This is a genomic window from Kosakonia oryzendophytica, assembly GCF_027886705.1.
Classification (GTDB): domain Bacteria; phylum Pseudomonadota; class Gammaproteobacteria; order Enterobacterales; family Enterobacteriaceae; genus Kosakonia; species Kosakonia oryzendophytica.
Genome location: NZ_CP115659.1, coordinates 3,329,643 through 3,387,012, shown reverse-complemented (window position 1 = coordinate 3,387,012; position 57,370 = coordinate 3,329,643). Strand labels below are relative to the sequence as shown.

Sequence of the window (57,370 nt, the reverse complement as noted above, 5' to 3'; positions counted from 1 at the left end):
GGCGGGGTTGATGGGCTCCACAAAATGGGGACATCAAAGAAAAGCAGTGGCACTAGTTATGACTGACATCCCGGAAAAAAGTTCTGCGTATCACCGAAATATTTCTCAGCTTCGGACTTATCCGAGACCCGGCCAGATAATGATGATCAGTGTCCCTGCTAACGTCAGTAACACGTTGGCGATAGCGTAAGTCCCCGCATAGCCCAGCGCCGGAATGTTGCTGCGCGCGGTGTCGCTGATAATCTCCATTGCCGGTGCGCAGGTGCGAGCACCCATCATGGCGCCGAACAGCAGGGCGCGGTTCATCTTCAGCACGTAAGCGCCAAACAGGAAGCAGATCAACACCGGCACAAGGCTGACAATCAAACCGGCAATCAGCATCTGACCGCCGACCGCGCCAAGCCCGTTGCCAATTCCGCTACCGGCGCTCAAACCGACCCCGGCCATAAACACCATCAGACCAAACTCCTTCACCATCATCAGTGCGCCCTGCGGGATATAACCGAAGGTAGGGTGGTTGGCGCGCAGGAAGCCGAGCATGATACCGGCGAACAGCAGACCTGCGGCGTTGCCCACGCCAAAGCTGAAGGAGCTGAACTGGAAGGTGATCATGCCGATCATCAGGCCAACAATAAAGAAGGCGCAGAAGGCGAGCAGGTCGGTTACCTGGCTGTGAATAGAGATAAACCCGATGCGATCCGCGATAGTTTTCACGCGTCGCGCATCGCCGCTGACCTGCAATACATCGCCCTTGTTGAGCACGATATTGTCATCGATCGGCATTTCAATCTGGCTGCGGATCACGCGGTTCAGGAAGCAACCGTGGTCAGTCAGTTTTAACTGTGCAAGACGGCGGCCCACCACATTGTGGTTTTTTACCACCACTTCTTCCGTGACGATGCGCATATCCAGCAGGTCGCGATCGAACACCTCTTTACCGTTACGGAAACTCGGGTCGAGGCGCGCATGCGCATCCGGATAGCCCACCAGCGAAATCTCGTCGCCCATTTGCAGAACGGCGTCGCCGTCCGGGCTGGCGAGAATGCCATTACGGCGAATCCGCTCGATATAGCAACCGGTCTGGCGATAGATCCCCAGTTCACGCAGGTTCTTGCCATCAGCCCAGGCCACCAGTTCCGGACCAACGCGGTAAGCGCGGATCACAGGCAGGTAGACTTTGCGGTGCGCGTCGGTGTCCAGCCCGCGCTCACGGGCGATTTGCTGGGCGCTGGTCTGCAAATCCTGATGTTGCAACTTTGGCAAATAACGCGCGCCGAAGATCAGACTGACCAGGCCAATCAGATAGGTAAGGGCATAACCCAGGCTGAGGTTATCCAGCGCGCTGGAAAGTTGCCCGCTCTCCATGCCGGAATGGCGTAGCGTATCGCCCGCACCCACCAGCACTGGCGTTGAGGTCATCGAACCGGCCAGCATCCCGGCAGTCAGACCGATATCCCAGCCGAATAATTTCCCCAGCCCTAAAGCGATCAACAGCGCGCTACCGACTAATACCAGCGCCAGCATCAGGTAATTCTTGCCATCGCGAAAAAAAATGGAAAAAAAGTTGGGACCGGCTTCAACACCCACGCAAAAAATAAACAGCATAAAGCCCAGGTTCAGGGCATCGGTGTTAATGCTGAAATGTTGCTGACCCAATAATAACGAAACCACTAAAACGCCAATGGAATTACCGAGTTGAACTGAACCCAAACGTAATTTACCGAGGCATAACCCGAGAGCCAGTACGACAAACAATAACAGTATGTAATTCCCGTTTAACAAATCTGCGACGTTTATATTCACGGAGGCTAACTTCTTGTTTACTTGTAAGCTGTTGAAAGAAATGGTTATTTAAGCTAGTGTTTTGTTCATGCACTGGCGTAAGAAAAAAGCAGTGTCACACCAGAACTTCCTCACAAAACAAAATCTGGCCGCTAGTTTAATCGTATTAGATAACAACGGCTAGTGAGAATCGTGTATTCGCTCGGGTACTTCGTGGGCAAGGATTGCCGCCATGCTTTATCAGTCCGGACGTTCTTTTGAACGAATGGGAAGTGCGATAGAGAAGACGTCAGGAGGATTGTTTGAAGAACAAACAACGTTGGAAAGGCATTATTTGCTGCTTTGTCCTTTTTATTGCGGTTTGCCTTTATTTGGTTATAAAGATGAAGGGCGCGTTGCATACCTCTGCGCATCCTGAATTGGGGTTATTGCTTTTTATGCTGCCTGGTGTAGTGAGTTGCCATGTTACGCATCGCCGCCATGTCATGTGGCCACTGCTGGGCGCAGTCCTGGCTGCACCGGTTTGTTATCTCCTGACTTACCTTCTGCTGACACCTGCACGCCCGTTTTGGCAGGTTGTTGCCTGGCTGTTCAGCGCGGTGTTCTGGTGCGGGATTGGCGGGTTATGTTGCGTCTTTATGCGCAGCCTGGTGCGGCATTACCGGCAGGGCAGAAAGTAAAACGCCCTCGCGATGGAGGGCGTTGTGTCTGTTTTCAGGCAAACAGGCCAAGGTTGGCTTTTGCGTAGGCTTCAAAATCTGTAAAACCACCAACGTGCTGTTGATCGAGGAAAATCTGTGGCACCGTTTCAACCGGTTTACCCACGGTTTTTTCCAGATCCGCTTTCGTAATCCCTTCCGCGTGGATGTCGACATAGCGATAGTTAAAGTCATCCCGCTCTTGAGTCAGTTTTTCTGCCAGTTCTTTTGCGCGTACGCAGTATGGGCAGCCGGGGCGACCAAAAATTACAGCAAACATACTCTCTCCCAAATTTTAAGGTTTCTGCGGGTTATCTTGACCATAACCGCGCCTTATGAAAAGCAGGTTCTGCCTGTTGCATTAATCTTTACAACCTTTCAGCGCAATCCGCGGTAATACACCCCCCGCTTAGCTGTCCTATACTGGAGGTCTTGTTTATCCGGGGAATTTATAATGACACCAACCATTGACTTGCTGTGCGCGCATCGTTCCATTCGCCACTTTAAAGATGAACCGATTACGGCGGCGCAGCGTGAGGCGATCATTGCCAGCGCACAGGCCACATCCAGCTCCAGTTTTTTGCAATGCAGCACCATTATTCGGATCACCGATCCCGCTCTGCGCGCGCAACTGGTGACCTTAACCGGCGGGCAACAGCATGTGGCGCAGGCGGCGGAGTTTTGGGTGTTCTGTGCGGATTTTAACCGTAACTTTCAGATCTGCCCGGAAGCGAACCCAGGTCTCGCGGAGCAACTGTTATTGGGCGTTGTGGACACGGCGCTGATGGCGCAAAACGCCTTTACAGCGGCGGAGTCCCTTGGGCTTGGTGGGGTGTATATCGGCGGCATTCGTAACAGCATCGAAGCGGTGGGAGAACTGTTACAGGTACCGAAACACGTTCTGCCGCTGTTTGGTTTATGCCTGGGCTGGCCTGCGGACGATCCGGGGCAGAAGCCGCGTCTGCCTGCGCAACTTGTGGTGCATGAAAACCATTACCAGCCGCTGGATAAAGCGGTGCTGGCGCAGTATGACGAAGAGATTGCCCACTACTATCTGACGCGCGGCAGCAACACGCGCAGGGACACGTGGAGCGACCATATCCGCCGCACGATTATTAAAGAAAGCCGTCCATTTATTCTCGACTATTTGCATAAACAGGGATGGGCGACACGCTAATACCCGTTCATCCTGCTCGTTGCTGCGTGTATCATACGCGGGCTTTTACCGGTCTTTGTTGCGAGGTGCAGGGTGAAAATTGCCATATTATCCCGGGATGGAACGCTTTATTCATGTAAACGTCTGCGTGAAGCGGCGATGCATCGCGGTCATCTGGTCGAGATCCTCGATCCGCTGTCCTGTTATATGAATATCAGCCCTGCGGCGTCGTCGATTCACTATAAAGGTCGCCAGTTGCCGCATTTCGACGCGGTGATCCCGCGTATTGGTTCGGCCATTACCTTCTACGGTACTGCTGCGCTGCGCCAGTTTGAAATACTGGGCAGCTATCCGCTGAATGAATCCGTCGCCATTACCCGCGCCAGGGACAAGCTGCGCTCGTTGCAGTTACTTGCCCGCCAGGGAATCGATCTGCCGCTTACCGGCATCGCCCATTCGCCCGACGATACCAGTGATTTGATCAATATGGTCGGCGGTGCGCCACTGGTGGTGAAACTGGTGGAGGGCACGCAGGGTATTGGTGTAGTGCTGGCGGAAACCCGCCAGGCAGCGGAAAGCGTGATCGATGCTTTTCGTGGGCTTAATGCGCACATCCTTGTGCAGGAGTACATTCAGGAAGCGAAAGGTTGCGATGTCCGCTGCCTGGTGGTGGGCAATGAGGTGGTGGCCGCGATTGAACGCCGGGCGAAAGAGGGCGATTTCCGCTCAAACCTGCATCGTGGCGGGGTTGCGACGGTAGCAAATATCACGCCGCGTGAGCGTGAGATTGCACTGGCAGCGGCGCAAACTCTTGGGCTGGATGTGGCGGGCGTCGATATTTTGCGCGCCAACCGTGGCCCGCTGGTAATGGAAGTGAATGCGTCGCCAGGCCTTGAAGGTATCGAAAAAGCGACGGGTATTGATATCGCCGGGCGTATGATCCAGTGGATTGAACGGCAGGCAACCCCCGGTTTTTGCCTGAAAACGGGCGGCTGAGGCGATTTTTCTGCGCTATCAATGGTACGTTCAGCACTTTTTGCGTAAGCTATGGGCAATTTTTTACAGTAAGAGAGCACTGCACATATGGATTCACTCGTCGTCCCTGGTCTGGACACGCTTCGTCACTGGCTCGACGAGCTGGGCATCACCTTTTTTGAGTGTGATAACTGCCAGGCACTGCATCTGCCGCATATGCAAAATTTTGACGGCGTATTCGATGCGAAAGTCGATCTGGTTAATGACATCCTGCTGTTCACCGCCATGGCTGAGGTTAAGCCTTCTGCTTTGCTGGCGCTCTCTGCGGATCTCTCCGCCATCAATGCCAGTTCCCTCACGGTGAAAGCCTTCCTGGATATTCAGGACGATAACCTGCCCAAGCTGGTGGTGTGCCAGTCATTGAGCGTCGGACCGGGTGTCACCTTTGAACAGTTTGCCTGGTTTGTGCGCCAGAGCGAAGAGCAGATTTCGATGGTGATCATGGAAGCTAACGCACATCAGCTGCTGTTCTCACCAGGCGAAGAAGATGTGACTGTTGTTGAAGAGTCGCACAATTTTCTTCACTGACTCGCCGTGACATTAGCGCAGTCGCTGCCAGAGCGGCTGCATAATAAATGTTTTTATTCTGCAATTAACCTTTTCATAAAGAATTTTTCACCGCTATTCCTCCCGTTCCGGCTTATCACATAGACAGATCCTGCATAAAAAATTGATAAAAGGCGTTTTTTAATCTGACCTATAGCCTCAAACCCTGGCTACAGTTATTCTTGCGGTGCTTAAAACAGCATGCGGTGTCTGCCGGAAGAGTATTCTCCTCCGAGGCTGTGCAGAGTGACAAAATATGCATGATTCTTGCATATCTTAAATGCGTACACTTAGTTCGTATGTTAACGGACTTTCCAGAAGGAATGAGATATGACCGCCTTGAGCAAAAAATGGGTATCGGGTCTTGTTGCGGGTGCGTTGATGGCTGTCTCTGCCAGCACGCTCGCAGCCGAGCAAAAGACGCTGCATGTTTATAACTGGTCTGATTATATTGCGCCGGACACCGTCGCGAATTTTGAAAAAGAAACCGGCATTAAAGTCGTTTACGACGTGTTTGACTCCAACGAAGTGCTGGAAGGCAAACTGATGGCGGGCAGCACTGGCTTCGACCTGGTCGTGCCTTCTGCCAGTTTCCTCGAACGTCAGCTTGCAGCGGGTGTGTTCCAGCCGCTGGATAAGAGCAAACTGCCGAACTGGAAAAATCTCGATCCGGATATCCTGAAAATGGTCGCTAAACACGATCCGGATAATAAATACGCTATTCCATACCTGTGGGCCACCACCGGTATCGGCTACAACGTGGATAAAGTCAAAGCTGCACTGGGCAAAGATGTGCCGCTGGATAGCTGGGATCTGGTGCTGAAACCGGAGAACCTGGAAAAACTGAAAAGCTGCGGTGTCTCTTTCCTCGATGCCCCGGAAGAGATCTTCGCCACCGTACTGAACTACCTTGGCAAAGATCCGAACAGCAGCAAAGCTGACGATTACACCGGCCCGGCAACCGAGCTGTTGTTGAAACTGCGCCCGAATATTCGTTACTTCCACTCTTCTCAGTACATCAACGATCTGGCGAACGGCGACATCTGTGTGGCTATCGGCTGGGCAGGGGATGTGTGGCAGGCGGCTAATCGTGCAAAAGAAGCGAAGAACGGCGTGAATGTGACTTACACTATTCCGAAAGAGGGCGCGCTGGCGTTCTTTGACGTCTTCGCCATGCCGGCGGATGCGAAAAATAAAGATGAGGCTTACCAGTTCCTCAACTACCTGATGCGCCCGGATGTGATCGCCCATGTCAGCGATCATGTCTTCTACGCGAACGGTAACAAAGCGTCCGTGCCATTGATCAGCCCGGAAGTGCGTAACAACCCGGCTATCTTCCCGCCGCCGGATGTGTTCGCCAAACTGTTTACGCTGAAAGTCCAGGATCCGAAAATCGACCGCGTAAGAACCCGCGCCTGGACGAAAGTGAAAAGTGGCAAATAATTCAGTCACCTGACGAGTGAAATGCTGCACCGGGGCGGTGCATCTGCCCCACAAATGGACAGAGGCGTTTGGCCTCTGTCCAGTCATTTGTACGACAACCTGTTGAAACGGGTTGATGTTTTTGCCGGAGAGCACTTGAGTGAATGACGCTATCCCCCGCCCACAGGCGAAGAGCCGCAAGGATCTGACGCCGCTGCTGGAAATCCGCAATCTGACCAAATCCTTCGATGGCCAGCACGCCGTTGATGATGTCAGCCTGACCATTTATAAAGGCGAGATTTTTGCCTTGCTCGGCGCGTCCGGCTGCGGCAAGTCGACGCTGCTGCGTATGCTCGCTGGTTTTGAACAGCCCACTCAGGGGCAAATTATGCTCGATGGCGTCGATCTGGCGCACGTGCCGCCGTATCTGCGCCCCATTAATATGATGTTTCAGTCCTATGCGTTATTCCCGCATATGACGGTGGAGCAGAACATCGCTTTTGGCCTGAAACAGGACAAGCTGCCGAAGGCTGAAATCGCCAGCCGGGTGGCTGAGATGCTGAGCCTGGTGCACATGAGCGAGTTTGCCAAACGTAAGCCGCATCAGCTTTCCGGCGGCCAGCGTCAGCGTGTGGCGCTGGCCCGTAGTCTGGCGAAGCGCCCCAAATTGCTGCTGCTGGATGAACCGATGGGCGCGCTGGATAAAAAGCTGCGCGACCGTATGCAACTGGAAGTGGTGGATATCCTTGAGCGCGTCGGCGTGACCTGCGTGATGGTGACCCATGACCAGGAAGAGGCGATGACCATGGCCGGGCGTATCGCCATCATGAATCGCGGCAAGTTCGTGCAGATTGGCGAGCCGGAAGAGATTTACGAGCACCCGACCACCCGTTATAGCGCCGAGTTTATCGGTTCGGTGAACGTCTTCGAAGGGTTGCTGAAAGATCGCCAGGAAGATGGGCTGGTGATTGACTCGCCGGGGCTAATGCATCCGCTGAAAGTCGATCCGGACGCCTCGGTGGTGGATAACGTGCCGGTGTATGTGGCGCTACGTCCGGAAAAAATCATGCTCTGCGAAGATCCGCCAGCCGATGGTTACAACTTTGCGGTGGGCGAAGTGGTGCACATTGCCTATCTCGGCGATCTGTCGATTTATCACGTGCGTTTGCAAAGCGGGCAGATGATCAGCGCCCAGTTGCAGAACGCGCATCGCTACCGTAAAGGCGCGCCAACCTGGGGAGATGAAGTTCGTCTCTGCTGGGACGCCGATAGTTGTGTGGTTCTGACGGTTTAAGGAGCGATGATGAGTACACTGGAGCCGCCGACCCGCGTCGAAAAACCGGGCGGTTTTACACTGTGGCTGGCGCGCATGCAGATGCGCCACGGGCGCAAACTGGTCATTGCGCTGCCTTATATCTGGTTGATTCTGCTGTTTCTGCTGCCGTTTTTGATTGTCTTCAAAATCAGTCTTGCTGAGATGGCAAGGCAGATCCCGCCCTACACCGATCTGATTGAATGGGCGGACGGGCAGTTAACCCTTACGCTGAATCTGGGTAACTTCCTGCAATTGACAGATGATCCGCTTTACGTTGAAGCATATCTTCAGTCGCTTCAGGTTGCCGCGATCTCAACGATTTGCTGTCTGCTACTCGGCTATCCGTTGGCCTGGGCGGTGGCGCACAGTAAACCCTCCACGCGTAACATATTGCTGCTGCTGGTGATCCTGCCGTCGTGGACCTCGTTCCTGATCCGTGTTTATGCATGGATGGGGATCCTGAAAAGTAATGGCGTGCTGAATAACTTCCTGATGTGGCTCGGGGTTATCGATCAGCCACTGACTATTCTGCATACCAACCTCGCGGTCTATATCGGGATTGTCTATGCCTACCTGCCGTTTATGGTGCTGCCGATTTATACCGCGCTGACGCGTATCGACTACTCACTGGTGGAAGCTTCGCTGGATTTGGGCGCGCGTCCGCTGAAAACCTTCTTCAGCGTGATCGTGCCGCTCACCAAAGGCGGGATTATCGCCGGGTCGATGCTGGTGTTTATTCCGGCGGTAGGTGAGTTCGTGATCCCGGAACTGCTCGGCGGGCCAGACAGCATCATGATTGGCCGCGTATTGTGGCAGGAGTTCTTTAATAACCGTGACTGGCCGGTAGCCTCGGCGGTGGCGGTGATCATGCTGCTGCTGTTGATTGTGCCGATCATGTGGTTCCACAAACATCAGCAGAAACAGGCGGGGGACAACGCATGAACAACTTACCGGTAGTGCGATCTCCCTGGCGCATTCTGATCCTCGTGCTTGGGTTTACGTTTCTCTATGCGCCGATGCTGATGCTGGTCATCTATTCATTTAACAGCTCGAAGCTGGTGACGGTATGGGCGGGCTGGTCAACCCGCTGGTATGGTGAGCTGTTCCATGATGATGCCATGATGAGCGCGGTGGGGCTAAGCCTGACCATTGCGGCCTGTGCGGCGACGATGGCCGCTATCCTTGGTACCATTGCCGCTGTGGTGATGGTGCGTTTTGGGCGCTTCCGGGGTTCAAACGGCTTTGCGTTTATGATCACCGCGCCGTTGGTGATGCCGGATGTGATCACTGGTTTGTCGTTGCTGCTACTGTTTGTTGCGCTGGGCCATGCCATTGGCTGGCCTGCGGACCGCGGTATGCTGACCATCTGGCTGGCGCATGTCACCTTCTGTACTGCCTATGTGGCGGTGGTGATCTCCTCGCGTCTGCGTGAACTGGATCGCTCCATTGAAGAAGCGGCTATGGATTTAGGCGCCACGCCACTGAAAGTCTTCTTCGTCATCACGCTGCCGATGATCATGCCAGCGATTGTCTCCGGTTGGCTGCTGGCGTTTACCCTGTCGCTGGATGATCTGGTGATTGCCAGCTTTGTTTCCGGGCCGGGGGCAACCACGCTGCCAATGCTGGTGTTCTCCAGCGTGCGTATGGGCGTAAATCCTGAAATCAACGCGCTGGCGACGCTGATCCTCGGTGTGGTAGGCATTGTTGGTTTTATCGCCTGGTATTTAATGGCCCGGGCGGAAAAACAGCGTATCCGTGACATCCAGCGTGCAAGACAAAGCTGAACTCATTAGAATCGGGAAATTGTGTTGCTGATGCCGCGCCTGTCGCGGCATTTTTTCACAGGGAAAACAGCGAATTGGGATTTTTCAAGAAGAGCACTCATCATGCGAAATTGAATGTGCCTGCGTTGGTGCAGGTGGCGGCGATCGCCATTATTCTCATTCGCTGCGTTGATGTGCTAATGGTGATAAATGTGCTTGGGGTGCGTGGGATGCTGGATTTTGTGCAGCGCAGCGCGCAGACCTGGAGCCTGACACTGATTTTTCTTGGCAGTCTGGTGCTGGTGTTTATCGAAATCCTCTGCGCCTTTTCCGTGGTGAAAGGGCGCAACTGGGCGCGCTGGCTCTATCTCGGCACGCAAATCATCGCGACCGGCTATTTATGGGCGGCCTCGCTGGGTTACGGTTATCCCGAACTTTTCAGCATTGCCGGGGAGTCGCGCCGGGAGATTTTCCGCTCGCTGATGATGCAAAAACTGCCTGATTTTCTGGTGTTGTTTCTGCTGTTTGTCCCCACGCCAAGCCGACGCTTTTTCCGCCTGCAATAACGGTGGTACAATCCCGGCCCCGCAAAAAGAAAGGCTTTACTATGCAGTGCGCTCTCTACGACGCCGGGCGTTGTCGATCCTGTCAGTGGATCGAACAACCGCTGGCAACGCAACTCACCGCCAAAATGGACGATCTCCGGCATTTACTGGAGGGGTTGCCCGTGGCGCGTTGGGACTCGCCAGTCAGCGGCCCGGAGCAGGGGTTTCGCAATAAAGCTAAAATGGTGGTAAGCGGGAGTGTAGAAAAACCGTTGCTCGGTATGTTGCACCGTGACGGCACGCCGGAAGATCTGACCGCTTGCCCGCTCTATCCTGCCTCGTTTTTATCGGTTTTCGCTGCGCTGAAACCCTTTATCGCCCGTGCAGGGTTAACGCCGTACAATGTGGCGCGCAAACGCGGCGAGTTGAAGTATTTGCTGATCACCGAAAGCCAGCTGGATGGCGGTATGATGCTGCGTTTTGTCTTGCGCTCGGAAGCGAAGCTCGCGCAACTGCGTACAGCGCTGCCTGAATTGCTGGCGCAGTTACCGCAACTCAGGGTGGTCTCCGCCAATATTCAGCCGGTACACATGGCCATCATGGAAGGGGAGACGGAGTTTTTCCTCACTGAACAACAGGCACTGGCGGAAAATTTTAATGGTGTACCGTTGTGGATCCGCCCGCAGAGTTTCTTTCAGACCAACCCGACGGTCGCCAGTAGCCTTTATGCGACCGCACGGGATTGGGTACGGGCGTTGCCAGTGGCGCATATGTGGGATCTGTTCTGCGGCGTCGGCGGTTTTGGTCTGCACTGTGCAACGCCCGACATGCGCCTGACCGGGATCGAAATTGCACCAGAGGCGATAGCCTGCGCGACACAGTCCGCGCAAGTCTTAGGGCTGCAAAACCTGCATTTTCAGGCACTGGATTCCACGCAGTTTGCCACTGGGCAGGGTGATGTGCCGGATCTGGTGCTGGTTAACCCGCCGCGACGGGGGATTGGCGTAGCGCTGTGTGATTATCTTAGCCGGATGGCACCACCTTACATTATCTATTCCAGCTGTAATGCCAGCACCATGGCGAAAGATATCCGCCTGTTGCCTGGCTACCGCATTGAACGTGTGCAACTGTTTGATATGTTCCCGCACACCGCGCATTACGAAGTGCTGACGCTGCTGGTTAAACAATAAATGCACTTGTGCACTGTGTGACAGTGCACTACTATCGTTGGCATAAACGCGGCAAGGAGGCTGCAATGCAATGCCAAAGAAAATAAGTATTGCCTGTTTTCGGGATCCATGGCTTGAGGCATTTTTCCACCACACGGCGCAGCATCGTAAAATTCCGGTGGACATTCATACCGTGTTGTCCCGAAAACTGGACATCATTAATGCAGCGACATCTCATCGCGATTTGCGCTCGCCCCCCGGCAACCGTTATGAAGAGTTGTCGGGCAAATTGCATGGTTATTCCTCAATAAGAGTGAATAAGCAATATCGTTTGATTTTCAAATGGGTTAACGGAAAAGCGGAAGATCTGTATCTGGATCCGCACATTTATTAAGCCATTATGTTGAGGAGTTAACATGAAACCGGCCAGCCGAAAACCAACCACAGTGGGGGACATTCTGCTGTACGAATATCTGGAGCCGCTGGATCTCAGGATTAACGAGCTGGCTGAGATGCTGCATGTACATCGTAATTCTGTGAGTGCACTGGTTAACAACAATCGTCGCCTGACGACGGACATGGCGTTTCGTCTTGCCAGAGTCTTTGATACGTCTGTTGACTTCTGGATTAATCTCCAGGCTGCGGTGGATTTATGGGATGTAGAGAATGATACGCGGGTGCAGGAAGAGCTGAGCCGCATTGAACCCGCCGCTGAATTTATCGCCCGGCGTGAAGCAGGAACAAAAAAAGTCGCGTAAGCGACTTTTTTCTTTTCTGTGCCTGGTAAACGCAGCACCACCGGGCGTTGCAACGATTACTGCGGGAACCACTGATCGCTGATTTTCTGATAGGTGCCGTCGGCTTTAATCGCTTTCAGTGCGGCATTCAGTTTTTCCAGCAGCGCCTGGTTATCCGGGCGCACTGCGATACCGAGGCCAGTACCAAAGTATTGCGCATCGGTCACTTTCGGTGTGGCGACACCCAGTTGTGGGTTCGTTTTCAGCCACTCATTCACCACTGCTGTATCACCAAACACGCCATCCAGACGACCGTTTTTCAGGTCGATAATTGCATTCTGATAGCTGTCGTAAGCGACGGTTTTCACTTCCGGGTGTTTATCCTGCAGATATTTCTGGTGCGTGGTGCCATTTTCCATGCCGATACGTTTGCCTTTCAGATCGTCAAAGGATTTGAACGCATCTTTCTTCGCAATCACCACCGCAGAGTTGGCGTAGTACGGTTCGGTAAACGAGACCTGCTTGCTACGCTCAGGCGTAATATCCATACCGGAGATCACGGCGTCATATTTTTTAAACTTCAGCGCCGGGATCAGGCTATCGAAAGCGTGGTTGGTAAATGTGCAATCCGCCTGCATTTGTTTGCACAGGGCATTGGCCAGGTCGATGTCAAAACCGACGATCTTGTTATTCGCATCCAGAGATTCGAACGGCGGATAGGTGGCGGAAACGCCGAAGTTAATTTTGTCAGCAGCAGAGGCACCTGCGGCGAAAGTCGCGAGAAGGGCGGCCAGCATCAGTTTTTTCATTATGGAACTCCTGTCTGTCAATCTTATTGTTGTTGCCGTGTCTGAGGCATGGAGCTAACCATGCCACTAATTGAATTTGTATGCAATAAAAATGCTTAAATATTTTTATCGTGAAAATAAAAAAGGCGGGTAATAAACAGGTTACCCGCCTTGTGTTTATTATTTATGCAATCAGTTGCGACGTTCAAAAGCCAGCGCTTTACGTTCAATCAGGCGCATCATCAGGGTCAACAAGCCGTTAACCACCAGATAAATCAGCCCGGCCGCACCAAATACCATCACATCGTAAGTACGGCCATACAGCAACTGCCCATGGCCCATCACTTCCATCAGCGTGATGGTGTACGCCAGCGAGGTGCTCTTGAACACCAGTACCACTTCGTTTGAGTAAGACGAAAGCGCACGTTTAAACGCATACGGCAGCAAAATTGCCAGCGTGTCTTTCTTGCTCATCCCCAGCGCATGGCAGGACTGCCACTGACCATCCGGGATTGCGCGAATTGCCCCGTAAAAGAGTTGCGTAGTGTAGGCTGCGCTGTTCAACGACAGTGCCAGCAGCGCACAAAGCCACGGCTGCGACAGCAGATGCCAGATAAACGGGTATTCCTGCAACGTCGGGAACTGACCCGGCCCGTAGTAAATCAGGAAGATTTGCACCAGCAGCGGCGTACCGGTAAACAGCGTAATATACGCGCGCACGATTTGCGTCAGCACCGGCGTTTTCAGCGTCAGCACAATGGTAAACAGCAGCGACAAAATGAGTGCCACAATCAGCGAGGCAACAGTCAGCGTCAGGCTGGTATGCAGGCCTTTGAGCAGCTCGGGTAAAAAGTCCAGCATCAGTTTGGTCTCCGTTCAAAACGCGTTGCGCGCAGGTCAATGCGTTTGAGGATCCACTGGCTGAGCAGGGTGATCACCAGGTAAATCGCCGCCGCCACAATGTACCAGGTAAACGGCTCCTGAGTACGAGTGGCAATGCTTTTGGTTTGCAGCATCAGGTCATTCACGCTGATCAATGACACCAGCGCGGTATCTTTTAACAGTACCAGCCACTGATTGCCCAAACCCGGTAGCGCATGACGCCACATTTGCGGCATTACCAGGCGGAAGAAAATCGCCGCTTTCGACAAGCCCAGCGCCTGGCCGGATTCTCGTTGACCATCCGGAACGGCCTTCAACGCGCCACGCAGAGTTTGTGAGGCGTAAGCCGCATAGAGTAAAGAGAGCGCAATCACACCGCACAGGAACGGGCTGACATCGAAGTTTTCAATCTGGAACTGCACCGGGATCTGCACCACGCCCAGGTTGATGGAAAACCCATCAGAGAGCAGTAACAGCAGCTGTGACGATCCGAAATAGATAAACAGAACCACCAGGATTTCCGGCAGCCCACGCAAAATGGTGACCCATGCAGTGCCGATCCAGGCAATAGGGCGCCACTTAACGGACTCCCATACCGCAAAGATCATTGCCAGGACCAGGCCAATGATCAGTGCGCAAACGGCAAGGCCGACGGTCATCCCGGCGGCGCTTGCTAATGGAAACATTTCGTTCATTAAGTATTACTTCTGGAACCATTTGTTATAGATGGTCTGGTATGTCCCATCTTTCTTCACTTTTTCCAGCGCAGTGTTGAATTTCTGCTGCAGCTCAGTATTGCCCTGACGAACAGCGATACCCAGACCGGTGCCGAAGTACTCTTTATCGGTGACTTTATCGCCGACAGCCGCCAGTTTAGTATCGGCTTTCAGCCATTCGGTCACCACCGCAGTGTCGCCGAATACCGCGTCGATGCGGCCATTTTGCAGATCCAGACGCGCGTTCTGGTAGCTGTCGTACGGAACGGTGGTGATTTCCGGGTGTTTGTCGTTGATGAATTTCTGGTGCGTGGTGCCGTTTTGCACACCAACACGTTTGCCTTTCAGCTGGTCGATGCTGGTGAATTTACCTTGCTGACCGACAAACAACGCGGAGTTGTCATAGTAAGGCGTGGTGAACAGCACCTGTTTTTCGCGCTCTGGCGTGATGTCCATGCCCGCCATTACCGCATCGAAGCGGCGGAATTTCAGGCTGGGGATCAGGCTGTCAAATGCCTGATTAGTAAAGGTACAGGTGGCGTCGATCTCTTTACAGAGCGCATTGGCCAGATCCACATCAAAGCCGACGATTTTGTTGTTGGCATCGGTGGATTCAAACGGAGGGTAGCTCGCTTCAGTGGCGAAACGGATAGTCTGGGCTGCAGTAGCGCTAAGGCTGACACTTGCAAGTAGCGCGGCAATCAGTACTTTTTTCATTGTCATTATTCCCGAGTCTTCAGTGAGATAGGTAGTATTTAAACGCGTCGGTCTGCGGCGCGGCAAAGCAGCCCGCATCCCCTTGCTCAACAATGTGACCGTTTTCCATATACACCACGCGGCTGGCTGTTTTGCGCGCCACTTCGACTTCATGGGTCACAATCACCTGCGTAATGCCGGTTTCCGCCAGTTCATGAATGATGCTGACGATCTGTGCGGTGATCTCCGGATCCAGTGCGGCAGTCGGTTCATCAAACAGCAGCACCTGCGGCTCCATCATCAGCGCACGGGCAATAGCGACGCGCTGTTGCTGACCGCCGGACAAATGCAGCGGATAGCGATCGCTATAGGGTTTAAGACGTAAACGCTCAAGGAGTTTCTCTGCGCGGGCCAGCGCCTGATCTTTACTCAAACCGAGCACGCGGCATGGCGCTTCAATCAGGTTTTGCAGCACGCTCAGGTGCGGCCAAAGATTGTATTGCTGGAACACCATGCCCACGTTCTGGCGCAACTCGCGAATCGCTTTATCAGACGGGGTAGTGGCAAAATCGAAATGATTGCCGGCAATGCTTAACTGACCGGAACGCGGCATTTCCAGCAGGTTGAGTACGCGCAACAGCGAACTTTTACCCGCACCGCTTGGGCCGAGCAGCACAAGGGTTTCGCCCTGTGGGCAATCCAGTGTGATATCGAACAGCGCCTGGTGTGCGCCATAAAAGCAATTGATGCTGTTTAATTTAATACTCATCGAAGCAGTCTGATAGCAATTGAGGCCGCAAATAGTAACGTTGACAGAATAGTTATGCAATATTTGTGCGTTAAAACTTAAAAATAAACCAGGTTCTTACATAAAGTTAGCACAAAATACCGGAGCGGGAGGGAACCAGGCATAAATGTCGGCATTCACCGCGGAATGCCAGACAATTTACGGGGATTAATTATTCATTACCGAAACCGTTACGGGTGTGCCAACGACTGGCGCAGCGTACCGGATGGCGCATGCACTGCCGCACCAAGATAACGCACGTCGTCTACCGCCCAGCATTGCCCCTCACGGATCATCAGTACTTCATCCTGCCAGCTCTGGCTTCCCTGACTCAGTTTCACACGCAGGGGAATATTCCGTGCATCGGTATTGGGAATGGTGGAAGCGCTGGCGACATCCGCATCTGTCGGCGCCGCGGCACTGCTGGAGAAGGGATCGGCTTTCAGCAGCGTGGCGCGATGTGAATCGCGGCTGGCATCGGTCAACGCTTTTGCCAGGCTATCGCTCAAATAAGGACGCAGGGCCTCAAGGTTGCTGTTGGGGTGGGCAATACGATAGTCGTAAAATTGCTGCGCCACGCTGTCCGGTCCGCCTTCCACACACGGGCCGCTGCGTGCGCCGATATCCTTAAATGCAGGTGTGACGGTGGTGCAAGCGCTGAGCAGCAGCGCGCAGGGCATAACAAGAGTCAAAACTGAGTAGCGCATGATGATTTCCTTATTTCTCTTCAGATGTCACGACCTTTCAAGAATAGTGTATTGATCTGATAATGTGGGAGGTAACGCATTGAACGCTAAAAGGAGAAACCGATGCAATTTTCTACAACGCCGACATTGGAAGGGCAGCCGATTGTTGAGTATTGCGGTGTGGTGACCGGCGAAGCCATTCTCGGGGCGAATATTTTTCGCGATTTCTTCGCCGGGATCCGCGACATTGTTGGCGGGCGTGCCGGTTCGTACGAAAAAGAGCTGCGTAAAGCGCGGGAAATCGCTTTTCACGAACTGGGTGAGCAGGCAAAAGCGCTGGGGGCGAACGCGGTCGTTGGTATTGATATCGATTATGAAACCGTCGGTAAGGATGGCAGTATGCTGATGGTCAGCGTCAGCGGTACGGCGGTTAAGACACGCTAATGAACAGACGTTGGCTATTGCTACTGGCGCTGCTGCTTGTGGGTTGCGTCAGTGAAAAAGGCATTATTGATAAAGACGGTTATCAGTTAGATACCCGGCGTCAGGCACAGGCGGCGTACCCGCGGGTAAAAGTGCTGGTGATCCACTACACGGCGGATGATTTCGATGTGTCGTTGGCGACGTTAACCGATAAACAGGTGAGTTCGCACTATTTGATCCCTGCAAACCCGCCGATGCACGGCGGCAAACCGCGCATCTGGCAACTGGTGCCGGAAACGGATCTGGCCTGGCACGCGGGTGTCAGCTTCTGGCGCGGCGCAACGCGCATTAATGATACCTCGATCGGCATTGAGCTGGAAAACCGGGGCTGGCAAAACACAGCGCAGGGAAAACAATTTACACCTTTTGCGCCAGCGCAAATTAATGCGTTGATTCCGCTGGTAAAAGATATTATCAAACGGTACGACATTGCACCGCAAAATGTCGTGGCGCATGCGGATATCGCTCCACAGCGCAAAGATGACCCCGGCCCGCTGTTTCCGTGGCGGGCTCTTGCCGCTAAGGGGATTGGCGCCTGGCCGGATGCCAGCAGGGTGGCGTTTTATCTCAATGGCCGTTCACCGTATGAAGCTGTAGATACTGCGTCATTGCTTGATTTACTGGCGCGCTATGGGTATGACGTCAAACCACAGATGACGCCCGCACAACAAAAAAGAGTGATCATGGCGTTTCAGATGCATTTCCGCCCCGAATTGTGGAACGGGGTTGCCGATGCCGGTAGCCAGGCTATCGCCGAGGCGTTACTGGAAAAATATGGTCAGGCGGGTTAACCGTCGCAGAATTTTTATGACGAGGTCTTTGGACATGGTGTTTCGCATCATTGCAGGTGTGCTGCTGATGGTGGCTTCTGCTGCCCACGCCGCGTTAAAGCCCGTGTATGGCTGCTCATACTGGGATAAAAAAACAGACAATGTAGAGCAGTTAAAAAAATGCATGGAAGTGAAGGAGGGCAAGTTATTCTTCCTGCCTGAATTATTTACCAAAAGCCGGGACGTAGAGGGAACCTTGTGGGTGGGGGTGTATGAATATGCCCGTGATGCCGGCTTGCAGGACGGTGATTACTATGTGCATGCGCCGGACAGTTACTTGTCGGTTATCCATTTTGATAATGGTCCGGACTGGTATGTGGAAGGCCTGGTGCGCTCACGGCAAAACGGAAAAATAGGTTTCTGGGACTATGCATTCCGCAATCGCATCGCGCCGCAGTTCGATTACGCCGGGCAGTTCAAAGAAGGGAAAGCGCTGGTATGTAACGGCTGCAAAACGCAGCGTGATGGTGAACATGTCGCGCTGGTTGGGGGCGAGTGGTTTTATATCGATAAAACCGGGAAACGTGTTTCAGAGGTTAAATCTGCACCGTTCTGAGGATATCAGTGGTGCAGTTTCCCGTGATCTTTTAACCAGTACGCCGTGCGTTCGATGCCTTCATCCAGCGTCACAATCGGCGTATACCCCAGCTCCTGCTGCGCGCGGGAGATATCCAGTGTGAAATCAAAATTCAGTTTCGACACGCCATAGTGGGTAAACGCCGGCTCTTTTGCGCGTTTATCGCCAAAACGCTCCATACTGCGCGCCACCATGTCGAGCATGGCGTAGGGCACTGAGCGGATACGACAGTGAATATTCAGCTCATCGATCAGTTTCTGCACGATGCTGCGCAACGAGCGTGGCTCGCCATTGGTGATGTTGTAGGCGCGGCCCGATGGCAGCGTATCGCAACCTGGCTGGCTGGCCAGCCACATCGCATGTACGGCGTTTTCGTAATAGGTCATGTCCACCAGTGCATCGCCGCCGCGCGGCAGTAACACGCTGCGATAGTGGTGCATCATCTGCGCCAGACGCGGGATAAATACTTTATCGTGCGGCCCAAACAGGCTCTGCGGGCGCAGAATGGTAAAACGTGTGTTGGGGTTGGCCTGCGCCAGCAAATCGATAACCTGCTCTCCGGCGGCTTTACTGCGTGCGAATTCGTTCGCAAAGCGAGCCGGGCGGAATGTTTCATCGATATCCCGGTGATGATGGTAATCAAAATAGAGTGAAGGAGAGGAGATATGCACAAAGTTGCGCACGCCCCAGGCCACCGCCCACTCACCCAGACGTCGGGTTGCGCGTACGTTGGCTAAATCGAAGGCTTCCTGGGTGCCCCACGGCGAAGTGAAGCTGGAGCAGTGCCACAGCGTGTCAATATCCGCCAGCATTACTTTGGCTTGCGAGGAGACCAGCTCGGTCAAATTCGCATGCACAAATTCTGCGCCCATTTTACTGAGCAATTTGCCCATGGCTTCATTGCGGCCCGTCGCCCGGACAGCGATGCCTTTTTGCCGCAGATATTCGACCGCGTTTCGGCCTAAACCGCTGGTTGCGCCCGTGACCAGAACCTTCATATCAATCCACTGTTTTGAATAGCTTTCACCGCGCGCATTCTTCCGTGAATTACGCCGCTATGCAATGGGATTGATGAAAGAAAAACGGTCAAGGTCAGACTTTTTCTCTATTTTGTTCTGCCAGCCGGGCAATTTTTTGCGCCATGCCACGAAAAATGAACAGGTGCGCCGGGAACATTAACAACCAGTAACACAAGCCCGGCATGCCGTGCGGATGCCACCAGGCGCGCACATCCAGCAGACGGTGATCGCCATTATCGGTCAGCGTAAAACTGAGCCGCCCAAGGCCCGGCGCTTTCATACCAAACAGCAAGGTAAGCTGTTCTTCCGGCTCCACGATGATCACCTTCCAGCTATCCACTGCATCACCTGTTTGCAACATTGCCCGTTCAGGGCGACCTCGCGGCAGTTTATGACCGATCAGATGATCCAGCGCGGCGCGGGTTTGCCACAGCAGATTGCCAAAGAAGTAGCGCTCTTTACCGCCAATACGGTTGACCACTTCCCAGAGAGCGCCCAGGCTGGCGGAGGTTTTCACCGTAAAACCCGCCTGCTTTGGGTAATAACCATATTGCGGACGCCAGCGGGAAAATGCCTGCGGGTCGTAGCCCCAGTCGCTGGAGTTCACCAGTTTTTCTTCTTCCTGCAACGTGTGCCGTACGGCGTCGTCAAACGGGATGAGCGTTTGTGGGATCAGGCGACGTAATGCGCTATCGTCCGCCAACAAGTCGTGCTTTAAGCCCTGAATCAGCGCGCTGGCAATCGTCGGTGGTACAGAGGTGATCAGATGTAAGAACCAGACTGAAATGAACCTCGTCGGCAACGGCACCGGGATCAGCGGGCGGTGCACGCCGCTGACGGCCATAAAGTGAGCGAACTGCTGCTGGTAACTGAGTACCTCGGGCCCGGCGGCTTCAAACACGCGGTGCTCGTCAGCAGGATGCTCCAGCAACGCCAGCAGATAGTGCATTAAATTGTCCAGCGCGATCGGCGTGGTGCGTGAGCGAACCCAGCGCGGCGGCGTCAATACCGGCAGGTTAAAGACCATATCGCGCATCACTTCAAACGCCGCAGAACCCGCGCCAACGATAATCCCGGCGCGTAGTTCCGTCACCGGTACGCCCGCCGTGCGTAGCAGATCTCCGGTACATTGTCGCGCCAGCAGGTGGTCGGAATCGGTTGTTTCTCTGGCTTGCAGTGAGCTGAGGAAGATCACTTGCTTAACCGGCGTTTCCCGCAAGGCGTCACGCACATTGAGCGCAATTTGCCGCTCATGGGCCACGAAATCACCGCGCTCGCCCATGCTGTGCACCAGGTAGTAGAGCGTATCAACATTCTGCAAGAGGGCGGGGAGATCCTGCGGCCAGTACAAATCGACGGTGTGGAAACTCACCCCCGGCAGCCCCTGCTTTTGCAGTCGGGTTAACCGCCGCGCAGCGGCTTTCACCTGATGGCCTTGCTGGCTGAGTGCGGTGACCAGCCGTTGTCCAATATAGCCACTGGCCCCGAGCACCAGGATCCGCTGCGCCACATTCTGCTCCTTAGCGTTGTAAAAAAGCCTGCCAGTGGTGAACAACGTCCGTCAGTTGTTGACGATTAACATCAAGATGGGTGACCAGACGCACCACCGCAGAGGCGTTAATCAGGACATCGCGATCGCGCATGAACGCCCCCAGCGCGGTGGCTTGCGCCTCACCGACGCGGACAAACAGCATATTGGTATCGTGGCGCATCACATCGGCGCCAATATCGCGCAGTTGGGCTGCAAGCCAGGCGGCATTGTCATGATCCTCTTTCAGACGTGCGACATTGTTCTGCAACGCATACAGACCCGCCGCCGCCAGAATACCGGCCTGACGCATGCCGCCGCCGGTCATTTTGCGCCAGCGGTTGGCGCGGGCAATATAGGCCTGGTCGCCGACCAGCAGCGAGCCAACCGGCGCGCCGAGGCCTTTTGACAGGCAAATGGTGAACGAGTCGCAATATTGCGCGATCTCGTTGAGTTCGCAGCCATACTCCACCAGTGCATTAAAGATGCGCGCGCCGTCAACATGCAGTGCCAGCCTGCGCTCGCGGGTAAATTCCCACGCCTGTTTCAGGTAGTCGCGCGGCAGTACTTTCCCGTTGTGGGTGTTTTCCAGACTGAGTAATTTGCTGCGGGCGAAATGAATGTCATCCGCTTTGATTTTGGCGGCGACTTTGTCCAGCGGCAGTGTGCCGTCAGCCGCGGCGTCAATCGGCTGCGGCTGAATACTGCCCAGCACGGCTGCGCCGCCCGCTTCGTAGAGATAATTATGCGCGCCCTGACCGACGATATACTCTTCGCCGCGTTCGCAGTGGCTGAGCAGGGCGACCAGGTTGGCTTGCGTGCCGGTTGGCAGGAACAGCGCGGCTTCTTTGCCGCTGAGACTGGCGGCATAGCGTTGCAGTTCGTTCACCGTCGGGTCGTCCCCGTAAACGTCGTCCCCGACCGGGGCGGCCATCATCTGCTCCAGCATGGCGCGCCCCGGGCGGGTTACGGTATCACTGCGTAAATCAATCACGGCATTTCCTTGTCTTGCGATGGGTTATGCTCCTGTTTTACCTGAGCCAGTTGGTTTTCGCCAGCTCGATAACCTCATCACCGCGCCCGCTAATAATGGCGCGCATCATATACAGGCTAAAGCCTTTCGCCTGCTCCAGCTTAATTTGCGGCGGGATAGCCAGCTCCTCTTTCGCGACCGTGACATCCACCAATACCGGACCATCAATAGCGAATGCGCGTTGCAGCGCGTCGTTCACGTCTGCAGATTTTTCAACACGAATACCGGTGATTCCGCAAGCCTCGGCTATACGGGCAAAGTTGGTGTCATGCAGGTCAGTGCCATCGGTCAGGTAACCGCCCGCTTTCATCTCCATCGCCACAAAACCAAGGACACTGTTGTTAAAGACGATAATTTTCAGCGGCAGTTTCATTTGCACCACAGAGAGGAAATCTCCCATCAGCATGCTGAATCCACCATCGCCGCACAGCGCAACCACTTGCCGGTCCGGCAGCGTGGCTTTGGCACCCAGCGCTTGTGGCATCGCATTCGCCATTGAGCCGTGGTTGAATGAGCCAATCAGCCGCCGTTTGCCGTTCATTTTCAGATAGCGGGCTGCCCACACGGTGGGCGTGCCGACATCGCAGGTAAAAATGGCGTCCTCGGCGGCGAAATGGCTAATTTGCTGCGCCAGGTACTGCGGGTGAATGGCTTTATCGCTCGGTTTTGCCAGCTCATCCAGCCCCTTACGAGCGTCGCGGTAATCTTCCAGCGCTTTATCCAGGAAGCGGCGATCGGTTTTCGCCTCCAGCAGCGGTAGCAGCGCGGCCAGGGTGGCTTTGATATCACCCACCAGTGCCATATCCACTTTACTGTGTGCCCCGATACTGGCGGGATTGATGTCGATCTGGATGATTTTCGCATCGGTCGGGTAGAAGGCGCGGTAGGGGAATTGCGTACCGAGAAGCACCAGGGTATCGGCATTCATCATGGTGTGGAAGCCAGACGAAAAACCGATTAGGCCGGTCATGCCAACGTCGTAGGGGTTGTCATATTCCACATGTTCTTTGCCGCGCATGGCATGCACAATAGGCGCATTCAGCTTACCGGCGAAAGCCAGTAACTCTTTGTGAGCACCGGCGCAGCCGCTACCGCACATCAACGCAATGTTGCTGGAGTAGCGCAACAGTTGCGCCAGTTTTTGCAGTTCCTCAATCGTTGGCGTCACGATCGGCTGCGGTGCGCTATACCAGTGGCTGCTCGCCGTTTCCGGGGCGGGTTTCAGGGCCACATCCCCGGGCAGTACAATCACCGACACGCCTTTGTTCAGCACCGCTTTACGCAGTGCAATCGCCAGTACTTGCGGAATCTGTTCCGGGGTGGAAACCAGTTCGCAATAGTGGCTACACTCGCGAAACAGCTCCTGCGGATGGGTTTCCTGGAAATAACCGCTGCCGATTTCGCTGGAAGGAATATGGGCAGCAATCGCCAGCACGGGTACATGGTTGCGGTGGCAGTCGAACAGGCCGTTAATCAGATGCAGGTTGCCTGGCCCGCAAGATCCTGCGCACACCGCCAGCTTGCCCGTGAGTTGCGCTTCTGCTCCGGCGGCAAAGGCGGCAACTTCTTCATGGCGGGTTGGCATCCAGTCGATGGTGCCCATCCGGTTCAGGCTGTCACTCAGCCCGTTGAGGGAATCCCCGGTCACGCCCCAAATGCGTTTTACACCTGCCTGTTCAAGCGTTTTGGCGATGTAAGCGGCCACTGTTTGTTTCATCATTCCGCTCCTTTTTGTGATCTTGTCTACAAGCTTAGACAATGAACAGAAGAGAGAGTGGGATTCGTCTGCGCTTTTATAAAACAGGGGTTTATTTTTGTTACACTTCGGAATACTCTGACAAAGGTCGATGAAAACAGGAATCATTTCAAATGGTTAAATCATTGTTAAATTCAGTTAATAATATGTTTTCGCATGAGGACTTTGGCAAGTTATTACTGCGCTTGCTGGTAGGCGGCTTGATGTTATTCCACGGTCTGCACAAGTTAATCGGCGGTATTGATGGTATCGCCGGTATGCTGGTGTCGAAGGGACTGCCTGGATTTGTCGCTTATGGCGTGCTGATTGGTGAAGTGCTGTGTCCGATTTTGATTATTCTCGGCGTGCTCACCCGTCCATCAGCGTTGGTGCTGGCGTTCACTATGGTGGTGGCCTGGTTGTTGGTCGGCATCGGTAAAACCGGGACGCTGGATTCAACCGGCGCGTGGGCGATTGAGAGTATTGTTTACTTCTTTGTGGCAGCGCTGGTCATTGCCTTTGTTGGCGCGGGTCGTTATTCCGTGGCACCCGCCTGGAAATAAGATAAAAAAACGCCCTTCATGATGAAGGGCGTTTTGTTTTGCCAATGTATTACGCCAGCACTAAATCCCCTTGCGGGTGGCAGGAACAGGCCAGTACGTAACCGTCGGCAATCTCCTGTTCCGTCAGCGTCATGGTGCTACTGACGGTATACTCCCCGGAAATCACCTGCGTTTTACAGCAACCGCACACGCCAGCGCGACAGGCGGCCACCACCGGCATTTTGTTGCTTTCCAATGCCTCAAGAAGCGAACTGCCCACTGGCGCATAGAACGTTTTCATTGGCGAGAGCTTGCTGAATTTCAGCCCGCTGGTGGCGGCTTCCGCTACCGGCGTAAAGAATTTCTCTTTAAAGAAACGCGTCACACCCAGCGCTTTCACTTCACTCTCTACCCAGTCCATATACGGTGCCGGGCCACAGGTCATCACCGTACGCGCAGCCAAATCCGGTACAGCGTTAAGCAGTTCCCGGCTCAGACGGCCAGCGGCAAAACCGGCGGTTGCGTTATTTTCCGCCACCAGTGTGACCGGATAGTCGCGCCATTCATCGGCAAAAATCACATCTTCCGGCGAACGAACGTTAAAGATCACCTGCACATCGGCCTGCGGGCGATATTTCGCCAGCCAGCGACGCATGGACATGATCGGCGTCACGCCGCACCCTGCCGCCAGCAGCAATAGCTTATCGTTGGGTTCGTTATCGCAGGTAAATTCCCCCTGCGCTGCGGAAAGCCACAGATAATCGCCGCGTTTTACGTCCCGCGTTAGCCACTGCGAGCCTGCGCCATCGTCAATGCGACGCACGGTCAGCGTAATGTACTCGCTGACGCCCGGCGTGGACGAAAGGGTATAGGCACGCAGCGTTTCCGCGCTGTTGCGAATACTTACCAGCGCGTATTGTCCGGCACGGTACGGGTAGTAATCATGGCACATCAGCGACAACGTCCAGACATCCGGCGTTTCCTGCCGGATGTGATGAACCTGCATACGCCACGGGCACTGAGGGGTTGGCATGGTCATGATCTGCTCCTTACGCGCTCAGCAACTGCTGCATATCCTGTTCGACGGTCGTCACCTGGCGCAGACCGAATTTCTCATTCAGCACGGCCAGCAGATCCGGAGTCAGGAAGCCCGGCGCTGTTGGACCGGTGACAATGTTTGTCACGCCGAGGGAGAGCAGGGTCAGCAGGATCACAATCGCTTTCTGTTCAAACCATGACAGCACCAGCGACAGCGGTAAATCGTTAACGCCGCAGCCCAGTTTTTCTGCCAGGGTGACTGCAAGAATAATTGCGGAGTAGGCGTCGTTGCACTGACCAGCATCGATCAGACGCGGCAGCCCTTCGATGTTGCCAAAATCGAGTTTGTTAAAGCGGTATTTACCGCACGCCAGCGTGAGGATCAGGCAGTCGTCCGGCACCTGGGTGGCGAAGTCGGTGAAGTAGCTACGTTCGCCGCGTGCACCGTCACAACCGCCTACCAGGAAGACATGACGCAGTTTTTCACGGCTGACCAGATCGATCAGGGAATCCACGGCGCCGAGCAGCGTCTGACGACCAAAACCGACGGTGATCAGGTGTTCGATTTCGCTGAACGGGAAACCGGCCATTTGCTGCGCCTGGCGGAGCACCGGGGCAAAATCGTCGCCTTCCAGGTGGTTAACACCCGGCCAACCGACAATGCTGCGGGTCCAGATACGATCGTCATAAGCGCCAACGGTCGGGTCGATAATGCAGTTGGAGGTCATCACGATAGGGCCAGGGAAGCGGGCAAATTCCACCTGCTGATTCTGCCAGCCGCTGCCGTAGTTACCCACAAGATGCTTAAATTTGCGCAGTTCCGGGTAGCCATGGGCGGGCAGCATTTCACCGTGGGTATAGACGTTAACGCCGGTACCTTCGGTTTGTTGCAACAGATTGTAGAGATCTTTCAGGTCATGACCGGAAATCAACACGCATTTACCGGCTACCGCTTTAACATTCACCTGGGTTGGCGTCGGGTGACCATACATGCCGGTTTCACCCGCGTCGAGAATACGCATTACGCTGAAGTTCATCTGGCCGATTTCCATTGAACATTCCAGCAGCGCGTTCATATCAGCAGGCCAGGTACCGAGCCATGCCATAATTTTGTGGTAACGCGCATAGATATCGTTGTCGTACTGTCCCAGTACATGGGCGTGTTCCATATACGCCGCAGCACCTTTCAGGCCATACAGGCACAGCAGACGCAGACCGAGGATATTTTCGCCAATGGTGGCTTTATCTTTGTTCGGTGTGAAATCAGCGGCCTGGCGTTGCAGTTCGCCCAGATCGTCGCTCACCAGTTGCAGGGACGCCATCGGGTTGTCGACACTTGCCTGCGGATCAATAGAGAGGCAGAGGGTTTTCAGCGCTTCACGTTTGGCAATTGCTTCGCGGGCATAACCCACAATGCGCGTGGAGTCGAAGTTCACGTTGGTCAGCGTGGAGAAGAATGCGCGTGGCGCGAAGTTGTCGATCTCATGGTCAATCAGATCGTACTCACGCGCTTTGCTGGCCCAGGCGGAGAGCCCTTGTAACGCGGCAATCAGCAAATCCTGCAGGTCGGAGGTTTCTGCGGTTTTGCCGCACATCCCCTGCGCGTACGCACAGCCATTTCCCGCCGGAGTTCGGATGGTTTGTTCACATTGCACACAAAACATGGTCACACCTTTAATGAAGGTTAAAGTTATATTTAGAATACATGTTTAAGATTATGCTGGTGTGGGAAGGCTTAAAAGCGCTTTTGCATGCAAATTAAGGGGAGATTGATTTAGCGCAAGTTTGGCGGCAGCGATCTACCGCCAAAGGGGTATCAGGCAGAGAAAAATGCCATCAGTAGCGGAACCAGCAAGCTGAGCAGAAAACCGTGCACAATGGCGGCCGGAACCAGCTCCAGCCCGCCGGAACGTTGCAGTACGGGTAAGGTGAAGTCCATGGAGGTGGCCCCGCAAAGCCCCAGTGCGGTTGAGCGGCTGCGACGAACCAGCCCCGGAATCAGCACAATAGCGATCAACTCTCGCGCCAGATCGTTAAAGAACGTGGCGCTGCCAATCACCGGACCGAAGGATTCGGTGAGCAAAATGCCGGAGAGCGAATACCAGCCAAATCCGCAGGCCATGGCGAGGCCGGTTTTGAGCGGTAAACCGAGGATCAGAGCGTTTATCGCGCCGCCAACGAGTGAGCTTGCCACCACCACGACCGCGATGATCATACCGCGCCGGTTCAGGACGATCTGTTTGAGCGTCATGCCGCTATTACGCAACTGGATCCCCACCAGGAACAGCAGGAAAATCAACGTATATTCACTGGCTTCAGTGGCATGCTGTAAAAATGCCAACCCGCTAAGACCGAGGACAAAACCGATCACCACCACCCCGCACAGGCGCAGGGATTCCAGCGCCATCGCAATGCGTGATGGCAATTTTTCTTGTTGATGCTGATGTCGCCAGGGGAGCGTGCGTTCCAGCCACAATAATGCCGCTGCGTTACAGAGCAGGATCACCACCACGCTGACCGTCGTGTAGTGGAAGATTGACAATAAATTGGCGCTGAGATTATCCAGAAAGGCGAGACTGATGCCCATCAAAAACAGGATCAAATACACAATCCAGCTTAGCAACTTATTGATAAGTTTAAGTGCGGCCTTGTGTCGCAGCGGAATAAGATAACCCACAACCAGTGGCAGAAGAATAATTAACAATCCTGAAAGCATGAACAGCCCGAATCCTTGCAAAGTTAAAACATCCGGGCAACACACTACCGAACGCCGGAAGGGGAGTAAAGCCACGAAACCGGGTAAATTTCAGGAGAGTAGCAAAACAGCAGAATAGGCGAGCCGGGTCTGTTTCTGATACATATTTATCAATAAAATTTTGTACTTAGCACATGATCTGCGGCTTTTCATCCCGCTATACTTTGCTGAGAACTGGATGGGAAAAGGCAGGCAATGCCGGAGGATTCATGATTCTGGAGCGCGTGGATATTGTTGGATTTCGCGGTATCAACCGATTATCGCTGATGCTTGAACAGAATAACGTGCTGATTGGGGAGAATGCCTGGGGTAAGTCAAGTCTGCTGGATGCGCTCACGTTGCTGCTCTCGCCGGAAACCGATCTCTACCACTTTGTGCGAGATGACTTCTGGTTTCCGCCGGGGGATGTGCAGGGGCGCGAACACCATTTACATATCATTCTGACCTTTCGTGAATCAGCGCCGGGCCGCTATCGCGTACGGCGTTACAGGCCGCTGGCAGATTGTTGGGTCGCCAGTAACGATGGCTATCGCCGGCTGTTTTATCGTCATGAGGGGGAGTTGTCTGAAGATGGCAGCGTCATGACACTGCGCGGTTTTCTGGATGCCGAGGGGCAGCTTATTCCGTTGCCGGACATTGATGAAAGCGCCCGCCATCTGGTGCGCTTGTCGCCGGTGCTGCGTTTACGGGATGCACGCTTTATGCGACGTATTCGTAATGGTTCAATGCCTGACCGGCCGGAAATGGAAACCACCGCACGCCAGCTTGATTTCCTTTCTCGTGAGTTAATTTCGCGACCGCAAAACCTGACTGACGGGCAGATCCGTCACGGTTTATCCGCGATGGTGCAACTGCTGGAGCACTATTTTGCCGAGCAGGGGAGCGGGCCATCGCGTCAGCGCCTGATGCGACGCCGTTCCCATGATGAGCAGCGTAGTTGGCGCTACCTGGACATTATCAACCGGATGATCGACAAACCCGGTGGACGCATGTACCGGGTGATCCTGTTGGGCTTTTTCTCCACCCTGTTGCAGGCGAAAGGGACGGTGCATCTCGATCGCGATGCGCGGCCATTGTTATTGGTGGAAGATCCCGAAACGCGGCTGCATCCGATTATGTTATCGGTGGCCTGGCAATTGCTGAATCTGCTGCCATTACAACAGATTACCACCACAAATTCGGGCGAATTGCTGTCGATGACGCCGGTTGAACAGGTATGCCGGCTGGTGCGTGAGTCTGCCCGCGTTGCGGCCTGGCGCCTCGGGCCGGGGGGGTTAAGCACGGAAGATGCCCGGCGAATTTCATTTCATATTCGCGTCAATCGCCCCTCCTCGTTGTTTGCCCGCTGCTGGCTACTGGTGGAAGGGGAAACCGAAAATTGGGTGATTAACGAACTGGCGCGCCAGTGTGGTCATCATTTCGATGCTGAAGGGGTGAAAGTGATTGAGTTCGCCCAGTCAGGTTTAAAACCGCTGATTAAATTTGCCCGCCGGATGGGTATTGAATGGCATGTGCTGGTGGATGGCGACGAAGCGGGGAGAAAGTATTCCGCGACCGTGCGTGGTCTGCTGGATAACGATCGTGACCACGTGCGCGAGCACTTAACGGAACTTCCCTCGCTGGATATGGAGCATTTTATGTACCGGGAGGGGTTTGCCGATGTTTACCATCGCGTGGCGCAGTTACCGGAAAAAGTGCCGATGAATATGCGGCGTGTGATCACCAAAGCGATTCATCGATCCTCGAAACCGGATCTGGCGATTGAAGTGGCGATGGAAGCAGGAAGACGCGGTGTGGACGCAGTGCCACCTCTGTTTCGTAAGATGTTTTCCCGCGTGCTATGGCTGGCGCGCGGGAGAGCCGATTAGTTCTGGCAACGATGGGCAGTCTGCGCATGCAGGCTGTCGAGCAGCTCGTAGCGGCGGCGGTATTCCGCGCGTTTTTTACTGGCAATCTCTTCCATGGATTTACGCGGCATCACCGGGGGTAGCACAAAATCGCCATGGCTGTCGGCCACCGCCCCCAGGGATTCCCAGAAGCTGTTGTAATCCGCATGCAATTTCCCCTGTTTTTTCCGGCGATAGCGCACACTGCGATAGATATGCGTTTCGTTGCTGACGGCACGGATTTCATCTACCGCCAGGAATTGCCCCAACGTCATGGCGGCTTCCACCAATAGTCGTTTCGGGAACAGACCATGGCAGGCTTTCGTCGCGCTTTGAATCAGTTCATGCGGCACATGGGCTTTTGCACCCTGTAGTCCACCAATATAGAGGGTGTTTTTTCCGGCAAACGGGCAGAGCGTAAAGGTGAGTTCTGCCAGGGTGGTTTGCTGCGCATCGCAAAAAGCTAACGTCGCTTCGCCTTCTTTATCTTGCATGGCGTTGGTACACAGCCGCAGGAAATACGTTTGCTCGTCTTTGCCGTTCAGTATGGCCAGATCTGCGCCGGTTTTGCTCAGATAAGCATGCGTCAACGCAACAGGAAGTCGCTGTAGCGTATTTTCATAGTGCCAGCACAGGGCATTTGCCGCCTGTTCACGGTTGATATTGATCGACAACCAGGGACGATGCAATCGACACGGCAAACCGGGCTGAACCTGAAGGATCTGCGCCAGTTGCGGCAATTTGGCAAGCCGCGCCAGGTAACTGGCGGTACTGATCGGCGTGCACAGCGAGCGCAGCAAAAATTTTCGCCGGTAGGCCGGGTTTTTCCAGGCCAGGCCCGGCGTCAGTGCACCGGACGTCAATGCGCGGAAAAGCTGCCAGGCAGTCGTTGGAAGAGGTAATTCAGTTGAAGCGGCATCAGCAATGCTGGACATGATGAAATCCGGAAAATACGGGAGAAAGTTATTCAAGCAGGAGGATTCTCAACGCCAGATAAATGAAAAATGGAGAAATTAAGAATTTTCTGTTTCGTTGATGTTTTGTTTAGTTAAGATTGGTCTCTATACAACGCACAGTCCGACAATCTGGAATTTTTATGAAACTGAAGGGAAAACGCAGGACGTGGATCATTGTGCTGTCAGTGTTGATTCTGCTGGCGGCAGGGTGGCTGTGGGGAAAACTCAACGCGCCAGTTGTGCAATATCAGACGTTAATTGTCCGCCCGGGGGAGTTGCAGCAGAGTGTCCTGGCGACCGGCAAACTGGATGCGTTACGCAAAGTTGACGTTGGCGCACAGGTCAATGGCCAGTTGAAAACGCTATCGGTCAGCATTGGTGACAAGGTTAAGAAAGATCAGCTGCTTGGCGTTATCGATCCGGAACAAGCGCAAAACCAGATTAAAGAAGTGGAAGCAACGTTGATGGAGCTGCGTGCGCAGCGCCGTCAGGCACAGGCCGAGCTAAAACTGGCGCAGGTGACGCTGGCGCGCCAGCAACAACTGGTGAAAAGCCATCTGATTTCGCGCCAGGATTTGGACACTGCCGCCACGGATGTGGCGGTAAAAGAGGCGCAGATTGGCACCATTGATGCGCAGATTAAGCGCAACCAGGCAACGCTGGACACTGCAAAAACCAACCTTGATTACACGCGCATTCTCGCACCGATGGCGGGCGAAGTGACGCAAATCACCACTCTACAGGGGCAAACGGTGATTGCGGTGCAACAGGCGCCGACCATCCTGACGCTGGCGGATATGAGCACCATGCTGGTGAAAGCGCAGGTCTCCGAAGCGGATGTGATCCACCTGAAACCAGGGCAGAAAGCCTGGTTCACGGTGCTGGGTGATCCTGGCACCCGCTATGAAGGAACCTTAAAAGATATTCTGCCGACGCCGGAGAAAGTTAACGACGCGATTTTCTATTATGCCCGCTTTGAAGTGCCAAACCCGCAGGGCATCCTGCGTCTTGATATGACCGCGCAGGTGCATATCCAACTGGCGGGAATGAAAAATGTACTGACCATTCCACTGGCGGCACTTGGCGATCCGGTTGGCGATAACCGCTACAAAGTGAAAGTGCTGCGCAATGGGGAAACCCGCGATCGCGAGGTGATGCTAGGGGCGCGTAATGACACCGAAGTGGTGATTGTCAAAGGGCTGGATGCCGGGGAAGAAGTGGTCACCGGCGAACTGAAGCATGGTGCGGCGCAATGAGCGCATTGCTGACGCTGAACGCTATCCGGCGTAGTTATCCTTCCGGCGATGGGCAAGTTGAGGTGCTGAAGGGCATTAATCTGGAGATCCATGCCGGGGAAATGGTGGCCATTGTCGGGGCATCCGGTTCCGGAAAATCCACGCTGATGAATATTCTTGGTTGCCTGGATAAGCCCAGCAGCGGCACTTACCGGGTGGCTGGCACCGACGTGTCCACACTCAGTAGTGACGCGCTGGCGCAGTTACGTCGCGACCATTTTGGTTTTATCTTCCAGCGTTACCATTTGCTTTCGCATTTAAGTGCGGCGCAAAACGTGGAAGTGCCCGCGGTCTATGCAGGCACAGAACGTAAAACGCGGTTGGTCCGCGCGCGTGCATTGCTGTCGCGTCTTGGGCTGGGTGACCGCGCGGATTATCTGCCTGCCCAGCTTTCTGGTGGGCAGCAGCAGCGGGTGAGTATTGCCCGTGCGCTGATGAATGGCGGTCAGGTGATCCTCGCGGATGAACCTACTGGCGCACTGGATAGCCGCTCTGGTGAAGAGGTGATGGCCATTCTGCATCAATTACGCGATCGTGGGCATACGGTGATTATCGTCACGCACGACCCGCAGGTTGCGGCGCAGGCGGAGCGCGTGATTGAAATCCGCGATGGTGAGCTTATCAGCAATCCTCCGGCCAGGGCGAAAGCGATAACGTCAGCGCATGAGGAGGAGGGATTAACGCAAGCTGGCGGATGGCGGCAGTTTATCAGCCGTTTTCACGAGGCGCTGACGATGGCCTGGCACGCCATGGCAGCCAATAAGATGCGCACCCTGTTGACCATGCTCGGCATTATTATCGGCATTGCATCGGTTGTATCGATTGTGGTGGTCGGCGACGCGGCGAAACAGCTGGTGCTGGCGGATATCCGCTCCATTGGCACCAACACCATTGACGTTTACCCCGGAAAAGATTTTGGCGATGACGACCCGCAATACCGACAAGCACTGAAATATGACGATCTGACCGCAATTCAGAAGCAGCCGTGGGTGCGTTCTGCCACGCCGTCTGTTTCGCAAAATTTGCGTCTGCGCACGGACAACATTGATATTGCCGCCAGCGCGAATGGCGTCAGCGGGCAGTACTTCAATGTGTACGGCATGACGTTCAGTGAAGGCGCATCGTTTAATGATGAGCAACTGAAAGGACGGGCACAGGTGGTGGTGCTCGACAGTAATACCCGGCGTCAGTTGTTTCCCAATAAGGCCAGCGTGGTGGGCGAGGTGATCCTCGTGGGCAATATGCCCGCAACGGTGATTGGCGTGGCGGAAGAGAAGCAGTCTATGTTTGGCAGCAGTAAGATCCTGCGTGTCTGGTTGCCCTACAGCACCATTGCCGGGCGGATTATGGGTCAGTCATGGCTGAACTCAATAACCGTGCGCGTGAATGAAGGGTACAGCAGCGAGCAGGCAGAGCAGCAGCTCACACGTTTGCTCATGCTGCGTCATGGTAAAAAAGATTTCTTCGTCTGGAATATGGACGGCGTCTTGAAAACCGCAGAAAAGACCACACGTACTCTTCAATTGTTCCTCACGTTGGTCGCAGTCATTTCGTTACTGGTCGGCGGTATTGGCGTGATGAACATCATGCTGGTGTCAGTCACTGAGCGTACGCGCGAAATCGGCATTCGCATGGCGGTTGGTGCAAGGGCGAGCGATGTGCTGTCGCAGTTTTTGATCGAGGCGGTATTTGTTTGCCTGGTGGGCGGCGCGCTGGGGGTGACGCTGTCAATGGTGATTGCCATGACGCTGCAGCTTTTTTTACCCGGCTGGGAAATTGGTTTTTCGCCAGTGGCGCTGTTGACCGCGTTTTTGTGTTCAACCTTCACCGGCGTGTTGTTTGGCTGGTTGCCGGCGCGCAACGCTGCACGGCTGGATCCAGTGGACGCGCTGGCGCGAGAGTAATAAAAATGCCAGCCTGTTGGGCTGGCATTTTATCCGGGGCATGTACACAATAAATGATGAAGCGTCAGGCCATAGCTTCTGCTTCGACGGGCACGATGACGCTGGCATGATTGCCTTTAGGGCCCTGGTGTACATCAAACCGGACAGTTTGCCCGGCTTTTAGCGTTCTGTAACCATCCATTTGAATGGTGGAGTAATGTGCGAAGATATCTTCGCCGCCGCCTTCAGGGCAAATGAAACCAAACCCTTTGGCATTGTTGAACCACTTAACAGTACCCGTTTCCATGCTTCGACATCCTTCGTAAATCTTATTTAAGTAAGATGGAATGAACCGGTGGCAGAGTGTGGGGGCTGTTCAAAACCTCGCCAACTCTCGAGAGTACAATTTAGAGAAATCGGATAACGCGTCAAGCGTTTGGCTGGGGTTCTGGGAGGCCACGCATCAAAATTTTGAAGCAGTTAACGCTATTAAGAAAGAATGTGACAGCCGTCGCGGATGGTAACGATAGATGATTGTTATCTGACATCTGATGTAGATTGAAAATGCATCTAGACTCATTTTATCGGCCGATTAAACGTCGTCGGAACCTGTAACCTAAGATGAAAAGCTAACGATGGGTAAGAGCAACAGCTGGCTGGATTTTGAACAATTGGCGGATGAGAAACTGCGCGACGCGCTGAAACCGCCATCTATGTATAAAGTGATGTTAATGAACGATGATTACACGCCAATGGAATTTGTTATTGACGTGCTACAAAAGTTCTTTTCTTATGATGTAGAGCGCGCAACGCAACTGATGCTCACGGTTCACTATCACGGAAAGGCCATTTGCGGTGTTTTCACTGCCGAGGTCGCGGAGACGAAAGTCTCTATGGTGAACAAGTATGCCAGGGAGAATGAACATCCGTTGCTGTGTACGCTGGAAAGAGCCTGAATACAGGCAATAAAACTTGGGGGAGGTGCCTATGCTCAATCAAGAACTGGAACTCAGTTTAAACATGGCTTTCGCCAGAGCGCGCGAGCACCGACATGAGTTTATGACCGTCGAGCACTTGTTACTGGCTCTGCTCAGTAACCCCTCGGCCCGCGAAGCGCTGGAAGCGTGTTCCGTGGACCTGGTGGCGCTGCGACAGGAACTCGAAGCCTTCATCGAACAAACCACACCCGTTCTGCCTATGAGTGAGGAAGAGCGCGACACGCAGCCGACGCTCAGTTTCCAGCGTGTTCTTCAGCGCGCGGTGTTTCATGTGCAGTCTTCCGGCCGTAGCGAAGTGTCCGGGGCGAACGTGTTGGTTGCCATCTTTAGTGAGCAGGAGTCGCAAGCGGCTTATCTTCTCCGCAAACATGAAGTTAGCCGCCTCGACGTGGTGAACTTTATCTCTCACGGCACGCGCAAAGACGAGCCGGGGCCATCATCTGACGCAGGGAGCACAGGCAACAGCCAGGCGAGCAGCGAAGAGCAAGCAGGCGGGGAGGAACGTATGGAAAACTTCACCACCAATCTTAATCAACTTGCTCGCGTAGGAGGCATCGATCCTCTGATTGGCCGGGGTAAAGAGCTGGAACGCGCGATTCAGGTGCTGTGCCGCCGTCGCAAAAATAACCCGCTGTTGGTGGGGGAGTCCGGCGTGGGCAAAACCGCCATCGCAGAAGGGCTGGCCTGGCGTATTGTGCAGGGTGATGTGCCGGAAGTGATGGCTGACTGCACCATCTACTCGCTGGATATTGGTTCTCTTCTGGCGGGCACGAAATACCGCGGTGATTTCGAAAAACGTTTCAAAGCGCTGCTGAAACAGCTGGAGCAGGACAATAACAGCATTCTGTTTATCGATGAGATCCACACTATCATCGGTGCGGGTGCTGCGTCTGGCGGCCAGGTGGATGCCGCGAACCTGATTAAGCCGCTGCTTTCCAGTGGTAAAATTCGCGTGATGGGGTCCACTACCTATCAGGAATTCAGCAATATCTTTGAAAAAGATCGCGCCCTGGCACGCCGCTTCCAGAAAATTGATATCACTGAGCCGTCTGTTGAAGAAACGGTGCAGATTATCAATGGCCTGAAACCGAAGTACGAAGCGCACCACGATGTACGTTACACGGCGAAAGCTGTACGTGCGGCGGTGGAGCTCGCGGTGAAATACATCAACGATCGTCATCTGCCGGATAAAGCGATTGACGTCATCGACGAAGCGGGCGCGCGCGCGCGTCTTATGCCGGTGAGTAAACGCAAGAAAACCGTCAACGTGGCGGATATCGAATCCGTTGTTGCCCGTATCGCGCGTATCCCTGAGAAGAGTGTTTCTCAGAGCGACCGCGACACGCTGAAAAACCTCGGCGATCGCCTGAAAATGCTGGTGTTTGGTCAGGATAAAGCCATCGAGGCGTTAACCGAAGCCATTAAAATGAGCCGTGCAGGATTGGGTCAGGATCATAAACCGGTGGGTTCCTTCCTGTTCGCGGGCCCGACTGGCGTGGGTAAAACCGAGGTGACGGTACAACTGTCAAAAGCGCTGGGTATTGAACTGCTGCGTTTCGATATGTCCGAGTATATGGAGCGTCACACCGTCAGCCGTTTGATCGGTGCGCCTCCGGGCTATGTGGGCTTCGATCAGGGCGGTCTGCTGACCGACGCGGTGATCAAGCATCCGCATGCGGTACTGCTGCTTGATGAAATCGAAAAAGCGCACCCGGATGTCTTTAACCTGCTGCTGCAGGTCATGGATAACGGTACGCTGACCGATAATAACGGGCGCAAAGCGGACTTCCGCAACGTGGTGCTGGTGATGACCACCAACGCCGGTGTGCGTGAAACCGAGCGTAAATCCATCGGCCTGATCCACCAGGATAACAGCACCGATGCGATGGAAGAGATCAAAAAAATCTTCACGCCGGAGTTCCGCAACCGTCTGGACAACATTATCTGGTTCGATCACTTGTCGACAACGGTGATCCATCAGGTGGTCGACAAATTTATTGTCGAACTCCAGGTGCAACTGGATCAGAAAGGCGTGTCGCTGGAAGTCAGTCAGGAAGCGCGTGACTGGCTGGCTGAAAAAGGCTATGACCGTGCGATGGGTGCCCGCCCGATGGCGCGTGTTATCCAGGATAACCTGAAAAAACCGCTGGCCAATGAACTGCTGTTTGGTTCGTTGGTGGACGGCGGCCAGGTTACAGTCACCCTCAACAAAGAGAAAAATGAGCTGGAGTATGGTTTCCAGAGTGCTCAGAAGCACAAGCCGGAAACAGCCCATTAATTGCTGCTGTGACGTCATAAAAACCGGGTTCCTGTGGACCCGGTTTTTTTATCTCTACAGCAGAGAAGACGCGAAAGCAGAGTGGGGGATCACCGCGGGTGCGCTTCTATACGGTTTCGCCCATGATCTTTAGCAGCGTAGAGCGCGCGGTCTGCTTTATCAATCAAGCGTTTGTAATCCGGGTGATAATCAAAATCCACGAAGCCAATGCTGACGGTCACGGAGAAGTGTTGCGTGGGGGATACCTCAATACTGAGTGCGGCGATTTTCTGGCGTAACGCTTCCAGAATGATCTTCGCCTGGGTTAAATCTGACTCGACCAGCAAAACCATAAACTCTTCGCCGCCGTAGCGGAACACATAGTCGCTACTGCGAAAATGGTCGTAAATGACGGTGGCGACGGTTTTCAGCGTGATATCGCCCGCGCTGTGCCCGTAGTTGTCGTTGATTTTTTTAAAATGGTCGATATCCAGCATGGCCAGAATAAACGGTTTACGCACATTCAACGCCAGCGAAATCTCCCGGCGCATAATGGTGGGAATAAAGCGGCGATTGAGCAGTTGCGTCAGCGGATCTTTACCGTTTTCAAGCTCAACCAGCGCATCGAACATCGATGCGAGCAAGCGGTGGATCTGCCCGGTAAGCTGGCGTATCGCCTGCAACACCGCCATCCGCGACTCCGCCACCGGCGACAGCGCCGGGGTAAGCGCCTGCGTAATGTGTTCGTCTGCCTGTTTTATCAGGGTATCCATATTGGCCAGCATGTTGGGGTTGCCCAGCAGATGCTTGCCCTTATGAGAAAACCACATGCCGAATTCCGATTTTGCCAGAGGGATAAGATCCGCAGCCGGCAGCCCGGTGGCGATATTGTAGATAAACTGGTTTTCCCAGCTCGTCAGTGCGCTGATCTGCCGTTCGCGCTCAACATTCACATCGTCATAAATGGACAGCAGGCGATACTGTTCCTGTGCCTGCATGGAGTTCTGGTAGGTGGGTGAGTAAGATACCGTCATCGCTTCTATCGCAGTATCCATCGCCAGGCTACTGAAGCAAATAATCTCACTCAGTAAGGCGGCCGGGATCGTCTCTTTCGCCTGCAATACCTGATAAAGCTCGTTTTTCAGCTTACGCGCCCCGCGTGCAACAAGGTCAATTGGCAAGCCGATACGTGCGTGAATGATGCCAATTTCACGCTGTTTTTCTAATAGTTGCGACAGATCTTGCCGGGCGCTGCCCAGCACGCTGCGTAACCACTGGAACATGCTATGGCTGAGGCGCGTACTGACTTGTTCAGTGCTGAGAAACAGCTCGCTTTCATGATGTGAAAGCATGTAGTCATAAAAAACATTAACCAGATGGCGGATCTCCTCATCGCCCAGGCCGGTAAGAATATCGTGAACGGTGGGAGGCGTCTGGTGTAATAAAGCCTGCCATTCGCTAAGCAGTAATACGTGATTACTGTGTCCGGACTGTTCCATGTTTTCGCCAATCATTAATTTTGATGATGTTTGCTGCTGATAGTACGGCGAGAGGCGGGGGGATGGTCAAGAAAAAGAAGTTTCCCGGGGTGACATCTTTTCTGGTTTACACGGCGTTATCGCAACGTGGTTTGATTAACCAGGCGGGCATCAAAAGAAAAGGGAAGCGCTTTGACTGTTTTTAGCAACTGGCTGAAAGTCGGGTGTTGTGGGTTCAGCATAGCGTTGTTCTCGAGTGGAACCACGCAGGAAGGCAGAACCAGGGCAACGCCACTGTTGGCTTCGAGCCATGCGGTACCGAGATCCATGGTTGAGAGAGGGGCGGGGTTTTCCTGCCAGTCGGGTGGTAACCATTGTTTATCAAGGTATTCAATATCGTTATCGGGTATCTCAATACTGAACAGTCCGTACTGGGTGAGAACAGTGTCGCTGTGCACATGTACCAGCATTTCCAGCGCCGCCAGTGAAATGGACGACGCGACGTAAACAGCCGGGTGACCTTTATGATTCCATCTACCACCAAAGAGGTTTGCACCACTGCCAGTCCAGGCTTCGCTGGCGTAGCGGTGCGTCACAAGGCGATAGAAAATCAAGCAAACACCCCATGTTCCAGACGGCCAATCAGATCGGTTACTTCCAGCGCGCCGCTTTCAGTGGCGATTAACGAGATCGGCGCAACGTTGCCCAAACCGCGAACGGGTGCTTGCAACCAGTCATATGCCATCTTTTTGTTGCCGAAAAACTGCACCGCAGCATCGACCACTCTGACCAGACGCGCAATGCGTTCGCTCTCTTCCGGTGTTAATGTCCGACCGGTGCTTTTACGGCGGGCGACGTTGCGTTCATTAATTCCTGTTACGCGCAAAATATCGGAAAGGGACATTTCCGTCCATTCATGGATATTATCGAGGATGCTGACGGGCAAACCTTCATTTAGCATCTGAACGAGCTTAAGTCCTCTGTTTGCGGGGAAACCGGCAAAGCGCCAGAGCGCATTTTCAGCCGGTTTTTGATCCGGGCTCCAGGTTCTCATTATCCCTCCTTTATGCAGACATTTGTCATATCCAAGTATAGACAAATGTCGGAGGTGATTAAAGTTTAATCTGCGGGGGAGTGCGAAAGCAGAAAAACAAAAGGCCGGGATTACCCGGCCTTTAGAATGTGTGCACTTAACTGTGCTGGCGAAAGATCTTAGCGGCTACGGAAGACAATGCGGCCTTTGCTCAGGTCGTACGGGGTCAGTTCCACAGTCACTTTATCACCCGTCAGAATACGGATGTAGTTCTTACGCATTTTACCAGAGATATGCGCAGTGACCACGTGACCGTTTTCCAGTTCTACGCGGAACATCGTATTAGGCAACGTTTCAAGAACGGTACCCTGCATCTCAATATTGTCTTCTTTGGCCATCTAATCCTCGGGGGTATCACTACCATAATTTTTGAACCGGCAAGATAATGCCGAAGTTCGTCTGTTAAGTAAAGATTTGTGCTGATAAAACGCAGCAAAACGACTTTTGCATATTGCCCTCACGCCACAAGTCACGACGCGCGAAACGCGCATCCGTAAAGGGGAGCGATGAGATAAACGAAGGGCATCCCTGATACGAACCATTCCCGGATGAGGCGGGGCAACAGGCAAAAGCGGCTCTGAGCGTCCATTATAACACCCTGATAAAAAATGTGCCGAAAACATTCGTCAGAGGGATAAAAACAGCGTTCGTGGCACCCAAAAATGGGACGGTAAGGGTTGTTTACGCATATCGGCAAGGTGCAGCAGGTAATCCCGGCGCGGGATCTCTACAGCGCCCAGTGAGGCTGTGTGATTATTCAGTACCTGGCAATCAATTAATTTTCCGCCGCGACGCACAAATTCAGCGCTAAACACCAGCAGGGCGGTTTTTGACGCATTCACCCGGCGGCTAAACATCGATTCACCGCAGAATAGCGCCCCTTGCGAAACACCATACATACCGCCGACCAGTTCATCATCTTCCCAGACTTCAATTGAGTGCGCATGTCCTAACTCATGAAGCCGGTGGTACGCCATCACCACGTCTGGCGTGATCCAGGTGCCTTCATCGCGATCCTGTGAGCATCCATCAATCACCTGACCGAAGGCATGATTCAATGTGACGCGATAAGGGGAGGTTTTGTGAAAACGTTTCATGCTGCGGCTCACGTGAAATGACTCGGGCCATAGCACTGCGCGTGGATCCGGGGACCACCAAAGGATGGGATCGCCTGGGGAAAACCACGGAAAAATACCGCGTTGGTAGGCCATCAACAGGCGCGCCGGACTCAGATCGCCGCCCAGCGCCAGAAGCCCATTGGGTTCACGCAACGCCGCTTCGGGCGACGGAAACGCGATAGAATGACGAGAAAGCTGCACCAGGCGCATGACTTCAGTGCTCCACAACGCGACGAGGGACACAGGTTAATATCGTCATTTTGGCCGTTTTACTTTAGTGGTGCCGTAGCAGGAACGGCAAAATGACGAATATACACTTACAGACGCTGCTTAAACTGGTAGTACCGCCCCTGTTTCGCCATTAACGCTGCGTGATTACCTTGCTCAATTATTTGTCCGTTGTCCATCACAATTATGCGATCGCAACGCGACAACCCACGCAGGCGATGAGTGACCATCAAGAGGGTTTTTCCTTTCATTACTTCAGCCAGTAATTCAAGTATTTGGCTCTCGGTTGACGCATCCAGGCCCTCTGTTGGCTCATCCAGTAAGACCAGCGGGGCATCATGCAGTAACGCACGGGCAATCGCCAGACGGCGCAGCTCCCCGCCCGACAATTGACGTCCGCCTTCACCCAGCCATGCATTCAGGCCACTATCATCGAGCAGTTTTTCCAGCCCGACGCGCATCAACATTGCGGTTAACTGCTCATCGCTGGCGTGGGGTGCAGCAAGTAACAGGTTGTCGCGTAGGGTGGCGCTAAACAGATGCACGCGCTGCGGCACCATGCTGATAAGGCTACGTAATACCGGCTCAGAAAAGTCCCTCATTGGCTGGTCATTCAAGCGAATTTCACCGTGCTGCGGATCCCATGCGCGTGTAAGTAGCTGCAGCAATGTGGATTTACCGCAACCGGTGCGCCCGAGGATTGCCACATGTTCCCCGGCGGAAATCGACAGCGTTATGTTGTCCAGCGCCTGTTGTGGTTGACCGTGATAGCTAAACGACAGTGCATCAAGCTGCACGGCGACCTGTTCTGGCGCGGCGGTCGTATTTTGAGGGAATGTCACTTCCGGTTCGCATTCGGTGAGTTGGGTAATGCGCGTTGCAGACGCGATGACCTGACCGAGATGCTGAAAAGCCCCCGTGACCGGTGCCAGCGCTTCAAACGCTGCCAGCGCGCAGAAGACGAAAAGTGCGATCAGTGCGCCTGGCTGTGTGTTTTCACCCACACCACCGGAAGCAAACCACAGCATGGCGATCACCGCCGCACCGCTGATCAGCAACATCACTGCCTGCGAGACGGCGGTAAGATCGGACTGACGACGCTGGGCGTCATGCCAGTTCAGCTCGGTATTTTCCAGCTCCTGTCGGTAGCGCTCGCTGGCACCGAACAGCGTCAGTTCCGCCTGTCCCTGCAACCAACTGGTGAGCTGCTGGCGATACTGGCCACGCAAGGTGGTGAGATTCTCACCGGTGGGCTTGCCCGCGCGATAAAACAGCGGCGGCAGAATAAACAACGTTGCCAACATGATCCCGCCCAGCATCAGCGCCAGCGACACATCCAACACGCTCAGGCCAACCATCACTACAATAATCACCACCAGCGCACCCACCAGGGGGGAAATCACGCGCAAGTACAGATGATCGAGGGTGTCAACGTCGGCAACCACGCGGTTCAGCAATTCGCCCTGGCGAAAGCGGGCTAAACCGGCAGGGGAGAGCGGTAACAGCTTGCTGAAGGTTGATACGCGCAGATGTTCCAGTACGCGGAATGTGGCATCGTGGCTGACCAGACGCTCAAAGTAGCGACCGGCGGTACGAGTAATCGCCGCACCGCGGACGCCGGCAGCGGGGAGCATATAGTTGAAGCTGTAGATCCCGGCGACGCCGACCACCGCAGATGCGGAAAGAAACCAGCCAGAGAGTGTCAACAAACCAATACTGGCGAGCAGTGTAACAATCGCGAGGATCACGCCCAATGTCAGCATCCATTTGTGGCGTTTATACAATGCAAGATAAGGCAGCAACGCGCGCATTTAAATCTCCTCCTGACGATGAGCAAGAAGGTCGGCAAATGCCCCCTGCGCAGAGGAAAGCGCGGCATAAGTGCCTTGCTCGATAATCTGGCCATTCTGCATCACCCAAATCGCATCCCACTCAGCGAGGTTTTCCAACTGATGGGTCACCATCAGCGTGGATTGCTGGCGAGAGGCGTCATTCAATGCCTGCATGACGCGCTGCTCGCTGTGGGCATCCAGACTGGCTGAAGGCTCGTCCAGCAATAACAGTTTGCAGGGCGAGAGCAGGGCACGGGCTACAGCTACACGCTGCGCCTGACCGACGGAAAGACGGACGGCCTGATCGCCGGGTTGCGTTTCAAGACCCTCCGGCAACATCGGCAGAAACTCGTTCACCCAGGCTTTTTCCAGCACCGCCTGTAACGCTTCTTCACTGGCATCCGGGCGTGAAAGCAGAATATTGTCTCGCAGGGTCGTCGCCGGAAGCTGCGGGTTTTGCCCTACCCAGCTTATGACGGCGCGCCAGGCGTCCGGATCCAGATCGCCCAGTTCGATGCCATTGACTCGCAGCGAGCCTTCATAGGGCAGAAAGCCCGACAGCACATTTATCAGCGAACTTTTCCCTGAGCCGCTGCGTCCGACCAGAACAACGCGCTGCCCGGCGGGGAGCGTGAAATTGAGCGGGCCGGCAAGCACTGCGCCTTCCGGCGATTTGAGGATCAGGTTACTGGCCGTGAGCGTAATCGGCTCATCGGCTTTCAGCGTGATTTCACCGCGTTGTGGATGGGCTAAAGGTGCTTCCATAAAGGTTTTCAGGCTGTCGGCAGCACCTATCGCCTGGGCTTTCGCGTGGTAAAACGTACCGAGATCGCGTAACGGTTGGAAAAATTCCGGTGCCAGCACCAGCGCCAGGAAACCGGCAAACAGCGTGACGCCTGTTCCGTAGTGACCAAAATCGAGTTCGCCGAGGTAAGAGAAGCCAAAATAGACGGCGACCACGGCGATCGACAGTGAGGTAAAAAACTCCAGTACGCCAGACGAGAGAAAAGCGAGGCGTAACACTTCCATGGTACGGCTGCGGAAGTCTTGCGAAGCATGGCGAATGTTGTCGGTTTCTGCTGCACCGCGGCCAAAGATACGTAATGTTTCCATACCTCGCAGACGATCAAGGAAATGACCGCTCAAACGCGCCAGCGCTTTAAAGTTGCGGCGATTGGCATCTGCAGCACCCATACCGACCATTGCCATAAAGAGCGGAATTAGAGGGGCGGTGCCAAGCAAGATTAGCGCAGCGGCCCAGTTGATGGGAAACAGGGTGATAACAATCAGCAATGGCACGCTGGCCGCCAACGCCATCTGCGGTAAATAGCGGGCATAGAAGTCGTGCATATCGTCGATTTGCTCGAGGATCAGTGTCGCCCAGCTTCCCGCGGGTTTACCCTGAATCCAGGCCGGGCCCGCCTGTTGCAAGCGATCGAGCACGCGGCGGCGGATCTCGAAGCGAATATGCGCTCCGGCATGAAACCCCACGCGTTCGCGCATCCACACCACCCAACTGCGAAGAATAAAGATCAGCACCAGCATCGCGAAGGGCAGTAACAGGGCTTCGCGTGGGATATTTTCCATAATCATATGATTAAGGATGCGTGCAAGGATCCATGCCTGCGCCACAATTAGCACGCCGCTGACGGCGCCGAGAAGGCGGGAAGCCGTCAGCCAGCGACGGGAAATAATACTTTGCTGTTTTAACCAGCGGGTAAGCTCTTGTTGACGGGTTTTATTCATTGCGCGCTTTGCAGGTGAAGTTATCGGATTTTTAGTCTGCGCAATGTTACATCGGGGCAAAAATAAAGGCGACTTATAGTCGCCTTTTTTACCTTTGTTACTGACTTGTAAAGATTATTTACGTTCAGCCAGACCGTCGAGATAACGCTCTGCGTCCAACGCCGCCATGCAGCCTGTTCCGGCGGACGTGATCGCCTGACGATAGATATGATCCATCACATCGCCTGCCGCAAAGACGCCAGGAATGCTGGTTTGCGTCGCATTACCGTGGATACCGGACTGCACTTTAATGTAGCCATTTTCCAGCGCCAGTTGGCCTTCGAAAATCGCTGTGTTCGGGCTGTGGCCGATAGTCACAAACAGACCCGCGACTTCCAGTGATTCGACGTTGTCGGCGTTCTGTGTATCACGCAGACGCAGGCCGCTGACCCCCATCTGATCGCCTGTTACTTCTTCAAGTGTGCGGTGGGTATGCAGCACGATGTTGCCGCTTTCCACTTTATCCATCAGACGCTTAATCAGGATCTTTTCAGCGCGGAATGTATCGCGACGGTGGATCAGGTGCACTTCAGAGGCGATATTCGCCAGATATAGCGCTTCCTCGACAGCCGTATTGCCGCCGCCGATCACGGCGACTTTCTGGTTGCGGTAGAAGAAACCATCACAGGTGGCGCAGGCGGAGACACCGCGGCCTTTGAATGCTTCTTCAGAGGCGAGGCCGAGGTAACGTGCGGACGCACCAGTAGCAATGATCAATGCATCACAGGTGTATTCGCCACTGTCGCCAGTCAGGCGGAACGGTCGGTTCTGTAAATCAACGCTGTTGATATGGTCGAAAATGATTTCAGTATCGAATTTAGTGGCATGCTCATGCATGCGTTCCATCAGCGATGGCCCGGTCAGATCGTGCGGGTCGCCCGGCCAGTTTTCCACTTCAGTGGTGGTGGTGAGCTGACCGCCTTTTTCCATACCGGTAATTAACACCGGCTGCAGATTTGCGCGTGCAGCATAGACCGCAGCGGTATAACCGGCAGGGCCTGAACCAAGGATAAGCAGCTTACTGTGTTTGGCCGTACCCATGAGATCCTCATTTTTGTTTGGCAGACATTGGGCTGGATTGTAGGGAATTTGCCAGCGTAAAAAAAGAGTGCAGCGATTTTGTTAACGATATGTGTAATAGCAATGACCGATGACAGAGCGTCATTTTGCTGCCCAAACATAACAATTTCTACTGAGAAAAAGTCAGTTATAAGGTGATTAAATGAGGATTACGGGGTGGTGCTGATGAATATCTGGCATGTTGTACTAAAAAAAGATGTTTTGCTTTGACAATCCCCTGCGCATTTGCGAAAATATCAAAGGAAGAAAAAAGCAGTGTTTCGCGCGTGACCCAAGTTCATGCATGTAAATACCATTTTTACCGGGCTAGTGAAATCTACGCATGGCGTGGACAGACGCCATCCGTGATATCGATAGCTGCCGTCAGGCAACGGTCTTCTTAATATAGCCCCTGGATTACGCGCCGTACCAATTTTAACACACGCGGACGTAACGCGACGGGCAAAGATCCTGAACAGTGAAGTGCACAGGGTCAAGACAGGAGTAGGGAAGGAATACAGAGAGACAATAATAATGGTAGATAGTAAAAAGCGCCCTGGTAAAGATCTCGACCGCATCGACCGTAATATTCTTAACGAATTACAAAAAGATGGGCGTATTTCTAACGTCGAGCTTTCTAAACGAGTGGGACTTTCCCCTACGCCGTGCCTTGAGCGTGTGCGCAGGTTGGAAAGACAAGGGTTTATTCAGGGCTATACTGCGCTGCTGAACCCGCATTATCTGGATGCATCACTTCTGGTTTTTGTTGAGATTACTCTGAATCGTGGCGCGCCGGATGTGTTTGAACAATTTAACTCCGCAGTGCAAAAACTTGAAGAAATTCAAGAGTGTCATCTGGTCTCAGGCGATTTTGACTACCTGTTGAAAACGCGCGTGCCGGATATGTCGGCATACCGCAAACTGTTAGGGGAAACCCTGCTGCGTCTGCCGGGCGTTAACGACACCCGCACATATGTGGTGATGGAAGAAGTCAAACAGAGCAATCGTCTGGTAATTAAGACGCGCTAACACGGAACAGGTGCAAAATCGCTGTTTTTTGATTACACTCCTGTTAATCCATACAGCAACAGTGCCGGGGAAACCCGGCGCTGTTGTCCGTTTTAGCATCAAGGACCTGGAGAGCCTGTCTTGAGCCAGGAATACACAGAAGACAAAGAAGTCACACTGACCAAGTTAAGCAGCGGGCGTCGACTCCTGGAGGCGTTGCTAATCCTCGTTTCACTTTTTGCCGTTTGGCTCATGGCGGCGCTCCTGAGCTTTAACCCGTCCGACCCGAGCTGGTCGCAAACGGCGTGGCATGAACCCATCCATAATCTGGGCGGTGCGCCAGGCGCATGGCTTGCAGATACGCTGTTTTTCATCTTTGGCGTGATGGCGTACACCATCCCAGTGATCATTATCGGTGGCTGTTGGTTCGCGTATCGCCACCGGGCCAGTGAAGATTACATTGACTATTTCGCCGTCTCGTTGCGCATGATTGGCGCGTTGGCACTGATCCTGACCTCGTGTGGTCTGGCGGCCATCAACGCAGACGATATCTGGTATTTTGCCTCAGGCGGCGTGATTGGCAGTCTGCTAAGCACCACGCTGCAACCGCTGTTACGCAGCAGCGGTGGCACACTTGCGCTGCTGTGCATTTGGGCCGCCGGTCTGACCTTGTTCACCGGTTGGTCCTGGGTCACCATCGCCGAGAAGATTGGCAGCGTTATTCTTAACATCCTGACTTTTGCCAGCAATCGCACCCGACGTGACGACACGTGGGTGGATGATGATGAGTATGAAGAAGAGGATGAGTACCACGACGCGCCGCAGAGTGCCTCACAGGAATCCCGTCGGACCCGTATTCTGCGCGGTGCGTTGGCGCGTCGTAAACGCATCGCCGAGAAGTTTGCCAACCCTATGGGGCGTAAAACTGACGAAGCGTTGTTCTCCGGCAAGCGGATGGACGACGATGCGGACGACATTGTTTACAGTGCGCGTGGCATTCCCGCAGATGCTGATGATGTACTGTTTTCCGGGCATCGTGCGACGGAAGCGGAGCAAGAGTACGATCCGCTGATGAATGGTCGTAGCATAGCCGCTCCACTGGCTGCCGCCGCCGCGGCCACCACTGCAGCACAGGCCTATGCCGCTCCTGCCGAACCTTACGTCGATGCGCCGCAGCCGGAAGTGGAATGGCCCTATGCCCAGACCTCGTCGGCGACTGCGGATGCGCCTCAGCAGTCTGCACAGTATGCGCAGGAATCCCACGATGCGCCGTACCAGCCAGTCCAGTACGCGTCGCCAGAATGGCAGCAACCCGTAGAGCGAGACACCTGGAGCCCGGATGCACCGGTAACACCGCAACCACAAGAAGAGGCGCTGTACGCTCAACCACCACAGCATGATCCGCTGCCGTGGCAGAATGAACCACAGATTTCTCCTGCGCCAGAGCCGGCATCTGAACCTGAGCCGATTGTTGAAGAGGTGAAACAGGCGCGGCCGCCGCTTTATTACTTTGAAGAGGTGGAAGAGAAACGCGCTCGCGAACGCGAACAGCTTGCCGCCTGGTATCAGCCGATTCCTGAACCCGCCAGCGCAATGCCCATACCGAAACCGGCCGAACCGGTTATACCGTCTGCGCCCGCTACTGAGCCGAACCTTGTTGCACCCATTGCGGCAAGTGTGCAGCAGACAACTGGCAGTAGTGCCGCTACCGTTGCCGCTGCCGCTCCAGTGTTCAGCCTTGCTGCCGGAGGGGCACCGCGTCCACAGGTGAAAGAGGGGATAGGCCCGCAGCTCCCGCGACCTAATCGTGTGCGCGTGCCTACGCGCCGTGAACTGGCGTCCTATGGCATCAAGCTGCCTTCACAGCGTATGGCTGAAGAGCGCGCGCGCGAAGAACGCGAAGAAGTACATCATCATGATGACGACGATGCGGATATGCAGCAACAGAATGAGCTGGCGCGCCAGTTTGCCGCGACGCAGCACGATCGCTATGGTGAAGCGTACCATCATGATACACCGCACTATCACGCGCAACCGCAGCTGAGCGAGGAAGAAGCGGAAGAAGCCGAACTCGCCCGTCAGTTTGCTGCTTCGCAGCAACAACGTTATTCCCGGGAGCAACCTGCCGGTATGCAGGCATTTATGCCGGACGATTTTGAATTCTCACCGATGAAAGCGCTGGTGGATGATGGCCCGAGTGAACCGCTGTTTACGCCGGGTGTGATGCCGGATTCGGAACCGCCAGTCCAGCAGCATCAACAATCGGTGCAACAGCCGCATCATTATCAGCAACCTGCACAGCATCAGTATCAGCACGCTGCGGCACAGCAGACGCAGCAACCTGCGCCGCAGGTACAAGAGAGTCTGATTCACCCGCTGTTAATGCGTAATGGCGACAGTCGTCCGGTACCCAAACCGACAACGCCGCTTCCTTCGCTGGATCTTTTGACCCCGCCGCCGACTGAAGTTGAGCCAGTAGATACCTTTGCGCTTGAACAGATGGCGCGTTTGGTTGAAGCGCGTCTGGCGGATTTCCGCATTAAAGCGGATGTAGTGAACTACTCGCCAGGTCCGGTTATTACCCGTTTTGAACTGAATCTGGCACCGGGCGTGAAAGCGGCGCGAATTTCCAACCTCTCCCGTGACCTGGCGCGTTCATTGTCGACCGTCGCGGTGCGTGTGGTGGAAGTGATCCCCGGAAGACCTTATGTTGGTCTGGAATTGCCGAACAAAAAACGTCAAACCGTGTACCTGCGTGAAGTACTGGACTGCGTGAAGTTCCGCGAAAGCCCGTCGCCACTTACCGTGGTGCTGGGGAAAGATATCGCAGGCGATCCGGTGATTGCCGATTTGGCGAAGATGCCGCACCTTCTGGTAGCAGGGACTACGGGTTCCGGTAAATCTGTGGGCGTCAACGCGATGATCCTCAGCATGTTGTATAAAGCGACGCCGGAAGAGGTGCGCTTTATCATGATCGACCCGAAAATGCTGGAGCTTTCCGTTTACGAAGGTATTCCGCATCTGTTGACCGAAGTGGTGACAGATATGAAAGACGCCGCCAATGCCCTGCGCTGGAGCGTCAACGAAATGGAACGTCGCTATAAGCTGATGTCTGCGCTCGGTGTCCGTAACCTGGCGGGTTATAACGAAAAAATTGCCGAAGCTGCGCGGATGGGCCGTCCGATTCCGGATCCGTACTGGAAACCGGGTGACAGTATGGATGTGCAGCATCCGGTGCTGGAAAAACTGCCGTACATCGTGGTACTGGTGGACGAATTTGCTGACCTGATGATGACTGTTGGCAAAAAAGTGGAAGAGTTGATTGCGCGTCTGGCGCAGAAGGCCCGTGCTGCTGGTATTCACCTGGTACTGGCGACTCAGCGTCCTTCCGTTGACGTTATCACCGGCCTGATTAAAGCCAATATACCAACGCGTATTGCCTTTACCGTATCCAGCAAAATTGACTCGCGTACCATCCTTGACCAGGGCGGAGCAGAATCCCTGCTCGGCATGGGGGACATGCTGTACTCCGGGCCGAACTCCACCTCTGCGCCTGTGCGTGTGCACGGTGCGTTTGTTCGCGACCAGGAAGTGCATGCGGTGGTGCAGGACTGGAAAGCGCGTGGTCGTCCGCAATATGTCGATGGCATCACGTCAGACAGCGAAAGCGAAGGGGGCGCGGGTGGCGGTTTTGACGGCGGTGAAGAGTTAGATCCTCTCTTCGACCAGGCTGTTAACTTCGTCACTGAAAAACGTAAAGCCTCCATCTCCGGTGTTCAGCGTCAGTTCCGCATTGGCTATAACCGCGCGGCGCGTATTATTGAGCAGATGGAAGCGCAGGGAATTGTCAGCGAGCAGGGGCATAACGGTAACCGTGAGGTACTGGCACCACCGCCGTTTGATTGATTGCAAAGATGGGTAAATAAGTAGAAATTCAAACTTTTCTTCTGTCACTCCGCCCGCGTGGCGCTTAGAGTGACAGAAGTATTCTCCCACATCGGGAGTGACGTATTTGAGGAATGACAATGAAAAAAATCGCCATGGTGTGTGCATTGATGGGCAGTCTGTTAATCAGCAATGCATGGGCGGATGCTTCCAGCGATCTGAAAAGCCGTCTCGATAAAGTCAGCAGCTTCCACGCCACTTTTACCCAAAAAGTGACGGATGGCAGCGGAGCAGCAGTGCAGGAAGGACAGGGCGATCTGTGGGTGAAACGCCCGAATCTGTTTAACTGGCATATGACGCAGCCGGATGAAAGCGTACTGGTTTCCGATGGCAAAACCTTGTGGTTCTATAACCCGTTTGTTGAGCAAGCGACAGCGACCTGGCTGAAAGACGCAACCGGCAATACCCCGTTTATGCTGATTGCTCGCAACCAGACCAGCGACTGGCAGCAGTACAACATTGTGCAAAATGGCGATGACTTTGTACTGACGCCGAAAGGCAGCAACGGTAACCTGAAACAATTTACCATCAACGTTGGTCGTGATGGCACCATCCACCAGTTCAGCGCGATTGAGCAGGATGACCAGCGCAGCAGCTATCAATTGAAATCGCAACAAAACGGCACCGTTGATGCTTCGAAATTCACCTTTACCCCGCCCCAGGGCGTAACGGTAGACGATCAACGTAAGTAAGAGGCGCGCATGAGCAACATGTCGCTCGATTTCTCCGATAATGCGTTTCAACCTCTGGCCGCCCGTATGCGGCCAGAAAATTTAGCGCAGTACATTGGCCAGCAGCATCTTCTGGCGAAAGGCAAACCGTTGCCGCGCGCCATTGAAGCCGGGCATCTGCACTCGATGATCCTGTGGGGGCCGCCAGGTACCGGGAAAACGACGCTCGCAGAAGTGATTGCCCGCTACGCCAGTGCGGATGTGGAGCGCATCTCTGCGGTCACTTCGGGGGTGAAAGAGATCCGCGAAGCCATCGAGCGTGCACGGCAGAACCGTAATGCCGGTCGGCGCACCATCTTGTTTGTTGACGAAGTCCATCGCTTTAACAAAAGTCAGCAGGATGCCTTTCTGCCGCATATCGAAGACGGCACCATTACGTTTATTGGTGCGACCACGGAAAATCCCTCCTTTGAACTTAACTCAGCGCTGCTCTCCCGCGCGCGCGTCTATTTGCTTAAATCGCTGACGACAGAAGATATTGAGCAGGTGCTGACGCAGGCGATGGACGATAAAGCCCGTGGATATGGTGGCCAGGACATTGTACTGCCCGACGAAACCCGGCGGGCGATTGCTGAACTGGTCAATGGCGATGCGCGTCGGGCACTCAATACGCTTGAGATGATGGCCGATATGGCCGAGCTGGACGCCTCCGGTAAACGCATGCTTAAACCGGAGCTGTTGACGGAGATCGCGGGCGAACGCAGCGCGCGCTTCGACAATAAAGGCGATCGCTTTTACGATCTGATCTCCGCACTGCACAAATCGGTGCGCGGCAGTGCACCGGATGCGGCGCTTTACTGGTATGCACGCATTATCACTGCCGGGGGGGATCCACTGTATGTTGCCCGCCGTTGCCTCGCGATTGCTTCGGAAGATGTGGGGAACGCCGATCCTCGCGCCATGCAGGTGGCAATTTCTGCCTGGGACTGCTTTACCCGCGTCGGACCGGCGGAAGGTGAGCGTGCCATTGCCCAGGCGATTGTCTATCTGGCTTGCGCGCCGAAGAGCAACGCGGTGTATACCGCATTTAAAGCGGCGTTGGCGGATGCGCGCGAGCGTCCGGATTATGACGTGCCCGTGCACCTACGTAATGCACCAACGAAACTGATGAAAGAAATGGGCTATGGTCAGGAGTATCGCTATGCCCATGACGAACCCAACGCTTACGCCGCAGGGGAAGAGTATTTCCCACAGGAATTAGCACAAACGCGTTATTATCATCCCACCAGCAGAGGCCTGGAAGGTAAGATTGGCGAAAAGCTCGCCTGGCTCGCCGAACAGGATCATAAAAGCCCTATAAAACGCTACCGCTAGTGCGGGCGTTGCGGTAAGGTTACTGCTGTACATCAATGACCGCAGGCTGCGGTCGCTCTCTTTTTATTTCAATTCGATAAGCACAGGAAAAGCATGCTCGATCCCAATCTGCTGCGTACCGAGCCAGACGCAGTCGCTGAAAAACTGGCACGCCGGGGCTTTAAGCTGGATGTAGATAAATTACGCGCGCTTGAAGAGCGTCGTAAGGTCCTTCAGGTCAAGACAGAAAACCTGCAGGCAGAGCGTAACTCACGATCGAAATCCATTGGCCAGGCGAAGGCACGCGGGGAAGATATCGAGCCATTACGCCTGGAAGTGAATAAGCTGGGTGAAGAGCTGGACGCTGCAAAAGCGGAGCTGGACACACTGCTGAGCGATATCCGCAATATAGCGCTGACTATCCCGAACATCCCTGATGATTGTGTTCCTACCGGCCGTGATGAGAACGACAATGTTGAAATCAGTCGTTGGGGTACACCGCGCCAGTTCGATTTTGAGATCCGCGATCATGTTACGTTGGGCGAAATGCACAACGGTCTGGACTTCGCCGCAGCAGTGAAACTGACTGGTGCCCGTTTTGTAGTGATGAAAGGGCAAATTGCCCGCATGCATCGTGCTCTGGCACAGTTCATGATTGACCTGCACACCGAAGAGCATGGCTACGCGGAAAACTACGTGCCTTATATGGTGAACCAGGACACGCTGTACGGTACGGGCCAATTGCCAAAATTCGCTGGCGATCTGTTCCATACCCGTCCGCTGGAAGAAGAAGCGGACAGCAGCAACTATGCGTTGATCCCGACCGCTGAAGTGCCGCTGACCAACCTCGTGCGCGACGAAATCATCGATGAAGACGATCTGCCGATCAAAATGACCGCACATACGCCGTGCTTCCGTTCTGAAGCGGGTTCTTACGGTCGTGATACCCGTGGGCTGATCCGTATGCACCAGTTCGACAAAGTTGAGATGGTGCAGATTGTTCGCCCGGAAGACTCGATGGCGGCACTGGAAGAGATGACCGGTCACGCAGAGAAAGTGCTGCAGTTGCTGGGTCTTCCATACCGTAAAATTCTGCTGTGCACCGGCGATATGGGCTTTGGCGCCTGCAAAACCTACGATCTGGAAGTATGGGTGCCGGCGCAGAACACCTACCGTGAAATCTCTTCCTGCTCCAACGTGTGGGATTTCCAGGCTCGCCGCATGCAGGCGCGCTGCCGCAGCAAGTCGGATAAGAAAACCCGTCTGGTGCACACCCTGAACGGTTCGGGTCTGGCTGTTGGCCGTACGCTGGTAGCGGTGCTGGAAAACTACCAGCAGGCTGACGGACGTATCGAAGTTCCGGAAGTGTTGCGTCCGTATATGAAAGGCCTTGAGTTTATCGGCTAATCGCTGTTACTGACGTTCCTGAAAAGCGCCTGCGGGCGCTTTTTTACTGCCTCTTTTCAGCGACTTCAGCTGAAAAATCACCATGAATTTTTTCGACTGACAATTCTATCTTATCCAAGGAATAGTCTTTCATAATCAACCGACTGAAACGGTTTTTTATCGTGTAGCCACGGCGCTGGATAAGTTTTATCAATCGTCGTGGTGCAAAACGTGTCTGCCCCGAAAAACAGCGGATTGACAATGTTTTTGCCAGTGGCATGATGCGCACGACTTCTGAACTTCCTCACGGTTTTTATCCATGTCCACCTATACCCGGCCAGTGCTGTTATTGCTCTGTGGCCTGATGCTATTGACGCTGGCGATCGCAACGCTGAATACGCTCGTGCCGCTTTGGCTCGCCCATGAAGATCTGCCAACCTGGCAGGTGGGTATGGTCGGCTCCTCTTACTTCACCGGTAACCTGTTGGGCACGTTGCTGACAGGACGTTTGATCCGCCGTCTGGGGTTTAACCGCAGCTATTACATTGCATCGCTGATTTTTGCCGCCGGGTGTATCGGGCTGGGGCTGATGGTAGGCTTCTGGAGTTGGATGGTCTGGCGTTTTATTGCGGGTGTGGGCTGTGCAATGATTTGGGTGGTGGTTGAAAGCGGGCTGATGTGCAGCGGCACGTCACGCAATCGCGGTCGCCTGCTGGCTGCATATATGATGGTTTACTACGTGGGTACAGTGCTGGGCCAACTGATGGTCAGCAAACTGCCGACGGAGCTGATGAGTGTGCTGCCCTGGACCACCGGACTGGTGCTGGCGGCGATTTTGCCTCTGCTGTTTACCCGTATTGTGAATCAACAAAGTGAAGAACAGGGCACCGCGTCGGTATGGCCGATGTTGCGCCTGCGCCAGGCGCGGCTGGGCGTGAATGGCTGCATTATCTCCGGGATTATCCTTGGTTCGCTGTACGGTCTGATGCCGCTTTATCTTGCGCACCAGGGGATTAGCGATTCAGGAATCGGTTTCTGGATGGCGTTGCTGGTCAGCGCCGGTATTGTAGGGCAGTGGCCAATTGGTCGCCTGGCGGATCGTTTTGGCCGTTTGCTGGTGCTACGTGTGCAGGTGTTTGTGGTAATCATTGGCTGTTTTGCCATGCTAAGCAATGCAGCAATGGCTCCCGCGCTGTTTGTGCTCGGCACGGCGGGTTTTACGCTCTATCCGGTTGCAATGGCCTGGGCCTGCGAAAAAGTTGAACACCACCAACTGGTTGCCATGAATCAGGCGTTGCTGCTGAGCTATACCATTGGCAGTCTGCTTGGCCCGACGCTGACCGCGTTGCTGATGCAAAGTTATTCCGATAGCCTGCTGTTTATCATGATTGCGGGGGTGTCGTTTATCTATCTGATGATGCTGATGCGCAAAGCAGGTCATCATCCGACGCCGGTGGCGCATGCCTGATTACCAGAGATAAAAAAGCCGCGACATGACGTTGCGGCTTTTTTTGGGGATGTAATCGTGACTCAGTACATCACTTTGTGACCGTACTGTTCCAGTATACCCTTGACGCGTTCCATGGTCTCTTTTTTCGGCGGCTTCACGCCATCCAGTTTGTACTCTTCGCCCATCGCCACCCATTTATGTTTACCCAGCTCGTGATAGGGCAGCAGCTCAATTTTCTCAACATTGCCCATGTCGCGGGTAAACTCACCCAGGCGGTGAGCAGAGTCATCATCATCTGACCAACCCGGCACCACGACGTAACGGATCCACACGTTGATATTTTTCTTCGACAGATACTGTGCGAACTCGAGCGTACGATGGTTAGAGACGCCGACCAGGTTCTGGTGGATCTCATCGTTCATTTGCTTCAGGTCGAGCATGACCAGGTCGGTCACTTCCAGCAGCTCGTCAATCACCGGATCGTAACGGCGAACAAAACCGTTGGTGTCCAGACAGGTATGAATGCCTTCTTTCTTGCAGGCGCGGAACCAGTCACGGACAAATTCTGCCTGCAGGATAGCCTCGCCGCCGGATGCGGTTACGCCGCCTCCGGACGCATTCATAAAGTGGCGGTAGGTAACGACATCGCTCATCAGATCTTCAACGGTGATTTCTTTCCCGCCATGCGTATCCCAGGTATCGCGGTTATGGCAGTAGAGGCAGCGCATCAGGCAGCCCTGGAAAAAGGTAATAAAGCGGATGCCCGGGCCGTCGACCGTGCCGCAGGATTCAAAGGAGTGAATGCGACCAATAACTGACATTGCGGTGTTTTCTCCAGATATGGCCCATCCGGGGCCTGTGTCTGCGCAGTTTGATTCCTTCTGCGCTAAGTCTGTTTTGGCGGGTATCCTGGGGAGAGATGCCCGCCAAAGCACACTTCAGGTGTTAAAAAGGCCCCACTTGCGTGGAGCCTTTAGTATACGCTTTTTACTTCGCGATTTCAGTCAATACCATTACATGGTCTGAGTGAAAGTACGGGTAATAACGTCCTGCTGCTGTTCTTTAGTCAGGGAGTTAAAACGTACTGCATAACCAGATACACGGATGGTCAGCTGCGGATATTTTTCCGGGTTTTCCATCGCGTCGAGCAGCATTTCGCGGTTCATCACGTTTACGTTCAGGTGCTGACCACCTTCGATGGACGCTTCATGGTGGAAATAACCATCCATCAGGCCAGCCAGGTTGGTTTTACGCACTTCGTCGTCTTTACCCAACGCATTCGGCACGATAGAGAAGGTGTAAGAGATACCATCTTTAGCGTAAGCGAACGGCAGTTTAGCAACGGAGGTCAGAGAGGCGACAGCACCTTTCTGGTCACGACCGTGCATCGGGTTAGCACCCGGTCCGAACGGCGCGCCAGCACGAC

The 57,370-nt window shown here is 54.2% G+C and carries 55 protein-coding genes (1 of these 55 running past the window's edge); 27 read left to right on the top strand and 28 right to left on the bottom strand.

Features of this window, described 5'->3' with window-relative positions; all coding sequences use genetic code 11:
• Positions 1–117: 117 nt before the first annotated feature.
• The gene (locus tag O9K67_RS16435; RefSeq protein ID WP_017456129.1) at positions 118–1,803 is read right to left on the bottom strand and encodes an aspartate:alanine antiporter; all 1,686 of its coding nucleotides are present in this window, start codon (positions 1,801–1,803) and stop codon (positions 118–120) included.
• Positions 1,804–2,084: 281 nt separating this feature from the next.
• Here O9K67_RS16435 and O9K67_RS16430 point away from each other — a divergent pair, with 281 nt between their 5' ends.
• A complete protein-coding gene (locus tag O9K67_RS16430) occupies positions 2,085–2,462 on the top strand; it encodes an inner membrane protein YbjM (protein ID WP_061494623.1) in 378 nt (125 codons plus the stop codon).
• A gap of 34 nt (positions 2,463–2,496) precedes the next feature.
• On the opposite strand, the gene O9K67_RS16425 is transcribed toward O9K67_RS16430, so the two are convergent.
• Positions 2,497–2,760, bottom strand: a complete 264-nt coding sequence (locus tag O9K67_RS16425) for a GrxA family glutaredoxin (protein WP_061494624.1) — start codon at positions 2,758–2,760, stop codon at positions 2,497–2,499.
• A 174-nt stretch (positions 2,761–2,934) separates the two neighbouring features.
• Here O9K67_RS16425 and nfsA point away from each other — a divergent pair, with 174 nt between their 5' ends.
• The 11 genes from nfsA (at position 2,935) to O9K67_RS16370 (ending at position 12,189) form a co-directional block, all read left to right on the top strand.
• Positions 2,935–3,657, top strand: a complete 723-nt coding sequence (nfsA, locus tag O9K67_RS16420) for an oxygen-insensitive NADPH nitroreductase (protein ID WP_061494625.1) — start codon at positions 2,935–2,937, stop codon at positions 3,655–3,657.
• 72 nt (positions 3,658–3,729) lie between these two features.
• Positions 3,730–4,632 (top strand): 30S ribosomal protein S6--L-glutamate ligase, encoded by a 903-nt coding sequence (gene rimK / locus O9K67_RS16415; RefSeq protein WP_061494626.1) that lies wholly within the window; start codon positions 3,730–3,732, stop codon positions 4,630–4,632.
• Positions 4,633–4,719: 87 nt separating this feature from the next.
• Entirely contained in the window at positions 4,720–5,199 is a 480-nt protein-coding gene (locus O9K67_RS16410) for a type III secretion system chaperone family protein (RefSeq protein WP_061494627.1), read from the top strand.
• 348 nt (positions 5,200–5,547) lie between these two features.
• Positions 5,548–6,660, top strand: coding sequence for a spermidine/putrescine ABC transporter substrate-binding protein PotF (gene potF, locus O9K67_RS16405; RefSeq protein ID WP_061494628.1), 1,113 nt, complete (start codon positions 5,548–5,550; stop codon positions 6,658–6,660).
• A 139-nt stretch (positions 6,661–6,799) separates the two neighbouring features.
• Positions 6,800–7,933: a putrescine ABC transporter ATP-binding subunit PotG gene (gene potG / locus O9K67_RS16400; protein WP_061494629.1), complete on the top strand. Its 1,134-nt coding sequence runs from the start codon at positions 6,800–6,802 to the stop codon at positions 7,931–7,933.
• Positions 7,934–7,942: 9 nt separating this feature from the next.
• Positions 7,943–8,896 (top strand): putrescine ABC transporter permease PotH, encoded by a 954-nt coding sequence (gene potH, locus O9K67_RS16395; protein WP_061494630.1) that lies wholly within the window; start codon positions 7,943–7,945, stop codon positions 8,894–8,896.
• Positions 8,893–9,738, top strand: a complete 846-nt coding sequence (potI, locus tag O9K67_RS16390) for a putrescine ABC transporter permease PotI (protein ID WP_061494631.1) — start codon at positions 8,893–8,895, stop codon at positions 9,736–9,738. The genes potH and potI overlap by 4 nt, the downstream gene beginning before the upstream one ends.
• 74 nt (positions 9,739–9,812) lie before the next feature.
• Entirely contained in the window at positions 9,813–10,283 is a 471-nt protein-coding gene (locus tag O9K67_RS16385) for a YbjO family protein (RefSeq protein WP_061494632.1), read from the top strand.
• 41 nt (positions 10,284–10,324) lie between these two features.
• A complete protein-coding gene (rlmC, locus tag O9K67_RS16380) occupies positions 10,325–11,452 on the top strand; it encodes a 23S rRNA (uracil(747)-C(5))-methyltransferase RlmC (protein WP_061494633.1) in 1,128 nt (375 codons plus the stop codon).
• A gap of 70 nt (positions 11,453–11,522) precedes the next feature.
• Positions 11,523–11,825: a type II toxin-antitoxin system RelE/ParE family toxin gene (locus O9K67_RS16375; RefSeq protein WP_061494634.1), complete on the top strand. Its 303-nt coding sequence runs from the start codon at positions 11,523–11,525 to the stop codon at positions 11,823–11,825.
• Between the two features lie 22 nt (positions 11,826–11,847).
• A complete protein-coding gene (locus O9K67_RS16370; protein ID WP_061494635.1) occupies positions 11,848–12,189 on the top strand; it encodes a HigA family addiction module antitoxin in 342 nt (113 codons plus the stop codon).
• A gap of 56 nt (positions 12,190–12,245) precedes the next feature.
• Here the strand turns inward: O9K67_RS16370 and artJ are convergent, their stop codons facing one another.
• The 6 genes from artJ to O9K67_RS16340 form a co-directional block, all read right to left on the bottom strand.
• Complete coding sequence (gene artJ, locus O9K67_RS16365; RefSeq protein ID WP_061494636.1) at positions 12,246–12,977, bottom strand: arginine ABC transporter substrate-binding protein ArtJ; 732 nt, start codon at positions 12,975–12,977, stop codon at positions 12,246–12,248.
• A 171-nt stretch (positions 12,978–13,148) separates the two neighbouring features.
• The gene (artM, locus tag O9K67_RS16360) at positions 13,149–13,817 is read right to left on the bottom strand and encodes an arginine ABC transporter permease ArtM (RefSeq protein WP_061494637.1); all 669 of its coding nucleotides are present in this window, start codon (positions 13,815–13,817) and stop codon (positions 13,149–13,151) included.
• A complete protein-coding gene (gene artQ, locus O9K67_RS16355) occupies positions 13,817–14,533 on the bottom strand; it encodes an arginine ABC transporter permease ArtQ (RefSeq protein WP_061494638.1) in 717 nt (238 codons plus the stop codon). The genes artM and artQ overlap by 1 nt, the downstream gene beginning before the upstream one ends.
• Before the next feature lie 6 nt (positions 14,534–14,539).
• Positions 14,540–15,271, bottom strand: a complete 732-nt coding sequence (gene artI, locus O9K67_RS16350) for an arginine ABC transporter substrate-binding protein ArtI (RefSeq protein WP_061494639.1) — start codon at positions 15,269–15,271, stop codon at positions 14,540–14,542.
• Between the two features lie 19 nt (positions 15,272–15,290).
• Positions 15,291–16,019, bottom strand: coding sequence for an arginine ABC transporter ATP-binding protein ArtP (artP, locus tag O9K67_RS16345; protein ID WP_061494640.1), 729 nt, complete (start codon positions 16,017–16,019; stop codon positions 15,291–15,293).
• Between the two features lie 209 nt (positions 16,020–16,228).
• On the bottom strand, positions 16,229–16,744 hold the full coding sequence (locus O9K67_RS16340) for a lipoprotein (RefSeq protein ID WP_061494641.1): 516 nt from the start codon (positions 16,742–16,744) through the stop codon (positions 16,229–16,231).
• 102 nt (positions 16,745–16,846) lie between these two features.
• On the opposite strand from O9K67_RS16340, the gene O9K67_RS16335 reads away from it, so the two are divergent.
• Genes O9K67_RS16335 through O9K67_RS16325 form a run of 3 tightly spaced genes read left to right on the top strand, consistent with a single transcriptional unit; the run spans position 16,847 to position 18,592 of the window.
• Positions 16,847–17,167, top strand: coding sequence for a heavy metal-binding domain-containing protein (locus tag O9K67_RS16335; RefSeq protein ID WP_061494642.1), 321 nt, complete (start codon positions 16,847–16,849; stop codon positions 17,165–17,167).
• The gene (locus tag O9K67_RS16330; RefSeq protein ID WP_061494643.1) at positions 17,167–17,997 is read left to right on the top strand and encodes an N-acetylmuramoyl-L-alanine amidase; all 831 of its coding nucleotides are present in this window, start codon (positions 17,167–17,169) and stop codon (positions 17,995–17,997) included. The genes O9K67_RS16335 and O9K67_RS16330 overlap by 1 nt, the downstream gene beginning before the upstream one ends.
• 16 nt (positions 17,998–18,013) lie before the next feature.
• Positions 18,014–18,592, top strand: coding sequence for a WG repeat-containing protein (locus tag O9K67_RS16325; RefSeq protein WP_245191408.1), 579 nt, complete (start codon positions 18,014–18,016; stop codon positions 18,590–18,592).
• A gap of 5 nt (positions 18,593–18,597) precedes the next feature.
• Here O9K67_RS16325 and O9K67_RS16320 read toward each other — a convergent pair whose 3' ends face one another.
• The 4 genes from O9K67_RS16320 to poxB all read right to left on the bottom strand — a co-directional run bounded on the left by O9K67_RS16320 (position 18,598) and on the right by poxB (position 23,910).
• A complete protein-coding gene (locus O9K67_RS16320; RefSeq protein ID WP_061494645.1) occupies positions 18,598–19,611 on the bottom strand; it encodes an NAD-dependent epimerase/dehydratase family protein in 1,014 nt (337 codons plus the stop codon).
• A gap of 94 nt (positions 19,612–19,705) precedes the next feature.
• Positions 19,706–21,142, bottom strand: coding sequence for a DUF2867 domain-containing protein (locus tag O9K67_RS16315; RefSeq protein ID WP_061494646.1), 1,437 nt, complete (start codon positions 21,140–21,142; stop codon positions 19,706–19,708).
• Between the two features lie 10 nt (positions 21,143–21,152).
• Entirely contained in the window at positions 21,153–22,154 is a 1,002-nt protein-coding gene (ltaE, locus tag O9K67_RS16310; RefSeq protein WP_061494647.1) for a low-specificity L-threonine aldolase, read from the bottom strand.
• A gap of 37 nt (positions 22,155–22,191) precedes the next feature.
• Positions 22,192–23,910 carry a ubiquinone-dependent pyruvate dehydrogenase gene (gene poxB / locus O9K67_RS16305; protein ID WP_061494648.1) on the bottom strand — a complete coding sequence of 573 codons (1,719 nt, stop codon included), beginning with the start codon at positions 23,908–23,910 and terminating at the stop codon, positions 22,192–22,194.
• A gap of 152 nt (positions 23,911–24,062) precedes the next feature.
• Between poxB and O9K67_RS16300 the strand changes: the two genes are divergently transcribed.
• Positions 24,063–24,491, top strand: a complete 429-nt coding sequence (locus O9K67_RS16300) for a DoxX family protein (protein WP_061494649.1) — start codon at positions 24,063–24,065, stop codon at positions 24,489–24,491.
• Positions 24,492–24,540: 49 nt separating this feature from the next.
• Here the strand turns inward: O9K67_RS16300 and hcr are convergent, their stop codons facing one another.
• From hcr to O9K67_RS16285, 3 genes are all read right to left on the bottom strand, one after another.
• Positions 24,541–25,509: an NADH oxidoreductase gene (gene hcr / locus O9K67_RS16295; protein ID WP_061494650.1), complete on the bottom strand. Its 969-nt coding sequence runs from the start codon at positions 25,507–25,509 to the stop codon at positions 24,541–24,543.
• A 10-nt stretch (positions 25,510–25,519) separates the two neighbouring features.
• The gene (hcp, locus tag O9K67_RS16290; RefSeq protein WP_061494651.1) at positions 25,520–27,172 is read right to left on the bottom strand and encodes a hydroxylamine reductase; all 1,653 of its coding nucleotides are present in this window, start codon (positions 27,170–27,172) and stop codon (positions 25,520–25,522) included.
• Between the two features lie 152 nt (positions 27,173–27,324).
• A complete protein-coding gene (locus tag O9K67_RS16285; RefSeq protein ID WP_061494652.1) occupies positions 27,325–28,224 on the bottom strand; it encodes a lysine exporter LysO family protein in 900 nt (299 codons plus the stop codon).
• Positions 28,225–28,472: 248 nt separating this feature from the next.
• On the opposite strand from O9K67_RS16285, the gene O9K67_RS16280 reads away from it, so the two are divergent.
• Entirely contained in the window at positions 28,473–30,131 is a 1,659-nt protein-coding gene (locus tag O9K67_RS16280) for an ATP-dependent endonuclease (protein WP_061494653.1), read from the top strand.
• Here the strand turns inward: O9K67_RS16280 and O9K67_RS16275 are convergent.
• Positions 30,128–31,084: a VirK/YbjX family protein gene (locus O9K67_RS16275; protein WP_061494654.1), complete on the bottom strand. Its 957-nt coding sequence runs from the start codon at positions 31,082–31,084 to the stop codon at positions 30,128–30,130. The genes O9K67_RS16280 and O9K67_RS16275 overlap by 4 nt on opposite strands.
• 161 nt (positions 31,085–31,245) lie before the next feature.
• Here O9K67_RS16275 and macA point away from each other — a divergent pair, with 161 nt between their 5' ends.
• Together macA and macB are read left to right on the top strand one after the other, a co-directional pair.
• Entirely contained in the window at positions 31,246–32,361 is a 1,116-nt protein-coding gene (macA, locus tag O9K67_RS16270) for a macrolide transporter subunit MacA (RefSeq protein WP_061494655.1), read from the top strand.
• Positions 32,358–34,304, top strand: coding sequence for a macrolide ABC transporter ATP-binding protein/permease MacB (gene macB / locus O9K67_RS16265; protein WP_061494656.1), 1,947 nt, complete (start codon positions 32,358–32,360; stop codon positions 34,302–34,304). Before macA ends, macB begins: the two co-directional genes overlap by 4 nt.
• Before the next feature lie 64 nt (positions 34,305–34,368).
• On the opposite strand, the gene cspD is transcribed toward macB, so the two are convergent.
• Entirely contained in the window at positions 34,369–34,590 is a 222-nt protein-coding gene (gene cspD / locus O9K67_RS16260; protein ID WP_061494657.1) for a cold shock-like protein CspD, read from the bottom strand.
• A gap of 328 nt (positions 34,591–34,918) precedes the next feature.
• On the opposite strand from cspD, the gene clpS reads away from it, so the two are divergent.
• Positions 34,919–35,239 (top strand): ATP-dependent Clp protease adapter ClpS, encoded by a 321-nt coding sequence (gene clpS / locus O9K67_RS16255; RefSeq protein WP_061494658.1) that lies wholly within the window; start codon positions 34,919–34,921, stop codon positions 35,237–35,239.
• Positions 35,240–35,270: 31 nt separating this feature from the next.
• Positions 35,271–37,559, top strand: a complete 2,289-nt coding sequence (gene clpA / locus O9K67_RS16250; RefSeq protein WP_061494659.1) for an ATP-dependent Clp protease ATP-binding subunit ClpA — start codon at positions 35,271–35,273, stop codon at positions 37,557–37,559.
• 89 nt (positions 37,560–37,648) lie between these two features.
• Here clpA and O9K67_RS16245 read toward each other — a convergent pair whose 3' ends face one another.
• The 8 genes from O9K67_RS16245 to trxB all read right to left on the bottom strand — a co-directional run bounded on the left by O9K67_RS16245 (position 37,649) and on the right by trxB (position 46,113).
• The gene (locus O9K67_RS16245; RefSeq protein WP_061499941.1) at positions 37,649–39,037 is read right to left on the bottom strand and encodes a diguanylate cyclase; all 1,389 of its coding nucleotides are present in this window, start codon (positions 39,035–39,037) and stop codon (positions 37,649–37,651) included.
• A gap of 116 nt (positions 39,038–39,153) precedes the next feature.
• A complete protein-coding gene (locus O9K67_RS16240; RefSeq protein WP_061494660.1) occupies positions 39,154–39,630 on the bottom strand; it encodes an RES family NAD+ phosphorylase in 477 nt (158 codons plus the stop codon).
• A complete protein-coding gene (gene parS / locus O9K67_RS16235; RefSeq protein WP_061494661.1) occupies positions 39,627–40,070 on the bottom strand; it encodes a type II RES/Xre toxin-antitoxin system antitoxin in 444 nt (147 codons plus the stop codon). Before parS ends, O9K67_RS16240 begins: the two co-directional genes overlap by 4 nt.
• 158 nt (positions 40,071–40,228) lie before the next feature.
• Complete coding sequence (infA, locus tag O9K67_RS16230) at positions 40,229–40,447, bottom strand: translation initiation factor IF-1 (protein ID WP_001040187.1); 219 nt, start codon at positions 40,445–40,447, stop codon at positions 40,229–40,231.
• A 288-nt stretch (positions 40,448–40,735) separates the two neighbouring features.
• Entirely contained in the window at positions 40,736–41,437 is a 702-nt protein-coding gene (aat, locus tag O9K67_RS16220; RefSeq protein WP_061494662.1) for a leucyl/phenylalanyl-tRNA--protein transferase, read from the bottom strand.
• A 107-nt stretch (positions 41,438–41,544) separates the two neighbouring features.
• A complete protein-coding gene (gene cydC / locus O9K67_RS16215; protein WP_061494663.1) occupies positions 41,545–43,266 on the bottom strand; it encodes a heme ABC transporter ATP-binding protein/permease CydC in 1,722 nt (573 codons plus the stop codon).
• On the bottom strand, positions 43,267–45,033 hold the full coding sequence (gene cydD, locus O9K67_RS16210; RefSeq protein WP_061494664.1) for a heme ABC transporter permease/ATP-binding protein CydD: 1,767 nt from the start codon (positions 45,031–45,033) through the stop codon (positions 43,267–43,269).
• Positions 45,034–45,147: 114 nt separating this feature from the next.
• Positions 45,148–46,113, bottom strand: a complete 966-nt coding sequence (trxB, locus tag O9K67_RS16205) for a thioredoxin-disulfide reductase (protein WP_061494665.1) — start codon at positions 46,111–46,113, stop codon at positions 45,148–45,150.
• A gap of 552 nt (positions 46,114–46,665) precedes the next feature.
• Here trxB and lrp point away from each other — a divergent pair.
• The 5 genes from lrp (at position 46,666) to serS (ending at position 54,515) form a co-directional block, all read left to right on the top strand.
• A complete protein-coding gene (gene lrp, locus O9K67_RS16200; protein WP_002439523.1) occupies positions 46,666–47,160 on the top strand; it encodes a leucine-responsive transcriptional regulator Lrp in 495 nt (164 codons plus the stop codon).
• Between the two features lie 120 nt (positions 47,161–47,280).
• Positions 47,281–51,045: a DNA translocase FtsK 4TM domain-containing protein gene (locus tag O9K67_RS16195; protein ID WP_061494666.1), complete on the top strand. Its 3,765-nt coding sequence runs from the start codon at positions 47,281–47,283 to the stop codon at positions 51,043–51,045.
• A gap of 119 nt (positions 51,046–51,164) precedes the next feature.
• Entirely contained in the window at positions 51,165–51,776 is a 612-nt protein-coding gene (gene lolA / locus O9K67_RS16190) for an outer membrane lipoprotein chaperone LolA (RefSeq protein WP_061494667.1), read from the top strand.
• A gap of 9 nt (positions 51,777–51,785) precedes the next feature.
• Positions 51,786–53,129, top strand: a complete 1,344-nt coding sequence (gene rarA / locus O9K67_RS16185) for a replication-associated recombination protein RarA (RefSeq protein ID WP_061494668.1) — start codon at positions 51,786–51,788, stop codon at positions 53,127–53,129.
• 93 nt (positions 53,130–53,222) lie between these two features.
• A complete protein-coding gene (gene serS / locus O9K67_RS16180; protein ID WP_061494669.1) occupies positions 53,223–54,515 on the top strand; it encodes a serine--tRNA ligase in 1,293 nt (430 codons plus the stop codon).
• A gap of 43 nt (positions 54,516–54,558) precedes the next feature.
• Here the strand turns inward: serS and O9K67_RS16175 are convergent, their stop codons facing one another.
• Positions 54,559–54,774, bottom strand: a complete 216-nt coding sequence (locus tag O9K67_RS16175; protein WP_139109647.1) for a hypothetical protein — start codon at positions 54,772–54,774, stop codon at positions 54,559–54,561.
• A 39-nt stretch (positions 54,775–54,813) separates the two neighbouring features.
• Between O9K67_RS16175 and O9K67_RS16170 the strand changes: the two genes are divergently transcribed.
• A complete protein-coding gene (locus tag O9K67_RS16170; RefSeq protein ID WP_061494670.1) occupies positions 54,814–55,962 on the top strand; it encodes an MFS transporter in 1,149 nt (382 codons plus the stop codon).
• A 62-nt stretch (positions 55,963–56,024) separates the two neighbouring features.
• On the opposite strand, the gene pflA is transcribed toward O9K67_RS16170, so the two are convergent.
• Positions 56,025–56,765, bottom strand: coding sequence for a pyruvate formate lyase 1-activating protein (pflA, locus tag O9K67_RS16165; protein WP_061494671.1), 741 nt, complete (start codon positions 56,763–56,765; stop codon positions 56,025–56,027).
• A gap of 192 nt (positions 56,766–56,957) precedes the next feature.
• Positions 56,958–57,370, bottom strand: the final stretch of a protein-coding gene (gene pflB, locus O9K67_RS16160) for a formate C-acetyltransferase (protein ID WP_061494672.1). The gene runs 1,870 nt beyond the window's last position; 413 of the gene's 2,283 nt are visible here — the last part of the coding sequence; its start codon lies off the right edge, out of view; its stop codon occupies positions 56,958–56,960.

Excerpts from the sequence above, each read along its gene's own strand:
- macB (WP_061494656.1), top strand. The coding sequence starts at position 32,358 with ATGAGCGCATTGCTGACGCTGAACGCTATCCGGCGTAGTTATCCTTCC.
- artQ (WP_061494638.1), bottom strand. The coding sequence starts at position 14,533 with ATGAACGAAATGTTTCCATTAGCAAGCGCCGCCGGGATGACCGTCGGC.
- clpA (WP_061494659.1), top strand. The coding sequence starts at position 35,271 with ATGCTCAATCAAGAACTGGAACTCAGTTTAAACATGGCTTTCGCCAGA.
- O9K67_RS16425 (WP_061494624.1), bottom strand. The coding sequence starts at position 2,760 with ATGTTTGCTGTAATTTTTGGTCGCCCCGGCTGCCCATACTGCGTACGC.
- infA (WP_001040187.1), bottom strand. The coding sequence starts at position 40,447 with ATGGCCAAAGAAGACAATATTGAGATGCAGGGTACCGTTCTTGAAACG.
- O9K67_RS16325 (WP_245191408.1), top strand. The coding sequence starts at position 18,014 with ATGACGAGGTCTTTGGACATGGTGTTTCGCATCATTGCAGGTGTGCTG.
- O9K67_RS16370 (WP_061494635.1), top strand. The coding sequence starts at position 11,848 with ATGAAACCGGCCAGCCGAAAACCAACCACAGTGGGGGACATTCTGCTG.
- hcp (WP_061494651.1), bottom strand. The coding sequence starts at position 27,172 with ATGTTTTGTGTGCAATGTGAACAAACCATCCGAACTCCGGCGGGAAAT.
- artP (WP_061494640.1), bottom strand. The coding sequence starts at position 16,019 with ATGAGTATTAAATTAAACAGCATCAATTGCTTTTATGGCGCACACCAG.
- O9K67_RS16330 (WP_061494643.1), top strand. The coding sequence starts at position 17,167 with ATGAACAGACGTTGGCTATTGCTACTGGCGCTGCTGCTTGTGGGTTGC.
- O9K67_RS16285 (WP_061494652.1), bottom strand. The coding sequence starts at position 28,224 with ATGCTTTCAGGATTGTTAATTATTCTTCTGCCACTGGTTGTGGGTTAT.
- O9K67_RS16335 (WP_061494642.1), top strand. The coding sequence starts at position 16,847 with ATGCAATTTTCTACAACGCCGACATTGGAAGGGCAGCCGATTGTTGAG.
- trxB (WP_061494665.1), bottom strand. The coding sequence starts at position 46,113 with ATGGGTACGGCCAAACACAGTAAGCTGCTTATCCTTGGTTCAGGCCCT.
- nfsA (WP_061494625.1), top strand. The coding sequence starts at position 2,935 with ATGACACCAACCATTGACTTGCTGTGCGCGCATCGTTCCATTCGCCAC.
- potI (WP_061494631.1), top strand. The coding sequence starts at position 8,893 with ATGAACAACTTACCGGTAGTGCGATCTCCCTGGCGCATTCTGATCCTC.
- aat (WP_061494662.1), bottom strand. The coding sequence starts at position 41,437 with ATGCGCCTGGTGCAGCTTTCTCGTCATTCTATCGCGTTTCCGTCGCCC.
- lolA (WP_061494667.1), top strand. The coding sequence starts at position 51,165 with ATGAAAAAAATCGCCATGGTGTGTGCATTGATGGGCAGTCTGTTAATC.
- poxB (WP_061494648.1), bottom strand. The coding sequence starts at position 23,910 with ATGAAACAAACAGTGGCCGCTTACATCGCCAAAACGCTTGAACAGGCA.
- O9K67_RS16410 (WP_061494627.1), top strand. The coding sequence starts at position 4,720 with ATGGATTCACTCGTCGTCCCTGGTCTGGACACGCTTCGTCACTGGCTC.
- cspD (WP_061494657.1), bottom strand. The coding sequence starts at position 34,590 with ATGGAAACGGGTACTGTTAAGTGGTTCAACAATGCCAAAGGGTTTGGT.
- O9K67_RS16280 (WP_061494653.1), top strand. The coding sequence starts at position 28,473 with ATGATTCTGGAGCGCGTGGATATTGTTGGATTTCGCGGTATCAACCGA.
- O9K67_RS16320 (WP_061494645.1), bottom strand. The coding sequence starts at position 19,611 with ATGAAGGTTCTGGTCACGGGCGCAACCAGCGGTTTAGGCCGAAACGCG.
- O9K67_RS16245 (WP_061499941.1), bottom strand. The coding sequence starts at position 39,037 with ATGGAACAGTCCGGACACAGTAATCACGTATTACTGCTTAGCGAATGG.
- serS (WP_061494669.1), top strand. The coding sequence starts at position 53,223 with ATGCTCGATCCCAATCTGCTGCGTACCGAGCCAGACGCAGTCGCTGAA.
- O9K67_RS16300 (WP_061494649.1), top strand. The coding sequence starts at position 24,063 with ATGGTTAAATCATTGTTAAATTCAGTTAATAATATGTTTTCGCATGAG.
- rarA (WP_061494668.1), top strand. The coding sequence starts at position 51,786 with ATGAGCAACATGTCGCTCGATTTCTCCGATAATGCGTTTCAACCTCTG.
- O9K67_RS16340 (WP_061494641.1), bottom strand. The coding sequence starts at position 16,744 with ATGCGCTACTCAGTTTTGACTCTTGTTATGCCCTGCGCGCTGCTGCTC.
- pflA (WP_061494671.1), bottom strand. The coding sequence starts at position 56,765 with ATGTCAGTTATTGGTCGCATTCACTCCTTTGAATCCTGCGGCACGGTC.
- O9K67_RS16170 (WP_061494670.1), top strand. The coding sequence starts at position 54,814 with ATGTCCACCTATACCCGGCCAGTGCTGTTATTGCTCTGTGGCCTGATG.
- artI (WP_061494639.1), bottom strand. The coding sequence starts at position 15,271 with ATGAAAAAAGTACTGATTGCCGCGCTACTTGCAAGTGTCAGCCTTAGC.
- potF (WP_061494628.1), top strand. The coding sequence starts at position 5,548 with ATGACCGCCTTGAGCAAAAAATGGGTATCGGGTCTTGTTGCGGGTGCG.
- artM (WP_061494637.1), bottom strand. The coding sequence starts at position 13,817 with ATGCTGGACTTTTTACCCGAGCTGCTCAAAGGCCTGCATACCAGCCTG.
- parS (WP_061494661.1), bottom strand. The coding sequence starts at position 40,070 with ATGAGAACCTGGAGCCCGGATCAAAAACCGGCTGAAAATGCGCTCTGG.
- clpS (WP_061494658.1), top strand. The coding sequence starts at position 34,919 with ATGGGTAAGAGCAACAGCTGGCTGGATTTTGAACAATTGGCGGATGAG.
- O9K67_RS16375 (WP_061494634.1), top strand. The coding sequence starts at position 11,523 with ATGCCAAAGAAAATAAGTATTGCCTGTTTTCGGGATCCATGGCTTGAG.
- macA (WP_061494655.1), top strand. The coding sequence starts at position 31,246 with ATGAAACTGAAGGGAAAACGCAGGACGTGGATCATTGTGCTGTCAGTG.
- O9K67_RS16175 (WP_139109647.1), bottom strand. The coding sequence starts at position 54,774 with ATGCCACTGGCAAAAACATTGTCAATCCGCTGTTTTTCGGGGCAGACA.
- rlmC (WP_061494633.1), top strand. The coding sequence starts at position 10,325 with ATGCAGTGCGCTCTCTACGACGCCGGGCGTTGTCGATCCTGTCAGTGG.
- hcr (WP_061494650.1), bottom strand. The coding sequence starts at position 25,509 with ATGACCATGCCAACCCCTCAGTGCCCGTGGCGTATGCAGGTTCATCAC.
- cydC (WP_061494663.1), bottom strand. The coding sequence starts at position 43,266 with ATGCGCGCGTTGCTGCCTTATCTTGCATTGTATAAACGCCACAAATGG.
- artJ (WP_061494636.1), bottom strand. The coding sequence starts at position 12,977 with ATGAAAAAACTGATGCTGGCCGCCCTTCTCGCGACTTTCGCCGCAGGT.
- O9K67_RS16275 (WP_061494654.1), bottom strand. The coding sequence starts at position 31,084 with ATGTCCAGCATTGCTGATGCCGCTTCAACTGAATTACCTCTTCCAACG.
- cydD (WP_061494664.1), bottom strand. The coding sequence starts at position 45,033 with ATGAATAAAACCCGTCAACAAGAGCTTACCCGCTGGTTAAAACAGCAA.
- lrp (WP_002439523.1), top strand. The coding sequence starts at position 46,666 with ATGGTAGATAGTAAAAAGCGCCCTGGTAAAGATCTCGACCGCATCGAC.
- potH (WP_061494630.1), top strand. The coding sequence starts at position 7,943 with ATGAGTACACTGGAGCCGCCGACCCGCGTCGAAAAACCGGGCGGTTTT.